Origin of the sequence: Gallicola sp. Sow4_E12 (assembly GCF_052116305.1) — a bacterium.
Classification (GTDB): domain Bacteria; phylum Bacillota; class Clostridia; order Tissierellales; family Peptoniphilaceae; genus JBQKLI01.
In genome coordinates, this window is the sequence record NZ_JBQKLI010000006.1 from 1 (window position 1) to 57,671 (window position 57,671).

The 57,671-nt window shown below is 37.7% G+C and carries 51 protein-coding genes, 1 tRNA gene, 1 pseudogene, 1 riboswitch and 1 other annotated feature (1 of these 55 running past the window's edge); of the genes and pseudogenes, 7 read left to right on the top strand and 46 right to left on the bottom strand.

Annotated features, from left to right (window positions below; translation table 11 throughout):
• Positions 1-143: 143 nt before the first annotated feature.
• The 33 genes from ACTQ46_RS04280 to fusA all read right to left on the bottom strand — a co-directional run bounded on the left by ACTQ46_RS04280 (position 144) and on the right by fusA (position 37,432).
• The gene (locus tag ACTQ46_RS04280) at positions 144-872 is read right to left on the bottom strand and encodes a hypothetical protein (RefSeq protein ID WP_441747688.1); all 729 of its coding nucleotides are present in this window, start codon (positions 870-872) and stop codon (positions 144-146) included.
• A gap of 474 nt (positions 873-1,346) precedes the next feature.
• Positions 1,347-2,744, bottom strand: a complete 1,398-nt coding sequence (gene lpdA, locus ACTQ46_RS04285; RefSeq protein ID WP_441747689.1) for a dihydrolipoyl dehydrogenase — start codon at positions 2,742-2,744, stop codon at positions 1,347-1,349.
• Between the two features lie 3 nt (positions 2,745-2,747).
• Positions 2,748-4,199 (bottom strand): aminomethyl-transferring glycine dehydrogenase subunit GcvPB, encoded by a 1,452-nt coding sequence (gene gcvPB, locus ACTQ46_RS04290; protein ID WP_441747690.1) that lies wholly within the window; start codon positions 4,197-4,199, stop codon positions 2,748-2,750.
• Positions 4,199-5,545 carry an aminomethyl-transferring glycine dehydrogenase subunit GcvPA gene (gene gcvPA / locus ACTQ46_RS04295; protein WP_441747691.1) on the bottom strand — a complete coding sequence of 449 codons (1,347 nt, stop codon included), beginning with the start codon at positions 5,543-5,545 and terminating at the stop codon, positions 4,199-4,201. Before gcvPA ends, gcvPB begins: the two co-directional genes overlap by 1 nt.
• A complete protein-coding gene (gcvH, locus tag ACTQ46_RS04300; protein WP_441747692.1) occupies positions 5,546-5,929 on the bottom strand; it encodes a glycine cleavage system protein GcvH in 384 nt (127 codons plus the stop codon).
• 39 nt (positions 5,930-5,968) lie between these two features.
• Positions 5,969-7,069: a glycine cleavage system aminomethyltransferase GcvT gene (gene gcvT, locus ACTQ46_RS04305; protein WP_441747693.1), complete on the bottom strand. Its 1,101-nt coding sequence runs from the start codon at positions 7,067-7,069 to the stop codon at positions 5,969-5,971.
• Between the two features lie 258 nt (positions 7,070-7,327).
• A complete protein-coding gene (locus ACTQ46_RS04310) occupies positions 7,328-7,759 on the bottom strand; it encodes a MarR family winged helix-turn-helix transcriptional regulator (RefSeq protein WP_441747694.1) in 432 nt (143 codons plus the stop codon).
• A 639-nt stretch (positions 7,760-8,398) separates the two neighbouring features.
• Positions 8,399-9,655: a sensor histidine kinase gene (locus tag ACTQ46_RS04315; protein ID WP_441747695.1), complete on the bottom strand. Its 1,257-nt coding sequence runs from the start codon at positions 9,653-9,655 to the stop codon at positions 8,399-8,401.
• 2 nt (positions 9,656-9,657) lie between these two features.
• A complete protein-coding gene (locus tag ACTQ46_RS04320; protein WP_441747696.1) occupies positions 9,658-10,344 on the bottom strand; it encodes a response regulator transcription factor in 687 nt (228 codons plus the stop codon).
• Between the two features lie 11 nt (positions 10,345-10,355).
• Positions 10,356-10,910 carry a DJ-1 family glyoxalase III gene (locus ACTQ46_RS04325; RefSeq protein ID WP_441747697.1) on the bottom strand — a complete coding sequence of 185 codons (555 nt, stop codon included), beginning with the start codon at positions 10,908-10,910 and terminating at the stop codon, positions 10,356-10,358.
• Between the two features lie 17 nt (positions 10,911-10,927).
• Positions 10,928-13,741 carry an excinuclease ABC subunit UvrA gene (uvrA, locus tag ACTQ46_RS04330; protein WP_441747698.1) on the bottom strand — a complete coding sequence of 938 codons (2,814 nt, stop codon included), beginning with the start codon at positions 13,739-13,741 and terminating at the stop codon, positions 10,928-10,930.
• An 11-nt stretch (positions 13,742-13,752) separates the two neighbouring features.
• A complete protein-coding gene (gene uvrB, locus ACTQ46_RS04335) occupies positions 13,753-15,729 on the bottom strand; it encodes an excinuclease ABC subunit UvrB (protein ID WP_441747699.1) in 1,977 nt (658 codons plus the stop codon).
• 513 nt (positions 15,730-16,242) lie between these two features.
• Positions 16,243-17,241, bottom strand: a complete 999-nt coding sequence (locus ACTQ46_RS04340) for a DUF1002 domain-containing protein (RefSeq protein ID WP_441747700.1) — start codon at positions 17,239-17,241, stop codon at positions 16,243-16,245.
• A 100-nt stretch (positions 17,242-17,341) separates the two neighbouring features.
• Positions 17,342-18,412, bottom strand: coding sequence for a rod shape-determining protein (locus ACTQ46_RS04345; protein ID WP_441747701.1), 1,071 nt, complete (start codon positions 18,410-18,412; stop codon positions 17,342-17,344).
• Between the two features lie 26 nt (positions 18,413-18,438).
• Positions 18,439-19,626, bottom strand: coding sequence for a methionine adenosyltransferase (gene metK / locus ACTQ46_RS04350; RefSeq protein ID WP_441747702.1), 1,188 nt, complete (start codon positions 19,624-19,626; stop codon positions 18,439-18,441).
• Positions 19,627-19,674: 48 nt separating this feature from the next.
• Positions 19,675-19,770, bottom strand: a riboswitch (SAM riboswitch).
• Between the two features lie 57 nt (positions 19,771-19,827).
• Positions 19,828-20,307, bottom strand: a complete 480-nt coding sequence (gene ispF, locus ACTQ46_RS04355; RefSeq protein WP_441747703.1) for a 2-C-methyl-D-erythritol 2,4-cyclodiphosphate synthase — start codon at positions 20,305-20,307, stop codon at positions 19,828-19,830.
• Positions 20,304-20,996 carry a 2-C-methyl-D-erythritol 4-phosphate cytidylyltransferase gene (gene ispD / locus ACTQ46_RS04360; RefSeq protein WP_441747704.1) on the bottom strand — a complete coding sequence of 231 codons (693 nt, stop codon included), beginning with the start codon at positions 20,994-20,996 and terminating at the stop codon, positions 20,304-20,306. Before ispD ends, ispF begins: the two co-directional genes overlap by 4 nt.
• A gap of 228 nt (positions 20,997-21,224) precedes the next feature.
• Entirely contained in the window at positions 21,225-22,322 is a 1,098-nt protein-coding gene (locus tag ACTQ46_RS04365) for a PIN/TRAM domain-containing protein (RefSeq protein ID WP_441747705.1), read from the bottom strand.
• Between the two features lie 76 nt (positions 22,323-22,398).
• Complete coding sequence (locus ACTQ46_RS04370) at positions 22,399-22,899, bottom strand: CarD family transcriptional regulator (RefSeq protein WP_441747706.1); 501 nt, start codon at positions 22,897-22,899, stop codon at positions 22,399-22,401.
• A gap of 653 nt (positions 22,900-23,552) precedes the next feature.
• Entirely contained in the window at positions 23,553-23,990 is a 438-nt protein-coding gene (locus ACTQ46_RS04375) for a cell wall-binding repeat-containing protein (protein ID WP_441747805.1), read from the bottom strand.
• Positions 23,991-23,999: 9 nt separating this feature from the next.
• Positions 24,000-25,352, bottom strand: a complete 1,353-nt coding sequence (gene radA / locus ACTQ46_RS04380) for a DNA repair protein RadA (RefSeq protein ID WP_441747707.1) — start codon at positions 25,350-25,352, stop codon at positions 24,000-24,002.
• Between the two features lie 117 nt (positions 25,353-25,469).
• Positions 25,470-26,243, bottom strand: a complete 774-nt coding sequence (locus ACTQ46_RS04385) for a hypothetical protein (RefSeq protein WP_441747708.1) — start codon at positions 26,241-26,243, stop codon at positions 25,470-25,472.
• A 4-nt stretch (positions 26,244-26,247) separates the two neighbouring features.
• The gene (locus ACTQ46_RS04390; protein ID WP_441747709.1) at positions 26,248-26,907 is read right to left on the bottom strand and encodes an ATP-binding cassette domain-containing protein; all 660 of its coding nucleotides are present in this window, start codon (positions 26,905-26,907) and stop codon (positions 26,248-26,250) included.
• Positions 26,908-26,919: 12 nt separating this feature from the next.
• Positions 26,920-27,693, bottom strand: a complete 774-nt coding sequence (locus ACTQ46_RS04395; protein WP_441747710.1) for a hypothetical protein — start codon at positions 27,691-27,693, stop codon at positions 26,920-26,922.
• A 22-nt stretch (positions 27,694-27,715) separates the two neighbouring features.
• Positions 27,716-28,345, bottom strand: coding sequence for a hypothetical protein (locus tag ACTQ46_RS04400; protein ID WP_441747711.1), 630 nt, complete (start codon positions 28,343-28,345; stop codon positions 27,716-27,718).
• Positions 28,346-28,366: 21 nt separating this feature from the next.
• Entirely contained in the window at positions 28,367-29,194 is an 828-nt protein-coding gene (locus ACTQ46_RS04405) for a hypothetical protein (protein WP_441747712.1), read from the bottom strand.
• A 59-nt stretch (positions 29,195-29,253) separates the two neighbouring features.
• Positions 29,254-29,811: a hypothetical protein gene (locus ACTQ46_RS04410; RefSeq protein ID WP_441747713.1), complete on the bottom strand. Its 558-nt coding sequence runs from the start codon at positions 29,809-29,811 to the stop codon at positions 29,254-29,256.
• 6 nt (positions 29,812-29,817) lie between these two features.
• On the bottom strand, positions 29,818-30,255 hold the full coding sequence (locus ACTQ46_RS04415; protein WP_441747714.1) for a hypothetical protein: 438 nt from the start codon (positions 30,253-30,255) through the stop codon (positions 29,818-29,820).
• A 262-nt stretch (positions 30,256-30,517) separates the two neighbouring features.
• Complete coding sequence (locus ACTQ46_RS04420; protein WP_441747806.1) at positions 30,518-32,923, bottom strand: ATP-dependent Clp protease ATP-binding subunit; 2,406 nt, start codon at positions 32,921-32,923, stop codon at positions 30,518-30,520.
• A gap of 31 nt (positions 32,924-32,954) precedes the next feature.
• Positions 32,955-33,983, bottom strand: a complete 1,029-nt coding sequence (locus ACTQ46_RS04425; RefSeq protein ID WP_441747715.1) for an ATP--guanido phosphotransferase — start codon at positions 33,981-33,983, stop codon at positions 32,955-32,957.
• The gene (locus ACTQ46_RS04430; protein ID WP_441747716.1) at positions 33,973-34,566 is read right to left on the bottom strand and encodes a hypothetical protein; all 594 of its coding nucleotides are present in this window, start codon (positions 34,564-34,566) and stop codon (positions 33,973-33,975) included. Before ACTQ46_RS04430 ends, ACTQ46_RS04425 begins: the two co-directional genes overlap by 11 nt.
• 10 nt (positions 34,567-34,576) lie before the next feature.
• Complete coding sequence (locus ACTQ46_RS04435) at positions 34,577-35,038, bottom strand: CtsR family transcriptional regulator (RefSeq protein ID WP_441747717.1); 462 nt, start codon at positions 35,036-35,038, stop codon at positions 34,577-34,579.
• A 336-nt stretch (positions 35,039-35,374) separates the two neighbouring features.
• Complete coding sequence (gene fusA / locus ACTQ46_RS04440; protein ID WP_441747718.1) at positions 35,375-37,432, bottom strand: elongation factor G; 2,058 nt, start codon at positions 37,430-37,432, stop codon at positions 35,375-35,377.
• 296 nt (positions 37,433-37,728) lie between these two features.
• Between fusA and ACTQ46_RS04445 the strand changes: the two genes are divergently transcribed.
• Positions 37,729-38,199: a hypothetical protein gene (locus ACTQ46_RS04445; RefSeq protein ID WP_441747719.1), complete on the top strand. Its 471-nt coding sequence runs from the start codon at positions 37,729-37,731 to the stop codon at positions 38,197-38,199.
• An 84-nt stretch (positions 38,200-38,283) separates the two neighbouring features.
• On the opposite strand, the gene ACTQ46_RS04450 is transcribed toward ACTQ46_RS04445, so the two are convergent.
• The 7 genes from ACTQ46_RS04450 to ACTQ46_RS04480 form a co-directional block, all read right to left on the bottom strand.
• Positions 38,284-38,682, bottom strand: a complete 399-nt coding sequence (locus ACTQ46_RS04450; protein WP_441747720.1) for a hypothetical protein — start codon at positions 38,680-38,682, stop codon at positions 38,284-38,286.
• The gene (locus ACTQ46_RS04455; protein WP_441747721.1) at positions 38,682-39,422 is read right to left on the bottom strand and encodes an NAD-dependent protein deacylase; all 741 of its coding nucleotides are present in this window, start codon (positions 39,420-39,422) and stop codon (positions 38,682-38,684) included. The genes ACTQ46_RS04450 and ACTQ46_RS04455 overlap by 1 nt, the downstream gene beginning before the upstream one ends.
• A 50-nt stretch (positions 39,423-39,472) precedes the next feature.
• The gene (locus ACTQ46_RS04460) at positions 39,473-39,937 is read right to left on the bottom strand and encodes an 8-oxo-dGTP diphosphatase (protein WP_441747722.1); all 465 of its coding nucleotides are present in this window, start codon (positions 39,935-39,937) and stop codon (positions 39,473-39,475) included.
• A 53-nt stretch (positions 39,938-39,990) separates the two neighbouring features.
• Positions 39,991-40,449, bottom strand: coding sequence for a hypothetical protein (locus ACTQ46_RS04465; RefSeq protein WP_441747723.1), 459 nt, complete (start codon positions 40,447-40,449; stop codon positions 39,991-39,993).
• On the bottom strand, positions 40,412-43,507 hold the full coding sequence (ileS, locus tag ACTQ46_RS04470; protein ID WP_441747724.1) for an isoleucine--tRNA ligase: 3,096 nt from the start codon (positions 43,505-43,507) through the stop codon (positions 40,412-40,414). The genes ACTQ46_RS04465 and ileS overlap by 38 nt, the downstream gene beginning before the upstream one ends.
• Positions 43,508-43,558: 51 nt before the next feature.
• Positions 43,559-43,763: a binding site (T-box leader), on the bottom strand.
• Between the two features lie 38 nt (positions 43,764-43,801).
• Positions 43,802-45,094 carry an NAD(P)H-dependent oxidoreductase gene (locus ACTQ46_RS04475; RefSeq protein WP_441747725.1) on the bottom strand — a complete coding sequence of 431 codons (1,293 nt, stop codon included), beginning with the start codon at positions 45,092-45,094 and terminating at the stop codon, positions 43,802-43,804.
• Between the two features lie 11 nt (positions 45,095-45,105).
• Entirely contained in the window at positions 45,106-46,329 is a 1,224-nt protein-coding gene (locus ACTQ46_RS04480; RefSeq protein ID WP_441747726.1) for an NAD(P)/FAD-dependent oxidoreductase, read from the bottom strand.
• A gap of 164 nt (positions 46,330-46,493) precedes the next feature.
• Here ACTQ46_RS04480 and ACTQ46_RS04485 point away from each other — a divergent pair, with 164 nt between their 5' ends.
• Both ACTQ46_RS04485 and ACTQ46_RS04490 read left to right on the top strand, forming a co-directional pair.
• Positions 46,494-47,942 carry a nicotinate phosphoribosyltransferase gene (locus ACTQ46_RS04485; RefSeq protein WP_441747727.1) on the top strand — a complete coding sequence of 483 codons (1,449 nt, stop codon included), beginning with the start codon at positions 46,494-46,496 and terminating at the stop codon, positions 47,940-47,942.
• Position 47,943: 1 nt separating this feature from the next.
• A complete protein-coding gene (locus tag ACTQ46_RS04490) occupies positions 47,944-48,816 on the top strand; it encodes a CPBP family intramembrane glutamic endopeptidase (protein ID WP_441747728.1) in 873 nt (290 codons plus the stop codon).
• Positions 48,817-48,865: 49 nt separating this feature from the next.
• Here ACTQ46_RS04490 and ACTQ46_RS04495 read toward each other — a convergent pair whose 3' ends face one another.
• Genes ACTQ46_RS04495 through ACTQ46_RS04505 form a run of 3 tightly spaced genes read right to left on the bottom strand, consistent with a single transcriptional unit; the run spans position 48,866 to position 51,440 of the window.
• The gene (locus ACTQ46_RS04495; protein WP_441747729.1) at positions 48,866-49,474 is read right to left on the bottom strand and encodes a ribonuclease H1 domain-containing protein; all 609 of its coding nucleotides are present in this window, start codon (positions 49,472-49,474) and stop codon (positions 48,866-48,868) included.
• Positions 49,475-49,476: 2 nt separating this feature from the next.
• Positions 49,477-49,989 carry a phosphatidylglycerophosphatase A family protein gene (locus ACTQ46_RS04500; RefSeq protein ID WP_441747730.1) on the bottom strand — a complete coding sequence of 171 codons (513 nt, stop codon included), beginning with the start codon at positions 49,987-49,989 and terminating at the stop codon, positions 49,477-49,479.
• Positions 49,989-51,440 carry an alpha-amylase gene (locus ACTQ46_RS04505; protein ID WP_441747731.1) on the bottom strand — a complete coding sequence of 484 codons (1,452 nt, stop codon included), beginning with the start codon at positions 51,438-51,440 and terminating at the stop codon, positions 49,989-49,991. The genes ACTQ46_RS04500 and ACTQ46_RS04505 overlap by 1 nt, the downstream gene beginning before the upstream one ends.
• 150 nt (positions 51,441-51,590) lie before the next feature.
• Between ACTQ46_RS04505 and ACTQ46_RS04510 the strand changes: the two genes are divergently transcribed.
• The 3 genes from ACTQ46_RS04510 to ACTQ46_RS04520 all read left to right on the top strand — a co-directional run bounded on the left by ACTQ46_RS04510 (position 51,591) and on the right by ACTQ46_RS04520 (position 53,688).
• On the top strand, positions 51,591-52,427 hold the full coding sequence (locus tag ACTQ46_RS04510; protein ID WP_441747732.1) for an aldo/keto reductase: 837 nt from the start codon (positions 51,591-51,593) through the stop codon (positions 52,425-52,427).
• 8 nt (positions 52,428-52,435) lie between these two features.
• Positions 52,436-53,170 (top strand): 23S rRNA (guanosine(2251)-2'-O)-methyltransferase RlmB, encoded by a 735-nt coding sequence (gene rlmB / locus ACTQ46_RS04515; RefSeq protein WP_441747733.1) that lies wholly within the window; start codon positions 52,436-52,438, stop codon positions 53,168-53,170.
• Between the two features lie 71 nt (positions 53,171-53,241).
• The gene (locus ACTQ46_RS04520) at positions 53,242-53,688 is read left to right on the top strand and encodes a PH domain-containing protein (protein WP_441747734.1); all 447 of its coding nucleotides are present in this window, start codon (positions 53,242-53,244) and stop codon (positions 53,686-53,688) included.
• 233 nt (positions 53,689-53,921) lie between these two features.
• Here ACTQ46_RS04520 and ACTQ46_RS04525 read toward each other — a convergent pair.
• The 3 genes and pseudogenes from ACTQ46_RS04525 to ACTQ46_RS04535 form a co-directional block, all read right to left on the bottom strand.
• Positions 53,922-53,997, bottom strand: a tRNA-Thr gene (locus ACTQ46_RS04525).
• A gap of 141 nt (positions 53,998-54,138) precedes the next feature.
• On the bottom strand, positions 54,139-54,678 hold the full coding sequence (rbr, locus tag ACTQ46_RS04530) for a rubrerythrin (RefSeq protein ID WP_441747735.1): 540 nt from the start codon (positions 54,676-54,678) through the stop codon (positions 54,139-54,141).
• A 102-nt stretch (positions 54,679-54,780) separates the two neighbouring features.
• A pseudogene (locus tag ACTQ46_RS04535) lies at positions 54,781-55,601 on the bottom strand (ADP-ribosylglycohydrolase family protein).
• A 199-nt stretch (positions 55,602-55,800) separates the two neighbouring features.
• Here ACTQ46_RS04535 and ACTQ46_RS04540 point away from each other — a divergent pair.
• Positions 55,801-57,671: the 5' portion of an aconitate hydratase gene (locus ACTQ46_RS04540; protein ID WP_441747736.1), read on the top strand. Its footprint extends 61 nt past the window's final position; only the first 1,871 of its 1,932 coding nucleotides appear in the window; it begins with the start codon at positions 55,801-55,803; its stop codon lies off the right edge, out of view.

A 57,671-nucleotide genomic window follows, 5' to 3' on the forward strand; every position in this document is an offset into this window, starting at 1 on the left:
TGTATTTCAAAGCTAAATCTTCAACACTGCTTTTGCCTTTCAGATATTCTTTTACTACGGTTCGTTTGAGTTCGTAACTATATTTTGCCATGAAAAACCGACCTCCTTTGGCTAGATTCTAGGTCCAACTTTTGGGGGTCGGTTTATTCTTCTATAGCTTTCTGTTCCAAGGCTTCTTGTTCTGCTATAGCCTTTGCCTCTTGAATCACCTTTTCGGAAGCTTGTTTTTCCCTAGCAATAATACTTTCTAATGACCGACCTTCTGTTAAAAGGGTTCCTTCAGCCTTGTCAGAAATTACAAAAGCACTGTCTGAATAAACAACTTCTGCTTTCACCCAATTTTCTTCTGAATCTTTTCCTAGAATAATAAAAGCAGAACCCTCTTTAATTGTCGATAGGTTAAAAGTAAAGGGAAATATAGATGCTTTTTTATTTGTATCTACAGCAATTTCATATTCTTTATAATTTTCTCTATCGCTGTACATATTATCTGTTTCGGATATCTTCAATCCTGAAGTCTCTGCCATCTGCATATCTATCTCTATTGTATTTTGCAGGATTAGCCGCTTCAGTTCTACTTCTGAAGAGTCTGCATATAGATCAGCTGCTGTATTGTTCAACACTTCTATGGGATTTCCCGTCTTTCCCTGATCAATCCACCCTAACTTACTAGGTTTACTTATTATATTTAATTCTTCTAAGTTGATCTCCAGAGGTTCACCAGTATTTTCTGTTTCTACAATCTTTTCTAAAACCGGCTGATCTTCTTTGGCAGAAGCAGCTGCTGCAGCAATCGGCTGAAGTATCATAAGTACAGCTAACAATAGAGCCGTGAATGTTCTGCTTATTGAATTTTTATTTGTCTTATTCATATCAAATCCCCTTTTTGAGAATATGTATATAATTATATTCTTATTTTGTATATTTAAATTACATTTTCTATTTTCTACTCTCATTTTAAGGCTTAATACTTTGTTTCTCAACTTTTTTCGGTATTATTAATAGTTTTTATTTTTGAATTATTATAGTTTGATTCACTATGATGTGTTTAAACCTTAAAATTCCAACCTTTGTAGAGGTATATTATTATATTTTCGATTATTTAGTATTCAACTTTTTTGAAATTCCTTTGTATCTCCTTTATTAAATAAAACTGTATCTATTTTAAGATAATCCTCTGATGTAGAATGAAACAATATTTTAAAACCTCATAGCGTAAGAATTTTACACGAAAAAAACATAGCAGAAATTTCATTTCTCCTATGGCAAGTTAAAGGGATATATTGATAGTTTCTTTTTCAAAGAACAAAAAAACGAGACCCTTACAGGTCTCGTTTGAATTTCTATTATCTAGCTTTTGGTGAATTGATGGAATGTCCTTCTAAAAGATGAACTGCTTCCATAAAGACTTCGCTTAGTGTTGGGTGAGCGTATATCATCTTAGAAGTATCTTCTACAGATAATTTATTCGCTATAGCCATAGCACCTAAGTGAATAGAATCATTTGCATGAGGTCCTAATATGTGTACACCTAGGATTTCTTTTAAATCTGGAGTAGCAAGGATTTTTACAAATCCGTCTGTTTCAGCTAATGAAACTGCTTTTCCGTTCCCAGTGAACATATATTTGCTCTTTACAAAGTCGATTCCTTCGTCTTTTAATTCTTGCTCTGTTTTACCTACTTGGGCACATTCAGGCAATGTAAATACTGCAGAAGGAAGTACATTCATTTCAGTAGTTGCTTCCGATCCCATGATTCTTTCTACGCAGTTTGTTCCTTGAGCTGTTGCCCAGTGAGCCAACTGTACGTTTCCATAAACACAGTCGCCTATAGCGTAAATGTTTTCAACATTTGTGCGTCCTTCATCATCTGCGATGATCGCTCCGCGTTCTGTCTCAACACCTACTGCTTCAAGATATAAAGCGTCAATATTTGCTTTTCTTCCCGTAGCGATTAGTACATACTCTCCGAATGCTTCAATCTTAGTATCTTTGCCTTTTTTACCGCCGGTAACTTTTAGGCCTTCATCTGTTTTTTCGATTTTTTCTGCTAAAACATTTAGTTGGAATTTAATTCCGTCGCCTGTTAAAACAGATTTTAATCTTTTAGAAACTTCTTTATCAGATGCTGGCAGCAAGTCGCCGCCGATGACAGTTACTTCTGAACCGAATTTTGCATAGATACTTGCAAATTCCATTCCGATTACTCCTGCGCCGATTACAACAAGTGATTTCGGTACAGTTTCTAATTCAAGAATCGTATCGCTTGTAAGAACATTGTCAAGATCTGTCCCTTCGAATGGAGGCATAGCTACTTTAGAGCCTGTTGCTATTAAAACTACATCTCCTGAAACTTCCTTTTCCCCTTCTTCCGTATCGATCAAAACAGTGTTTTTGTCTTTGAACTTAGCGGTTCCTTTAATTCTTTCGATATTAGGATAGGTTCCAAGCACGAAGTCTACACCGGATACTACTTTGTTTACAACAAAATCTTTTCTTTCACGAATTTTCACTCCATCCAGTCCAACATTATCAGCCAGGATACCAAATTCGTTTCTAATTTCTAGATCTTTATATACTTCCGCAATTTTCCATAATGTTTTTGTAGGGATACAGCCTCTGTTTAAGCATGTTCCACCAGCTGCATCTTTTTCAATCAACACTACTTCAGCATCTAACTGAGCAGCACGGATAGCAGCTTCATAGCCGCCAGGTCCTGCTCCGATAATTATAATTTTAGTCATCTTTTACTCCGATTGGTACGTAACAATTAAATCTTTTGCCGCTTTTACTTCGTCCGGTCTGCGAACTATTGTATTAAGAGGTGCAGATTTTAATGTTTCAGGTTCGCTGTTTGCTTCTTCATGAATTTCTTTTAATGCTTGGATGAATTCATCAAGTGTTTGTTTTGATTCTGTTTCTGTCGGCTCGATCATCATAGCCTCATGAACGATCAATGGGAAGTATACTGTAGGTGCATGGAAGCCTTTATCTAAAAGTCTCTTAGCTACGTCTAAAGTAGTAATTCCAGTGTCGTTTTTAACATTGTCAAATACAAACTCATGCATACAAATTCCGTCTATAGGAAGATTGTAGAACTCTTTTAAGCTGTCTTTAATATAGTTCGCATTTAAAACAGCATTTGTAGAAGCTTCTTTCAGTCCGTCTCCACCCATAGTTAAAAGATAAGCGTAAGTTCTTAATAATACATGAACGTGTCCGTAGAAATCTTTCATACGTCCTAGAGATTTTTCAACGTCATCTTTAATAAAGTATCCGTCTTCATTTTTCTCGATAACTGGAGCTGGAAGATATTTCTTCAGGAATTCTTTCACTCCAACCGGACCTGCACCAGGACCTCCGCCTCCGTGAGGAGTAGAGAATGTTTTATGAACATTAAAGTGAACTACGTCAAATCCCATGTCTCCAGGAGTGGATTGCGCTATGATAGCGTTCATATTCGCACCATCATAGTAGCAAAGTCCGCCGGCATCATGTACGATTCGAGTAATGTCCTCGATGTTTTTATCATAAATACCTAATGTATTAGGGTTTGTAAGCATAAGAGCTGCTGTATCGTCGCCGCAAGCTGCTTCTAATGCTTCTAAATCTACAGTACCATCTTCAGCTGATTTGATCTCAACGATTTTGTATCCTGCCATAGCTGCTGTTGCAGGGTTTGTACCGTGTGCAGAATCTGGTACGATGATTTTATTACGTTTTGTGTCCCCGTTGTCTTCATGGTATGCTTTAATGATTGCGATACCAGTGATCTCTCCGTGAGCACCTGCAGCAGGCTGTAAACTCATGTAATCCATACCTGCAACTTTTGATAATGCTTCTCCGCAATTGTAAAGCATATCAAGGGTACCTTGAACAGATTTTACATCTTGAAGAGGATGGACATTAGCAAATCCAGATAATTTAGCAACATCTTCATTGATTTTTGGATTGTATTTCATAGTACAAGATCCTAATGGATAGAATCCTGTATCTACACCGAAGTTCTTTTGAGAAAGATTAGTGTAGTGGCGGATTACGTCAACTTCACTTACTTCAGGAAAATCTAAATCATTGTCGTCTCTGAATTCATCTGGGATATAGTTTTCTAAACCTTTGTCTTCAACGTCTAAAGGAGGTAGATTATAGCCTTTTCTTCCAGGTCTTGACAATTCAAATATAACTTTATCGTAACTCATTAGAAGGCCTCCTTTACAACTTCAACAAATTTGTCAATTTCAGATTTCTTTCTCTTCTCTGTAACTGCAATGATCATTCCATGACCTAATTCATTGTTGAATTTTTCGATATTGATTCCACCCATGATTCCATTTTCGTACAATCTATCGTTGATTGTTTGAGCATCAACGCTTGTTTTGATTGTAAATTCGTCGAAGAATGGTCTGTCAGTGAATGCTTCTACTCCGTCTAATTTTAATAGTTCATCATACATATAATGAGCTTTTGCAGTAGATTGAAGGGCTACTTCTTTCATACCTTGTTTACCCATAGTTGCCATATATACAGCAGTAGCTAATGTATTAACTCCTTGGTTTGAACAGATATTTGAAGTCGCTTTGTCACGACGGATATGCTGCTCACGTGCAGATAATGTTAATACCCAGCTTCTTTTACCGTCTAGGTCTTCTGTTTGTCCAACAATTCTTCCCGGCATCTTACGTAAGAAGTCTTTTGTACATGCAAAGATTCCTAGGTATGGTCCGCCGAAAGCTAGAGGCAATCCTAAAGACTGTCCCTCTGCAACACAAACATCTACACCGTAATCTCCAGGCTTTTTAGAAATTGCTAGAGAGATTGGATCTGTAGCCATGATAGTATAGCATTTTTTGAAGCTGTGAGTTAATTCTACAACTTTTTCTACTTCTTCATAGTATCCGTAATAGTTTGGACTTTGAACAACTACAGAAGCTGTTTTGTCGTCAACTAATTCTTTTAAAGCATCAAAATCTGTTGCCATATCTTTCATAGGTGCTACAACAACTTCGATTCCTCTCATGTGTGCATAGGTATCTAATACTTCTCTGTACTGAGGATCCACAGATTCGGATACGATAACTTTTTTCTTTTTCGCCACATTAGAAGTCATAATAGATGCTTCCATCACTGCTGTACCGCAGTCATAAAGAGAAGCATTAGAAATTTCCATTCCTGTAAGTCTAGAAATCAATGATTGATATTCAAAAATATACTGAGTCGTTCCCTGGCTAACTTCAGGCTGGTATGGTGTGTAGGAAGTATAGAATTCTTGTCTGCCTAAGATATGTCCAATAATGCTTGGGATATATCTGTCATAAGCACCGCCGCCTATAAAGCATGGCATTTGATTAACGGTAACATTTTTATCAGCTAAGTTTTGAAGATGAGTCGCAACTTCAAGCTCAGACTTAGCGTCTGGCAAGTCAAGACCATCTCTTAATCTTAGATTTTCAGGAATAACATCAAAGAGCTGCTCTTGAGATTGTAAACCTACAACCTCAAGCATCTCCTTTTTGTCTTCCTCTGTATTTGGAATATATGGAAACATTTATGCTTCCTCAGCTAAGAATTCTTCGTAAGCTTTGTCATCCATTAATCCATCTAATTCTGCTTTGTCTTTAATAGAAACTTTAACGATCCAGTTTGCATAAGGATCTGCGTTTAATAAAGCTGGATCATCATCAAGATCTTCGTTTGCTTCTACTACTTCACCAGAGATAGGTGCGAAAATTTCAGCAGCAGCTTTTACAGATTCAACAGATGCTAATTCTTCTTCAGCTTCTACTTCGTCGCCTACATCTGGAAGCTCAACATATACGATATCTCCAAGATTGTGTTGTGCATAATCTGCTAATCCAATATATGCTTCTTCGCCTTCAACTTTAACCCACTCATGATCTTTAGTGTACAATAAACCTTTTTCTACTTTCATTAATAAAGCCTCCTAATTTTTATTTTAAATTTTAATTAATTACGAATTATTTTTGTCTAAATATTTACGGCTGATAACTGTTGCCTTGTTCGGCTTTTTGTGAACGATTACTTCTACTTCGTCCCCAAGTTTAACGGAATCAGCGTCTACTAATGCATTTGCAATAGATTTTCCAACAGTAGGCGGTCTGTAACCAGTTGTAACTTCACCGATTCTTTTACCGTCTTTTTGAACTTCGTATCCATGACGAGGAATTCTTTTTCCTTCTAATTCTAATCCCACGATTTTACGAGCTCTTCCTTCTTCATTGATTTTAGTAAGTGCCTCTTTTCCAATAAATTTCTCTTTATCGAATTTAACAGCGAATTTTAATCCTGCTTCTAGAGGGTTGATATCGTCTGCCATTTCGTTTCCGTATAAAGGCATACCTGCTTCAAAACGAAGTGTATCTCTACATCCAAGTCCTGTTGGCTTAATTCCTTGCTCTTTTCCAGCTTCTAGCAAATCATCCCAGATAGATACTATTGCTTCAGGTGTACCATAAATTTCAAATCCGTCTTCCCCTGTGTATCCTGTTCTTGAGATTAAAAGATCATATCCTTTGTATGCAATTTTATCAGCAAAGTGATAATAAGCGATATCGTCTAGATTATAATCTACTACTTTTGCTAAAACTTCTTGTGCTTTTGGTCCTTGAATTGCAATCTCTCCAACTTCTTCAGAGATATTTTTGAATTCAATATCAAAATCTTTAGCAACTTCTGCTAAATGTGCAAAGTCTTTATCAACGTTTGCAGCATTCGGTATAATAAGGAAGTGCTCATCGTTGTACTTGTAAATTAGCAAGTCATCAATAATGCCACCATCTTCATGACATAATAATGTATATTGAATTTGATAATCGTCTACATTTGTATAATCGTTTGTAAACGCGTAATTGATAAATGCTAATGCATCCTTTCCTTTTACATCAAATTCACCCATGTGAGAAACATCGAATAAACCTACATTGTTTCTTACTGTCTCATGTTCGTCAGTTAATCCAGTATATTCTACTGGTAAAAACCAACCAGAATAATCGACAACTTTTCCTCCGAGTTCGATATGTTTATCGTACAGAGGAGTCTTTTTAGCTCCCATAACTCATACCTCCTATGTGTTTTATTAGCCGGGAAAACGACCTTACAGTTATTATAAGACACAACGCCCTTTTTTGCAACAGCACAAGCCCTATTCCCTTGAGATCTTCAAACTTTCCCATCTATTTGATTCCTTGAATTATTTCAATTTCGATGGCTGAAAGCAGGCATTCATGTAAACGATATCTTTTTATATGTTTTAATTATAAATAAAAAATCTTTATCTATTATAGATAAATATTTTAGATTATTTTTTTTTTTACCATAATTTGTGTAATTCGCTGCTGATAAATTTTTTATTTTCTTCTTCGATCGGCTGAAAAGATTCCATTACCGCTTCCAGCTGTTCTGGAAATACGTTTTCAATTAATTTCCTGCCCTCTTCTGTAATGGAAATAATTCCTACCCGGCGGTCTTCTTCGCTGGTTTTTCTTGTCACTAAACCGTCTTTTTCCAAGTTTTTAATAACTACCGTTATATTTCCACTTGTTGTTAAGATACTTTTCACAATTTGGCCTACCGTTAGATCTCCTTTATGAAAAAGAATTTCAAGTACGGCAAACTGGGCAGAGGTTAATCCGTGCTTTGTGAATACTTGGCAGATATTTCTATGAACTGATAAATATGCCCGGCTCAGATTAATCATAAATTCTAAATCCGTATCTTCTTTTTTTCCATAACTTACTGACATCGCTGCCTCCGTTCTAATCTGAATTTATACTATTTGAGGATCCGTATCTCTTATGGATCCTCGTTTTATGGACAATAGATTTACTGTTATAGTGTGTGAAAGGTTTTAGCTTTCCATCCTAGGATTTAAGAAAAGAGCTGCGAATCAGAGAGTGAAAGAGTGGAGTTATAGAACCTTTCGGCACTGATCCTAAACTTTTATTAAATAGATGAAAATAAGCGTTCTTCTTATTTTTGTCCACAACTCCCCACTCCCCTCTTTCACACTTCACATTTTTCTTACTAAGAGTGTGCCGTCTAGAGTCTAGGTGCCGAAGGCATCCTTCCTGAGTTGCAAAGCTATCCCGCCTTTCTTTTTAACCTGCCTGTTACTCCAAGAAAATTTTTAGCTATTGGTTATGGTTTTTCGTTGCTTTTACGGGTTAGGAAAGTCTCAGTTTCCCAGCTCGGGGGAGGCGATTGGGAGTGGAGCGTCTATCGACGCCTTTTTCAAACGTAGAAAATAAGCGTACTTCTTATTTTCCACTACAACTCCCCTCTCCCCTCTTTCACATTTCACACTTTTTCTTTCAACCCTATAACCTTCTCCCTATCTTTTCCTATCTTGCCTGGATTGCGTCAGCAATCCCGCCTTCCTTTGCTACTCCCTGCCTTTTACTCTAAACTTCATTTGTATAATAAAATCCTGCTGATTGACTTCTACGGATAATTTTCCGCCCATCAGTTCTACTATATTTTTTGCTATATAGAGTCCCAGACCAGAACCTTCTATATGGCGGGATCTTTCTCCTTGAACAAACTGCTGAAGAAGCTCTTCGCCGCTCACCTCTATTAAATAAGAAGATGTATTGATAATCTGTATGGTAATCTCATTATCCCGTATATAGGTTTTTCCGTAAACCGGCGTGTTTTTCATTGAATATTTTACTACATTGCTAAAGAGGTTTTCAAAGACTCGGCTCAGCTGATCGCCATCGATGATAAAAAAGATATTTTCTCTTTCCGTTTCGTATTTAAAATCAAGGCCTTTTTCATTAAAATCCTCGTCAAATAAGCTGTAAACTTGAAGTATCAGCTCATTTAATTCGACTACAGCGTTATGAAACTCAATATTTCCTGTTCCTGTTTTTGAAGCATCAATCAAATCCAAAACCATCGACTTTAACCTTCTGGAATTATAATCCAGTATATTAATATACTTTTCCTTTTCCGTATCATTCTCTTCATTTTTCAAAAGATCTACATAGTTTATTATCGACGTTAAGGGCGTTTTTATATCATGGGAAATATTTGTTATAAGCTCTGTTTTAAGACGTTCGCTCTTTAGTTTTTCCTCCATAGATTCCTGCATAGAACCATATAAATGATCTAAAAGATACAGTGTTTCGCTGATGGTTTTTTCAAGAAAAATTTCTTCGCTGACCATACCGTCATAAAGCTTTTCAACTTTTTTATTGAGGACAATTTTTCCCATATTGCTCTTTATAACAGATATAGTTGCCCGATACATAATCGCTGCGATTAAAAGAAGCCCCACCGCATCGCTATTGGTCTGGCGGATAAAATCAAAGGCGACATACATAAAAACTATCACTAGAAAGGTCTCGATATATACGCCAGTGTATTTTACCGAAAAATTTCCTACCATTTCATAGGTTAAGAAACTATGTTTTCCATATTTCGAAATATCCTTAATTAATTTAATAAGAGTAAGCACAATTGCTGCTGCCATAAAGATCGTAAGCAGCAAATCATATATAAAGAACAACCCTATTATTTCAAGAAGTATAGAAAAGAACAGATATCCAAAACCAAAAAAAACAAATAATGTAAATATCTGTTCTTCAATATATCCGCCGATTTTATTCCAAAAAAGGTCTTTAAGCCGATTCCACATTATTATTCCTCTATCTTATAACCCATGCCGTATACTGATTTTAATAAATCTGGTTTTCTTGGATTAATCTCAATTTTATCTCGAAGTCTAGAAACGTGTACAGAAACAATCTTTTTAACATCATAAGGCGGACTGTCCCATACTTTTTCATAGATCTCGTCTGAAGAAAACACCTTTCCTTTATTTTGTATAAGGAGCCTGAGTATTCCATACTCGTAAGGAGTAAGCTTTATAGATTCTCCATCAATCTTTACATCCTTTTTGTCATCATCTAAATGGACTCTTCCCGCACGAAACACGCCAATATCATCGATATCATTCGTTAATTTCATTCTGCGCAGACAGGATTTTACCCTGGCCAAAAGTTCTACTGCATCGAAAGGTTTCGTAATATAATCGTCTGCTCCCACATTTAGACCATGGACTTTATCTGTAAGTTCGCCTTTTGCCGATAAGATGATAATGGGAATTCCGGAGAATTCCCTCACCTTTTGTGTTAACTCGATTCCATCCATAATCGGCATCATAATATCTGCTAATAGCAGATCGATATCTTTTTCTTTTTGAAGAATATCCAAGGCTTCTTTTCCGTTGTAAGCCTTTAGAACTTCATAATTATCCATTTTAAAATAAATTTCAATGGCTTTTACTATATCTTCCTCATCATCGCATACTAAAATTTTATTCATTGATTCCTCCATTAATAGCGATTGAATAATGTTTCTCTAATCAATGCATTCTTTGTTTTTTCGCCTTCCAGATATTCTGTTATAGCAAAAGCAAAATGCTGGGCAAAGGCCACTCCCATTGCAGTAATCACATTTTCATCGATTACGACGGGTACATCTTTATGGTTTTCTTCGTTTCCCGCTTCTTCTGAAAAACCGGGGAAGCAAGTGTATTTTTTGTGCTGAAGAAGTCCTGCTTTTCCAAGAACTACAGGACCTGCACAAATCGCAGCCACAAGTTTTCCTTTGCCATGGAATGCTTGAACTAAACTGATGACTTCTTTCGTAATTTTGAGGATCTCTACACCTTTTCCTCCAGGTATAATAATCCCGTCGTATTGATCTTCCAAGACCGCATTTAGATAACGGTCAGACTCTACTTTAATATCGTGAGCACCGGTAACCTCTTTTGTGCTGTGAACAGATATCATATCTACATGGATTCCCGCTCTTTTTAAATAATCTACTTGTGTTAAAGCCTCTACTTCTTCAAAACCGTTCGCTAATAACAAACATACCTTCTTCATAATCTGCCTCCTATAAATTATAATATCTTTTTCAAAAATTGTCCTGTATAAGATTTCTTTACTTCTGCTATCTCCTGAGGTGTACCGCAAGCGATAATCTCTCCGCCGCCGTGTCCCCCTTCCGGCCCTAGATCAATCACATAATCTGCCGTTTTTATCACATCCAGATTATGCTCGATAACAATGATTGTATTTCCTTGTTCTACCAGCTGGTTGAGGACTTCTATCAATTTTCGAATGTCTTCTGTGTGAAGTCCAGTTGTAGGCTCGTCTAAAATATATACGGTTTGGCCAGTAGCTCGTCGGCTGAGTTCTGTTGCTAGTTTTACCCTCTGAGCTTCCCCTCCGGATAATTCTGTAGAAGGCTGGCCGATCTTTACATAACCTAGGCCTACTTGAAGGAGTGTCTCCATCTTTCTTCGGATACTCGGCATATTTTCGAAGAAATGATATCCTTCTTCTATGGTCATGTCTAACACATCTGCTATAGATTTGTCTTTGTATTTTACTTGAAGAGTCTCTCTGTTATACCTTTTTCCATGGCAAACTTCGCAGGGAACATATACATCTGGAAGAAAGTGCATCTGCACTTTAATCGTACCATCGCCTTTGCAGGCTTCGCAGCGTCCGCCTTTTACATTGAAGCTGAATCGCCCTTTCGAATAGCCTCTCATTTTCGCTTCCGGTACCTGAGCATAGAGATCTCGAATAAGATCAAATACCTTTGTATAAGTGGCCGGATTTGAACGAGGGGATCGTCCTATAGGGGACTGATCGATTTGTACAACTTTATCCAGCTGTTCCAAACCTTCGATTGAATCATATTTACCCGCTTTTAAACGAGAACGATTTAATTTTCTGCTGAGAATTTTATAAAGAATTTCATTTACCAGACTGCTTTTCCCAGACCCGGAAACTCCTGTAACACAGGTAAATGTTCCTACTGGGAAGTCTACATCAATATTTTTCAGATTGTTTTCTCTGCAGCCTTTTAGCTTCAGCCATCCAGAGGGAGCTCTATGTTCTTTTGGAACAGGTATTTTCATTTTGCCGGAGAGATACTGTCCCGTAATAGACCTCTCGCTTTTGCAGATATCTTCCATCGTTCCCTGAGCTACAATTTCACCGCCGTGAACTCCTGCCCCAGGTCCGATATCTACAATATAATCCGCCTCTCTCATCGTGTCTTCATCATGTTCCACTACAATCAAAGTGTTTCCGATATCCGCTAAACCTCTTAAAGCATCCAAAAGCTTTTCATTATCCCTTTGATGAAGTCCGATACTCGGTTCGTCAAGAACATAGACTACACCGACCAACGCGGATCCTATTTGTGTAGCAAGACGGATACGCTGGGATTCTCCCCCGGATAAAGTAGCCGCCATTCTAGAAAGTGTCAGATAATCTAATCCAACATTAATCAAAAACTGCAGCCTTTCCTTTATTTCTTTTAATATTTCCTCGGCAATTTGTTTATTTTTATGATTTAATTCTAATTGTTCAAACCATTTTAAGCATTGATAGGTGGATAGTTCAGTCACTTCATAGATGTTTTTGTCTTTGATGCGAACTGCAAGATACTCTTGGCGAAGCCTTGCCCCATGGCAGAGAGGACACTCGATCTCAGCCATGTATTCTTCTATTCTATCGTGGGTTGCATCGGAACCTGTACGATATCTTCGTGTAAGATTTTCCACGATTCCTTCGAAAGTTCCCGTATAAGTTTTTCTTCCAGAATAATGGCTGTTGAATACGAATTTTAATTCTTCTTTTCCTGTTCCATACAGCAGCTCTTGAATAAATTCCGGTGGTGCTTCCGCTAAAGGTTTATCCATAGAGAAATGATGTTTCTCTCCTAATGCCCTTATGATTTCATAATAATAGGTACCTTCTTTAGCTGTAGAATAGGCATCTACTCCGCCTTGTTCTACGGAAAGATCATAGTTTGGAAGGACCCTTTCAGGATCAATTTCTTTATGAAATCCTAGACCGTTGCATTCTGGACACATACCAAAAGGATTATTAAAAGAGAAAGAACGGGGTTCGATCTCATCATAGGAAATGTGACCGTCTGGACAGGCCAGCTTTGTATTGAAGACGTCGATTTCGCCAGCTTCTTTCTGTATCTTTATCGTACCTTCGCTTAAATGGATCGCCATTTCCAAAGATCCAGTCAACCGGCTTTCAATGCCAGGCTTCACGATAAGTCTGTCAATTACGATATCAATATCGTGTTTTTTGTTTTTTTCAAGGTTGATCTCTTCTGTGATTTCCCTTTGTTCCCCGTCGACAATAATTCTCGTATAGCCCTCTTTTTTTATATTCTCTAAAAGCCTTTTATGCTCCCCTTTTTTTCCTTTTATAACGGGAGCAAGGAGAAGAATTTTCGTCCTTTCCGGATAAGCCATAATCCGGTCAACCATTTGGTCTACACTTTGGCTTTCTATTTTCTTGCCACAGACTGGGCAATAAGGCACACCCACCCGTGCATATAAAAGCCGGAAATAATCGTATATTTCTGTTACGGTTCCTACCGTGGATCGGGGATTTCGATTCGTCGTTTTCTGGTCTATAGAGATCGAAGGGGATAGTCCTTCGATATACTCTACATCCGGTTTATCCATCTGCCCTAAAAACTGTCTTGCATAGCTGGATAAGGATTCAATATAACGTCTTTGACCTTCTGCATAGATTGTGTCGAAAGCCAAGGATGATTTCCCCGAACCGCTCAGTCCAGTAAATACAATCATCTTGTCTCGAGGCAATACAAGGTCTATATCTTTTAGATTATTTGCTTTTGCTCCTTTTATAACTATTTTATCTAAACTCAAATTCTACCTCTCTACATTTTTCCGTTCTTCAGTTTTCTGATCTCATCTCTAAGATTTGCTGCCCTTTCAAACTCCAAAGCTTCAGCAGCTTTAATCATCTCTTCTTCCATTGTGATCAATAACTGTTCCAAATCTTCCTGGGTGATCTTTTCTTTTTCTATATAGTTGTCGAAAAACTCTGTGTCTTCTGCCACCTTTGTAATTTCGATAATATTATGAATCTTTTTGTGTATAGACTGAGGAGTTATATCGTGATCGATATTATACTGATTTTGTATCTCTCGGCGTCGATTTGTTTCTGTAATCGCCCGATCCATCGATCCTGTAATTCGATCAGCATACATGATGACCCGACCATCCACATTTCTTGCGGCACGGCCTACTGTTTGTATCAAAGAAGTTTCCGAGCGAAGGAACCCTTCTTTATCCGCATCCAGTATCGCAATCAAAGATACTTCCGGAAGGTCCAGACCTTCCCGCAGCAAGTTTATTCCTACCAGTACATCATATTTACCCAATCTTAGGTCGCGTATGATTTCTGTTCGTTCTATGGTATCTATATCTGAATGAAGATAGGTTACTTTAATATCCAATTCTTCAAAATATTTCGTTAAATCCTCTGCCATTTTCTTTGTCAGAGTTGTTACTAAAGTTCTTTCGCCTTTCTCCGTCGTCTTATGGATTTCTGTTATCAAATCATCGATCTGTCCTTTTGTTGGACGCACATCTATTACAGGATCTAGAAGACCTGTCGGACGTATGATTTGTTCAACGATTTCATCGCAATGTTCCTTCTCATAAGGTCCCGGTGTAGCTGAAACATAAATTGCTTGAGGGACTAATTTCTCAAACTCTTTAAACTTCAGTGGTCTGTTATCTAAAGCAGATGGTAGTCTAAAACCGAAATCTACAAGATTTTGCTTTCTTGAACGGTCGCCCTCGTACATCCCCCCTATCTGAGGAATACTTACATGGGACTCATCAACCATAAGAAGAAAATCATCTGGGAAATAATCGATTAGTGTATAAGGACGGCTGCCCGCTTTTCTTCCGGTTAGATGGCGGGAGTAGTTTTCGATCCCTGTGCAGAAACCTACCTCCTGAAGCATTTCGATGTCATATCTTGTACGCTGCTCGATTCTCTGAGCTTCTAAAAGCTTATTTTGGGACTCGAAAAATTTTATCTGTTCTTCCAGTTCTTCTTCTATTGTCACAACAGCACGCTTCACTTTATCTTCACTGGTAGCAAAGTGGGAAGCGGGAAAAACAGAGATATGTTCCCTTGTTCCATTGATCTCTCCTGTCAGAGGATCTACTTCAGTGATACGGTCTACTTCATCTCCGAAAAATTCTACGCGATAACTTTTTTCATTTTCTGCCGCTGGAAAAATATCGAGACTGTCTCCACGGACTCGGAATGTTCCTCTTGTAAAATTGATATCGTTACGGACATACTGAATATCCACAAGCTTTCGGATAACATCATCACGATCCCGAATCATCCCCGGTCTTAAAGAAAGGGATAAGTCGGAATAACTTTCTGGATCCCCTAACCCATATATGCAGGATACAGATGCGACAATGATAACATCTTTTCGTTCAAAAAGAGCCATCGTCGCAGAATGTCTTAGTTCATCAATATCATCGTTGATAGAACTGTCTTTTGCTATATAGGTATCCGTCTGAGCCACATAGGCTTCCGGCTGATAATAATCATAGTAGCTGACAAAAAATTCCACAGCATTCTCTGGAAAAAATTCTTTAAATTCAGCTGCCAGCTGATAAGCCAGTGTTTTATTGTGAGCCATAACTAATGTCGGTCTTTGAACTTCTTCTATAATATTGGCCATGGTAAATGTTTTACCAGAGCCTGTTACACCTTTAAGGACCTGATGACGTTCCCCGTTTCGAACGCCCTCTGCCAGTTTTTTTATAGCATCCGGCTGATCCCCTGTAGGTTTAAAATCAGAATGCAGTTTAAATTTCATATTAATGTCCTCTTTTCTGAACTTTTGTTCTATTATATCTTAATAAGGTATTAGGGTCAAAAACGTGAAATAAAGAGGGTAGGTAGAGAGAGGAAAGTGTGGCCGATCATTTCTAGCCAAGAACGGAAAATATCGTTCTTGGGAAATGAGTGGCATAAGACCTGCGACCAAATCAAAGTGCCTGATTTGGGCTAGGGCTTCAGAGAGTGAAAGAGTGAGAGAGCGGAGTTATGGATAAAAAACGAAAAGTTCATCCGTTTTTCGTTCATAGTATAAAGAACCTTTTTATACGAAGAAAATGCTCCGCATTTTCCACCACCCCTACTCCCTATTCTCTATAACCTACTCCCTTTCTTTTACTGTATTTTCTTATCCTTTCCTGGCCGCCGCAGGTGTGCCGCCTAGAGCCTAGGTCCCGTCAGGGATCCTGCCTGGGTTGCGCAGCAATCCCGCCTTCTTTCTTTAAACGCTCTTTTGGGATAAAAAAAGACAGGTATGATCCCTGCCTTATAATTATTGATTTGTATTGGTGTTTTCGCCGTTATTGTTTCCGCCGATTAAATTAACAAATCCATCGATTAGATCTCTGAAAAATCCTACGATCTGGTCAACTAAACCGCTTTGCTTTGCATTATCGTAAATTTCTGAAGCAGTTCCGACTAAATCTTTGCTAAGCTTGGACAATTCCTGTTTCACTTGTTCTGAATCAATAGCCCCTGTTTGAACATACTGCTGAAAATAGATTACAAGCTGATTGATCTGGTCGCCTGTAACAATATTTTGAAGATTATTGTTTTCAACGGCTTGATTGATTACTTGAGTTATTTCTTGTTTTGTGGGAATTTCTTTATTTTCCTGCTTTATTTCTGAAAGCTTGTTTTTTACTTCCACAATGGCATTATCAAGCTGAGGACTTGTATAATTGTCTTTTCCCTCATTTTTCTGATTGATTTCGTTTACAACTTCAAGTTCTTCTTGAGCCGCTTCCATTCTATCTTTATCCAGTTTCTCGCCATTGACTTCAAAAGCCTTATAGATACCTGTTAGCGCAGATTCTCCTGTTACTTTTCGAACAGCTCCTACGATAAGAGTAGCATCCTCTACCCCAGCTGTAATACTAGCGTTGCGGTATTGTTCTTTTGTCACTTCAGTGATATTTTCCGGTGTCTTTATTACAACATCTACACCTTTTCCTTTGTTTTCTTTCTGCACGATAACAGAAGAAATCATATTGCTGGATCCATTTGGATCTCCCCCGATATAATTTACTAGATCCTTATAGGTTACCGATGTAGAGTTTACATTCTCTGGATTTTCAATATCAAGAAGTCTTTGTGTTTCCTTTACTTCGCTTTCCGATAAACTTTCCCCATATACGAAAGTAGGCTGTCCCCATCTTTCGTTAACTACAGTTGTATCTATTTTGCCTTGAGCTGACGCAATTGTAGACACAGACGGCAGCAGCATAGCCGATAATAGAAAAGCTGCAATAATTTTTTTGATTTTGTTCATAACATCCTCCTTATTTTGAACTACTTTTATTATACCATAGTCCAAGGATTACTAATCCATAAGAAGATTGAGAAAATACTACAAAATTATTACATTCTATTTATATGCTTCTTCTAAGCCGTTCTCTTTCTTCCAGTTCTCTTCGTCTGCCGCCTTCTTCACCCATTTCTGAAGAATCTAATTTATCAATCCAGGATAATGCTTTTCCCGTTCCCCGGACTACGGCTGTCACTGGTCCTTCTGCGATATTGACCGGAATGCCGATCTTCGATTCAAGCTTTCGATCAAGTCCCGGCACTAGACATCCTCCACCAGTCATCACAGCACCTCGCTCATAAAGATCCGCTGCCAGCTCCGGCGGTGTTTTTTCAAGAACTTCTTGAACCGTTCTTATAATCTGATCCAAAGGATGGCGAATCGCTTCGGAAATATCCGTTGACGTAACAAACACATGCACAGGCAGTCCGTTGATAAGATTTCGTCCCTTTACTTCAAAAAGATTATCGTCTTCTCTCGGATAGGCGGAAGCGATATTGATCTTTATCTCTTCCGCTGTCCTTTCCCCTATAATCATATTGTACTTGCCTTTTATATATTCAGTAATAGCTGTATCGCATTCATCCCCGCCGATAGGAAGAGATTTATTAATAATAATCCCTCCTAAGGCAATCACCGCAACATCCGTCGTGCCGCCTCCGATATCGATAACGAGATTTCCTCCTGCATCGGTAATATCTACTCCAGCTCCGATTGCCGCTGCAAGAGGCTCTTCAATTAAATAGGTTTTATAGGCTCCGGCTAGCTTGCTTGCCTGCATAACAGCTCTTCTCTGTACCTGGGTGATTTCACTGGGTACACAAATTACTACATTTGGCCGTATCATTGTTTTTCCTATAGATTTATGGATAAAGTATTTCAACATTTTTTCTGTAGAGTTAAAATCCGCTATGACTCCATCTTTCATAGGTCTTGTAGCACGGATATTTCCGGGAGTTCTTCCAAGCATTTTTTTTGCTTCTTTGCCGACAGAAAGGATTTTACCGGTATAGCTGTCCATTGCTACTACGGATGGTTCATTTATTATGACGCCTTTGCCTCTTATATAGACAAGCACTGATGCTGTACCTAAATCGATAGCAATATTTTTTCTGAAATTGCTTATATTTGCCATCCTTCCATTCTCCTCCCTTTCACAATTTATATCTCTTCTGCTGCTTTTCTTAATTCCTCAACTTTAGAAAGTTTCTCCCAAGGCAGATCTATATCGTCTCTTCCAAAATGACCGTATGCTGCTGTTTGGCGATAAATCGGTCTTCTTAAATCCAGCTGATCGATGATTGCTGCAGGTCTTAAGTCAAAATGCTCTTCTATTATTTTCTCTAGTTTTTCATCTTCCATAATCCCTGTGTTTGAACTGTTTGCGTAGATAGATACAGGTTTCGCTACTCCGATAGCATAGGAAATGCCTACTTCGATTTTTTCGCAAAGTCCGGCGGCTACCATGTTTTTCGCAATAAAGCGTGCCATATAGGCTCCTGAACGGTCTACCTTTGTTGGATCTTTTCCTGAGAAAGCTCCTCCTCCATGATGTCCGAAACCGCCGTAAGTATCTACGATGATTTTTCTTCCAGTAAGACCCGCATCCCCCATAGGTCCGCCTACGATAAAGCGGCCTGTTGGATTGATATAGATTTTTGTGTTTTCATCGATCATAGATTCGTCAATCACTGTTTTTATTACATATTCCATTATATCTTTTCTCAACTCTTCTGTTGAGATTTGAGGATCATGCTGAGTAGAAAGGACAATAGCATCTATTCTTTGCGGTATCCCATCAATATATTCTACTGTGACCTGGCTTTTTCCGTCTGGTCGAAGATATTTTAAAGTGCTGTTTTTACGAACTTCAGCTAGTTTTCTAGTTAATTTATGGGACAGTATCAAAGGAAGGGGCATGTATTCCTTTGTTTCCTTGCAGCCAAAACCAAACACCATACCTTGATCTCCTGCACCGATTGCATTATATCTTTCTTCTTTTCCCTGCTTTTCTTCATAAGAGCTGTCTACTCCTAGGGCGATATCCGGAGACTGTCCATTAATAGAAGTGATCACTCCGCAGGTTTCTGCATCAAAACCGTATTTTCCTCTATCGTATCCAATTTCTTTTACTGTATTTCTAGCAATAGCAGAAATATCTACATAGGTAGATGTTGTAATTTCTCCCATAACCATAATTAAGCCGGTTGTTGTAGCTGTTTCGCAAGCTACACGAGCGGCAGGATCTTTTTCTAATATGGCATCCAAGATAGCATCTGAAATCTGATCGCAGATTTTATCCGGATGTCCTTCTGTTACTGATTCAGAAGTAAATAGTATTCTACTCATAATTCCCTCCAAAAAAATAACCCTGCCTGAATTAGCAAGGTTCTTCATTCCTTATTTTTCAGTATATTCTGCAGGATGTAGCACCTAACTGAATAGGTTGCCGGATTTCACAGGGCCTGTTCCCTCCATCACTCTTAATAAGATCTATTCATTTGTTATACAACATCTTTAATTTTATCATAATATGAAATGAATCGTCAATTATTCATCCCATTGTTTCAGAAGCACTGTAGCGTAAGCTGTTATTCCTTCTCCACGGCCTTCATAACCTAGTTTCTCTGTAGTTGTCGCCTTTATAGACACATTAATAACATTTGTTTTTAAGCATTTCGCCAAGGTCATCTTCATCTCTTCAATAAAGGGAGCAAGCTTTGGTTTTTGGCATGCTATAGTACAGTCGATATTCCCGATTCGATAACCATTGTCCATCATAAGCTGGGTTACTCTTTCTAAGAGCAGCTTTGAATCGATATCCTTATACTGCATATCCGTATCGGGAAAAATCTTTCCAATATCTCCAAGAGCAAGAGCTCCAAGCATTGCATCCATAATAGCATGGATACACACATCCGCATCAGAATGGCCTAATAAACCTTTTTCATAAGGGATCTCTACACCGCCGAGTATAAGTTTCCTTCCTTCTGCCAGCTGGTGAACATCTACGCCAAAACCTATTCTCATTTCTTCTCCTCCATATCAAGAATTTTTTCCCCTACAAACAAATCTTCCTTTGTAGTGATTTTAATATTCGTGTAATCCCCTAAAACAATCTTTACTTTCTTACCCAGTTTTTCCACTAAAGAAGAGTCATCCGTCACTTTAATATTTTCCTCTTTATTGATCTCATAGGCTTCCTTGATTATATTTTTCCGAAAAACCTGAGGCGTTTGTACTTGATAAAGAAATTCTCTGTTTGGCGTATAGTCTACCATACCATTATGATCCGAACACTTTATCGTATCTTTTACCGGTACTGCTACAATCACAGCTTCGTGTTTTTCGATTTCCTCTAAACATTTTTCAATAGTCTCTCTTCGAATGAATGGTCTTGCCCCGTCATGGCACACTACAATATCACAGTCCTCTTCCAAGACCTTCAGTCCATTATATGTAGACTCTTCCCTGCTGGAACCTCCGATAACTAATTTTACAGGCTTCTTCAAAGCTAGAGTTATTTCTTCCATCGCTTCCTTATCCTGTTCTCGAATAACAAGGAGTATATTTTGTATTTTTTCTATTTTATCAAAAACTTCTAAAGTTCTTTCAATCACTGTCTTACTGCCGATCTTGAGAAAAAGTTTTCCTTTTTCATGACCCATCCTGCTTCCCGATCCGGCGGCTGTGATTAATACAGTTGTATTGTTGCCCATATTATCACCTCTATCCTATTTTAACATAATCGTATCAAAATATCTTTGGGGAGGGAAAGAAAGGCGGGTTTGCTGATGCAGCCCAGGCAGGATCCCTGACGGGACCAAGGCTCTAGGCGGCACACCTGCGGTGACCAGGAAAAGATAGGAAAATACAGGAAAAGAAAGGGAGTAGGTTATAGGTAGTAGGGGTGGTAGAAAATATAAAAGCTTAAAAAAACAGCCTTCCTAATTTGGAAGACCGTCTTTCATTTTTACGAATATCATTTTACCGGCAGCTGTTTGAATGACAGAGGTTACTTCTGTACTTACCTGCTGTCCGATATATCTTTTTCCGCCTTCTACAACGATCATCGTACCGTCATCAAGATAACCCAGCCCCTGATTGGATTGATTTCCGTCTTTAATAATGCGTACACTCATTTCTTCGCCAGGAATAACCACTGGTTTTACTGCATTCGCCAATTCGTTTATGTTTAATACTTCTATATTTTGAACCGCCGCCACTTTGTTGAGATTATAATCATTTGTAACGACTTTTGCTCCAAGCTCTTTTGCCATCCGCAGGATTTTTGAATCTACTTCTTCAGTATCCGGATATCTTTCTGTGGTCACTTCTACACGGCTGCCATAGGTATCTTGGATTTGATTCAGTACATCTAATCCTCTGCGGCCCTTTTGTCTTCTTAGATTGTTCTCAGAATCTGCAATATGCTGAAGTTCTTCCAATACAAATATTGGAATCATAATATGGCCTTCCATAAATCCAGCATGGAAAATATCTATTATCCTGCCGTCTATAATAACGGATGTATCCAGTATTTTTAAACTCTGCTTCTCTTTTTTCTGATTCTTTTCTTTTGTGTTGATTTTTAATTTTGAAAATGCAGTAGACCATTCTTCTTTATCTCTTGTAGCAATCCTAAGCCCTAAATATCCCAACGCTAAATACATTACAATAGAAATCAGCGGAATTAAAAGATTTCCAATATATGGAATTGAAATACGGTACAAGGGCTGCGAGATCAAAAATGCTAATACAAAGCCTACAATTAAACCAACAGTTCCATGGATAATATCCATTAAGGCAAATTCCTGCAGGGCTTCAATCGCTTTTCCTGTTACAGCTTTTAAGAATTTAAATAATGGCTTAAATAATAAATAAAATATAATTGCAAATAATAAAACGCCTATCACGTAGACAATAATCTGTGTAACCATCGGTCTTTGAGTCAATTTAAAAACTTCACTCAAAGAATTAGCTACCACAAATCCGACAATGGCTCCTAAAAAAGACATAATAAAACGCGCAATTTTTTCTGACATTTTTACACCTCCTTACATAAGGATTTTACATAAAAAATATGTTTATATTGTGTTGCGAATATAAACATATTTTTTATTACTTTTCTTCTATTTTTAATTCTTCATCCAAAAGAGTCGTAATCTGCAATTCTATTTCCTTCGCTTCTCGATCTTCTACTAGAGCAAGTTCTGATATCAGCATTTTTTTCGCTGCATTTAAGATTTTCTTTTCCGCCATAGATAGACCCTTTACCGAATCCAAAAGATACAAACTGCGATAAACCTCTGTAATTTCTATAATATCGCCTGTACGAAGTTTTTCTAAATTATCTTTATATCTTTGATTCCAATTTTCATCTTCTTCTTCAACCGATTTTTCCAGAACCCTGTGAACTTCTTCTGCCTTTTCTTTGTCCATAACATTCCGAATTCCAAGATCTTTGATTTTATGGACAGGCACAGAAATTTTCATTTGGCCCATTGGCATCTTTAAAATATAATAATCACTTATATCGCCAAGAATTTCTTTTTGAGTTATCTCTACGATGACACCAGCGCCATGCATAGGATAGACAATTTTATCACCAATATTAAACAAATTTCTCACCCACCTCATAGATAATTATAAACTATATTTTAAAAATAGTAAAGTGAAAATATTTAATTATATCATAGTACATAGAGATGTCAATAGTAAAATACCAATTTTACATATTTTTTTATTTTGAATATCTCCCCTATAAAAAAGACCGAAACATCCGCCTTTAAAAAATTATATCTTCCCTCTCATTTTAAAACCACTTACCTATATTCTATATTTTAAATCACCTGCCCTTTATAGCCTGGCTGCTTTCAAAATTCATCATTGATAAATACCATACAGCAATATATAAAAAAGAATATAATCCCGCCTTAACGAGTATCTTGTTCTTGATTATTTTATTGTGTATTTATTCGCACCATCTATTCTGTAATTTTTATTTTCACATCTGCTAAAAAATTTTGAACCACGGAACTTATCGCATTGGTTTCTCCTCTTATAATCGTTTCTGTGGCTTCCAGACATTTTATTTTCTACAATACTCTTTCTAGAAGCTTATCTTTTACCCTTAATATGATAGGCGCTCCTTTTACACCCAAACAGTTAGGAGCAAGAGTGCATCTACCGTCACTTTTTTTCACAACAAAAACAGCTGCAGAGTTTTTCACTCCACAGCTGTCTTTGCTGTCTCAGCCCAATTGGTATCGGGTTTATTTGCCTGTTAGTTCTTTTACTACTGCGTCTGGGATTCTTCCTGTTCCGCCGACTACAGTAAGTTTTTCGAATTTAGCATTTTTGATATATTCTGCTACACTTGGACGGGCTTTCGTTGTTGGTGTAAGAAGAACAGGAGCATTATTTCTCGCTGCTGTAGGTCCTATCACTAAGGCATCGGCATAGACTTCGCCAGATGCGATATATCCAAGGCCGCTGTTCGCAAATTTTGTTTTTGCTATCGCTACAGATGTTTCATATCTTGTGGTTCCTTCGATTCGTTCAGAAACTTTCGGTAACTGTGTTTCAACGGCTTTTGCGATTGCATTTGTGCCGCCGACGATGATTGTATCGTTGATACCTAAGTTTGTAATCGCTTGTTTGTAGAAAAAATTTTCTTGTATTCTATTAGATATAAAAAGAGGTCCTTGCAGGCCTCTCTCTTAGAATACTTTTCCCATAACCTCTTTTAATGTTGCACATCGTATCACTTCAACATATTCCGTCTCTATTTCTTTGTCAAAGGGATAAGTGTATATTTTTTTATAACCTAAACGATCCAACTCTCGGATTCTCGATTCGATTTGAGGAACTTTTTTGAGTTCTCCTGTCAGTCCTACTTCAGAAACAAATACGGTATCGTTTGAAATGCCTTTATTATAGTAAGCAGAGACGATGCTCATTATAATCGCCAAGTTTACGGACTGCTCTGATAAACGAAGCCCCCCTGTGGTTTTAAGAATAACATTTTTGTCGTAAAGCTTAATTCCGCCCCGTTCTTCTAAGATCGAAATCAAAGTATTCAGCTGATCTTTTCTAAGACTATCTCCTATTCTTGTAGGATAAGGCATAAAAGAAGTTGAGATGAGGGACTCTACTTCTACTGCCATCATCCGGGAGCCTTCTTTAATCATGGCGAGGGCACTGCCGGGCACCGGCTCTTTTCGATCTGTCAAAAAGAATGCCGACGGGTCTTTTATTTCTTTTAACCCTTCCTCTATCATTTCAAAAAGCCCGATCTCGCCAGTTCTTCCGAAACGGTTTTTTGTAGAAAGAATGGTGCGCAGCGGATCGTCTGATTCCCCTTCTAAATATAGAACAGTATCCACTAAATGCTCCAAAGTTCGCAGTCCTGCCATTTCGTCCGCCTTTGTCATATGGCCGATCATCATCACAGCACGAGGCCGTCTGCTGTCTTTTGCGATTTCCACCATTTTGTTTGCACATTCGATAGTCTGAACAGGCGATCCAGGTCGTGAACTGTGTTCCTGAAGGGTGAAAGTCTGGATACTATCGAGCAAGATCAAGTCCGGATCGATCTCTTCTATATGAAGAAGGGCCTCGTCCATAGAAGTTGTAGATACGATCCAAATATTATCCGGGATATCTTTCATAATCCGTTTCGCTCTGGATTTAATTTGAGAACCGGATTCTTCCCCAGAAAGATAGAGGATTTTCAACCCTTTTTTTCCGAGCACATAAGAAAGTTCTAGAAACAAGGTCGATTTTCCAGCCCCTGGCCTTGCGGTAAGTATGGTTACAGAATCTCTGACAAGACCTCCGCCGAGTACTCGGTCCAGTTCGCTGATTCCTGTCTGTATGCGATGTTTGTCGTCTACTACGATTTCCTTTAAGGAAAAAGCCTGTGATTTCTTGCTTCTTTTTTGAGGACTTGTAGTTGTGTCAGCCGCCTCTTCTAAAGATCCCCAAGTGCCGCAGCTTGAACATTTCCCAGTCCAAGAAACTGTTTCGTATCCGCATTCGCTGCATTTATATAAAGTTTTTTTCTTAGCCATTTTAATCACCTCAAGGATCATTGTAGCACAATGACTTCTTTAACCTCATTTTTAATGAACACAAAAAAAGAAAGATCAGAATAAACTCTTTTCCATTTATTTTTGATCTCTCTAATTTTATTTAATAAAATTATATCTTTTTACTTTCTTTTTTACATAGAGTATAAATAGGACCATAATGGCGATCGCAATGACTGCATTCCTAAAATAAATCATTTTATTAGCCGGATAGAAATAGAAGAGATCCATTTTTTCATAGAATATTCCATTCATAATTTGAAAACTGTCTATAGTGTAAAGGATAAGGAATAGAATAAGAGGTGTAATATAGCCTTGAAAAAGAATACTAAGCCCCTTAAAAAAAACCAAACTTATTCCTATTGTGATAAACAGAAAAAGGATAAAAACAATAAAGTATTCTGTAAATGAAATCTCAGAGGTCAGTTTAAAAAAACTATAGTAAATACTCTCTTCCAAAAACCAATTTATTTTCTCCGAAAATAATATATTTCCAACAAAATACAATACCGCTGCAATTACTGCAGTTTGTCCTATAGAAAAAAGTAGTATTCTTAATAATTCTATTTTCCAATACTTTGTACGGCTTCCTATCTTAAGAACTCTAATTTCTCTCTCTTGGTACTTACTGATAAAAATATATTGTACAAAAAGAACCAGTATAATACCTGCACAAAAGTAAAAAGGCTGCATAAACTGAGCAAGAGCATCCGCTAGAGAAACTTCTGCATTAATGCCGGGATATGTGCTGGATGTTCTTAGGAGTGAATAAAAAACATAGAAAACAAGAAGAAATTCCAGCAGAATAACGGCCCTTTTTGTTTGTATAATGGATTCTTTTAATCCTGTTGCCGTTGGTTTCAAACATTTCATAGCTCTACTCGCTTTTAATCTTTATAGATTCTTTTTTCTGGACGATCTCCCCAGCTTTTATCTCTATAATTTCATCGGACAGATATTCTAATTCTTCTTTTTCATGAGAAGCTATAATAATAAGCTTTCCTTTTTCTTTCTCTTCCAAAAGCATCTCTATGACAATTTTCTCGCTTCTTTCATCTAAACCATTCAAGGGTTCGTCTAATAAGATAATTTCCGGATCCTCCATAAGCGCCATTGCAATACCAAGCTTTTGACGCATTCCCAAAGAATATTTTTTAACTTTCTTATTATCTTCCGGATCTAGCAAAAGATCATTCATTATTTTTTTACAATCTGCTTCATGGATAACATTTCTTATAGAAGCTATCATTTTTAAATTATCCAGCCCCGAAAACTCCCCTAGTAAACCTGGATTTTCTATTAAAACTCCAACACTCTCTGGAAAAGAAATATCTTTATGCAGTATTTTTTCATCTATCCTAACGGTTCCTTGTGTCGGTATTACAAGTCCAGCAAGGATTCGAAGAAGCATAGTTTTACCGCTTCCATTTTTACCCCTAAGAACATAAGTTTTTCCGCTAGTGAAACGGGCATTTATATCTGTTAAAATGCTTTTTTTATCTAATTCAAGATTTATATTTTCTAATAAAATCTCCATATTTTCTCCTTATCATAGTATATTTCGTTTTGTTATCTTTTTGTAGCCAAATAATATAAACAATATCCCCATAACGAGCAACATACTATAACGGGACCCTATTGTTAATAGCTCAGGGGAAGAAAATGCCCTTAAATACATCAGATTATTAACGATAAACAAGGGACTATTGATTAAAAGACCTAAAAAGGTATAACACAGCATAATCATATAAGAAAATGCTGTCGAAAAATACAATCCCATAAACTTCGCCATTAGTTGATAAATAGATAAAGAGACGGGCCCCATAAGTAAAGTAATAATTCCGGGAAAAGAATAAAGATAACGAATATCGATTCCTGTTATATCCATATGCAGATCTATCGTAACTTTATAACTCACAACACCAAAGAATATACTAAAAAATATAATAGTCGTCAGATGAATCAATAGTGCTCTAGCTGTCATTACAAAACTACTCTTCCATTCGACAGACCACCATCTTTTCCGAGATTGTAAACGAGTGAAAATCTGTTCTCCTCTTTTTTCTAAATGGTCCTGAACAACTTTAACAGATTGATAAGCGCAGTATAGCTGAAACACAAGCCAATAGATAGGTATCTCTCTGAAAAAAGAAGTGTATTGTCTCTCAAACTCTGGACACCCTCTCCAAAAATAAAGAAAATAGTCTATGGATGTCGGCTCGATTTTTGCATCTTGGCAGATCGCATAAAAAGGAATTAGACCTGCCACTGTGATTATACTAATAAGAACTATCTCTATATACGTCATGTGTTCTGATTTCATAAGCTGTTTCCTTTATCGCTAATTATTGGGTTTTATCCTCGATGGGTTTTAAATGAATCACTCTATTTATATTCATACTTTCAGTATTATCTGGAGAAAAGGAAACACTGGAAAATAAATCATTCTTGAACTTTTTAAAATCATCTCTTTGTATCAAATAAGCGATTTCCAGCGGTGCTTCTTCTTTTGCTGATAGATTGTTAATCAACATATTTGGATTTTGAAGTCCTCTGCCTTTTACAAACGTGTTTAATCCTATAAAATTCGGGTCTTTATTTTCTTTCATTGTATACAAATCCCCTAATGCTATCGTTCTAATAGAAGAGCTGTTGTTTACAAAAGAAAAATGCAGTATTAAAAAACCATATTTGTCTTTTAATACACCATCATCCTTTGCTATTACTTCATCCGTTAAATACTCGTTCAGTTCTTCTTTACTAATATCAAAACCATTTAATTCTCTTTCAAGTGTTACAGATTCCAATACCGCCTCAACGTCTTCGTTCTGAATTTTTTCACCTATTGTATATATCGTTGAATCCTCATTCTTAAGCTCCGGTTCTTTCTGATTTATCCCTCTTTGATTCATGATTATATAGATTGCTAATACAACAACTACACCTATTAATATATACCTATATTTATTTTTCATAAGCAAACCTCTCACTATCATTTATAAAGTACCTTTCCGAATCCACAACGGTATTGCCGATCCTGCAAACAAGAGAAAAAATATTCCAAGACTTATCCCTGGATGAAAATGCCCAAGAGGCGGCGAAAAATATTCTGAGGGCATAAGGGAATGAAACCCTGTCATTTGAAAAATCAAATCTGCTGCTTTCCATATAAAAAAAGGAAATAAAACAACAAAATATTTTTTCGGCATAATACTATACGATATCATTCCCATTACAGCTAAATATCCGCCTAAAATTCCCCATTGAAATGAATTAAAGATCAGAAACAGCAGCGGCCTTTCAAAGAACAATCTTTGACCGAAGAATACAAGGGGAAGCTGTACTTCAGTCATTGCCGATTCCGGTGTCGGGGTGATAAAAGATGTTACGGTTGACTGAAGTACAATATTAAGAAGTACTGGAACAAAAATTACTAGAAACGCTCCAAGAAAAGTGATGAAATACTTCCCTTTAATATAATCGCTTTTAGAAACTCTTGTACAAACAGCATTTTTAAATCCTGTTTCTTCGTCTTCCAACAAACTCGCGGAATGAGGTAGACTCGCTAGGATCGGAAGCAGAAGCAGGAACAAATAACGTGTTTTTGAATTAAGTTCCCCGCCTATCCAGCCTAGATAAATGGAAAGGGGCGACTCCATAACGATCGCTTCTCCTCTTTCCAACACTTCAGGATAACCATCGTCAATAAAAAGCCCATAATCCACAAACTGTGCTATGCAAATAATCAGTGATATCCCAAAAGCAATCCAGAACCCTTTTCCACGAACCATCCTATTCCATTCTAATTTAATAATTTTTTTCATACACAACTCCTCACTCATTAGAAGAAAAGACCCTAACAAGATAAGCTAGGATCTCTTTTTTATGGAAAATATCGAATTCTAGAATATGTGGGATAGTAAGATACTGTCAAATAATGGGGTCCTTTTTCAAATTCTTCCTTAAGAGAATCTGGAATATAATGATCCCAGTACTCCCCAGCAACATACAAATCTTTCTTTTCACCCGGCTGAATAATTCGAGAAGATAATAGTTCAAGATCCTTTTGATCAGGTTTCTTTTCAAAAACCATTCCCCGGATAATAGAGTTTATGCTGCCTTTCCATGATACTCGAAAATAATAGAGATCAGGACTTTCAGAAGTTCTCCCTCGATTCTCCACCTCAAAATTCATCATGATACCACGATATTTATGACCACTTTTCCCATCGTCTCCAGAAATCGCCAAAACTTCTTCATTCGACAATAAAGTCATCTCTTTTCCCTTAATCCAAATATTTTTCGTATTATCTAAGTGAAACCACTCGCCGCTATCAAAAACTGCTTCCTTCGCTGGAGGAACTTCTATCTGTCTTTTTACCCCTAGGCTGATTAGAATAACAAAAGACAACAAGGCTATTCCAACTATTATCTTTTTCATTATTCGTTAAATCCCAGGAATTCTATCGTAATTATCTGGGCTAAAATAACCCCATACTTTCCATCTTACTCCGCCAGGACCTTTTTCTAAACGAGGTAATGCTCTCGTGCCTAATTCAACATAATTTGAAAATATATTCGCTTGCCCTTCATTCAACCGATAATGATGCCTTTTACTTTTCATTATCCCATCCCTTGTTCCATTATCTTGACGTATATCCACTAAGTAAAAACGATTTCCAGAGTTCTTAACATAACACCCTGAACGATCTCTCTTCGTCAAAGCCCAAGTAGAGGGGAATTTCACTGTCCTCTGCGCCTCATCGGAGTTAAATGTGAATTCAAAATACCGATCTGTATGATTGTTTGCAAGGGATACTTGATTCCATTGAGTAATTAAACCCATAGCGATAACTATTACAATAACTTTCAAAATCTTTTTCATTCCTAGGCTCCTTTCTATACGATTTTACTTTTGGTTACTCTAATCCTTTTTTGACTCTATTCTCGTATTATTATACTACCAAAAAAAAAAAAGATAAACTTTCTTTTCGCTCTCGCTCTTTTATATTGAAACATTTTAGATAGTATTATTTAAGTTTTTATTTTCATAATCATTTAATTTCCTATGTATATTCTTTTTATTATTTAAAAAAAGAGCTGTCTTGATCTAAGTTCAAGACAGCTCTTTTTATATTTAATTATTTTTATTCTTCAGAAGCTTCCTTTTCCTCAGCAACTTCTTCTACCGTAGTCTTTTTAAACTTCACTTTGTCTCTTGAAACAGATATTGCAATACTGTCTTCCTTCGAAATATCTCCGCTTAGAATCGCTTCTGCCATTGCGTTTTCGATAGATGTACGGATCACTCTTTCTAAAGGTCTTGCGCCATACTCTTTGCTGAATCCTGTCTTAGAAATGAAATTCAACAACTTGTTGTCGTATTCTGCTGTGATATCTACCTTTTCAAGTCTTTCGATCATTTCATCCAATAATAAAGCTGCAATTTTCTTCACATCTTTTTCGTTTAAGTTTTGGAAGATAATGATATCGTCGACTCTGTTTAAGAATTCAGGACGGAAGGTGTTTTTCAGTTCATCCAAGATGATTTCTTTATTTCTTTCATATTCTTCCTTTTCCACATCTTTGCTGGTATTAAATCCTAAGGATTTTGTTTTTTCTAAAGAGGTAGCTCCCACATTCGATGTCATGATAACTACTGTATTTTTAAAATCTACAGTTTTCCCTTGAGAGTCGGTAAGTCTTCCGTCATCGAGGATTTGAAGCATCATATTAAACACATCGGGATGGGCTTTTTCGATCTCATCGAACAGCACTACAGAGTAGGGTTTTCTTCGAACCGCTTCTGTCAGCTGTCCGCCTTCGTCATATCCTACATATCCTGGAGGTGATCCGATCAATTTAGACACAGAATGTTTTTCCATATATTCACTCATGTCAATTCGGATCATACTCTCCTCATCTCCGAAAAGCTCTTCTGCCAAGGATTTCGCAAGATATGTTTTACCTACTCCAGTCGGTCCGACGAAGATAAAGGATCCGATAGGCTTTCCTTCTTCTTTTAAGCCGACACGGGCTCTTTGAATCGCATGGGTAATTTCTTCTACTGCCGGATCTTGTCCGATGACTTTTTCTTTCAGATGTTCTCCAAGGTGAAGATACTTTTCGCTTTCTTCTTCTGTAAGTTTTGTCACAGGAACATTCGACCAGTCGGATACGATTTCTGCGATTTCTTCTTCTCCAACAATCATATTTTTCGTCTTTTTCTCTTTATCCCATTCTTCTTGAATGCCGGATAATTCGTCTTTTATCTTCTTGATTTCATCACGAATGACTGCTGCTTTTTCGAAATCCTGAGTCGCTACTGCCTGCTCTTTTTCCTCTACCTTTTTCTCAAGTGCGTCTTCCAGTTCTTTAATGTTTGGTGGTGAAATATAGAACTTCATTCTAACTCTTGAAGCTGCTTCATCGATCAAGTCGATCGCTTTGTCTGGAAGAAAACGGTCTGGAAGGTAGCGGTGGGAAAGTTCTGCTGCAGCTGTTATCGCTTCGTCCATAATCATTACTTTGTGATGGACTTCATATTTGTCCCGAATCCCTTTTATGATTTTAATGGTATCTTCTACTGTAGGTTCTTCCACCATAATCGGCTGAAGGCGTCGTTCCATAGCTGCATCTTTTTCGATATTCTTACGGTATTCATCAATAGTAGTAGCACCGATCATTTGAATTTCGCCTTTCGCAAGAACCGGCTTTAAAATATTCGATGCATCCATCGCCCCTTCTGCTCCGCCGGCACCTACTATAGTGTGGAATTCATCGATAAATAGAACAACATTTTCTTGTTCGATCAGTTCTGTAATTGTATTTTTTAATCTTTCTTCGAAATCTCCTCTGTACTTTGTCCCAGCGAGCATTCCGGCAAGGTCTAAACTTACAAGTTCTTTATCCGCTATAATTTCCGGAACTTCCCCTTCTACAATTCTTTGGGCAAGTCCTTCTGCAATTGCTGTCTTTCCAACACCCGGTTCTCCGATAAGAACAGGGTTGTTCTTTCTTCTTCGTAGAAGGACTTGAATAATTCTTTCGATCTCGTCGTTTCTTCCGATAACAGGATCGATTTTTCCTTCTCTTGCAAGATCATTTAAATTTCTTGAATATTTTTCTATAGTAGAATCTTCTTGTTTCATAGCACCCTTCTTATTTCCTTTATTTGTTGGCGAGGACAGCTGGTCTGCAATTTTCTTTTTATTGACCCCTGTCGTTTTCAGCATATAGGCAGAGAAAGATTCGTCATCCCGAAGCAAAGCTAACAATACATGGACACTTCCCACATACTGATCTCCTCTTTTCGCCGCTTCCTCCCGGCTGATTTCTAAAAGCCTTTTTACTCTAGGAGTAAAACCTGTGGGAGGTGTTTCGCTTTTTCCATAGCCGATACTGCTGATAATAATGGCCTTAAGATTTTCATAATCCGCCCCTGCATTTAAAAGAGCCTGTGTTTCTGCATTATTCATTTTGAAAAAGGCAAGGAGAATATGCTCCGTTCCGATATAATCATGTTTCATCTTTAAACTTTCTCTAGCAGCCATTTTCAATAAATTATCTATAGTTCCGCTGTTATTATTCAAAAATTTCCTCCTTCTTGATAAAATCGCGGATCCAATCCGCTCTTATCACGTCTTCTTCTTTATAGCTTTTTAAATCGTATTTATAGTTGAGTACAGTATATTTCTGCACTTTTTTCATCATTTCATTCATCTGTTTAAAGCCAAGACCTTGGTACAGCCCTAAGTCTATTCCCATTCTTAAGTTGGATAGACATTCGAAAGCTTCCTCTTCCCCGATTTGTCTTGCATATTTTAAAACACCAAGGGAACGAAAGACTTTGTCTTTTATTTTTACTGGATGTTTTTCTAAAGTTCTCGCACGCACATTTCTTTCGTTCATTACGATTCGATGGGCAATATTTTCTATTTTTTCTACCAGCATCTGTTCGCTGATTCCCAAGGTCTGCTGGTTTGAGATTTGGTAGAGGTCTCCGGAAGCCTTGCTTCCTTCTCCGTAGAATCCTCTTACAGTAATACCCAATTTGTTTAAAGAATCCTGCAGTCCTTCCATATAATCAGCTTCCCTTAAAGCGGGAAGATGCACCATAATGGAAGCCCTCAAGCCTGTCCCTGCATTTGTCGGACAGGTTGTAAGGTATCCGTATTTATCATCGAAAGCAAAGTTGATCTTCTTCTCCAGCTGTTCTTCGATTTCCCTAGCCCGATTCAGATTTTCTCTTAAGGTAAAATCGTCGTTTAGTACCTGCAGGCGAAGATGATCTTCTTCGTTGATCAGAAGATTTACTTTCCGGTCTTTATGAAGAAAGTAAGCGGAGATCTCCTTGTTTTTATTGAGTTCTGGGCTAACAAGATGGTCTTCCATAAGCATCCGTCTTCCGACACTGTTAACTTCGCTCATGCGCTGAAAATCAAACTCCTTATCCGGATCTACCGACTCCATAGCATTTTGAAAAATTTCTATAATTTCCTTGGACTCTTCATCTTGAAGGAGATGGGGAAATCGGTGGTCTTTTATATTTCTCGCAAGTCGCACCCTTGTACTAATCACGATATCTTCGTAGTCTTTTATATCATCTTTCATCGATCTGATCACTCGCCTTAATTAATTCACTTTTTAGATCTTTCAACTCGTCTCTTAAAGAGGCAGCTTCTTCGTATTTCTCTTCGTAAACCATTTCTCTTAACTGATCCTCTTTGTCTCGAATTTCTTTTCGGATCGTACGAAGCCCTTCATATATTTCCGGCACCTTGCCTTTGTGTTCGTTCGTTCCCTGGGTCTGAAGGAGTATCTGATCGATAGAATTTCTAAATTCCTCATAGCAGTGATCGCAGCCGAACTTTCCGTTTTGCAAAATCCAGCTGAAGCTTGTGCCGCAATGGCTGCAGTTTTTCGAAGTTTTGTTCTCTTCAAGATCTTCCGAATGCATTTCTAAAACTGCTTTCTCCGTTTCTTCCGGTACAAGCATAGAACTGACTAATTCCGACAATATCTGCTGAAAAAATTTGTATTCTTCATCCCCTGAACTATTTTCTATCATCGGCTGATCAAATTCTTCTATATAATTTTGATAACAAGATTCGCATAGGGCGATTTTGGCGGAGCCTTCATCGCTTAAAACGTTAATTTCTATTACGGCATCTTGATCGCATTTGTCACATTTCATGGATTTCCTCCTATCTAAGCAGCACCAATAAAATACTGCGTAAAATATCAGCACGAACTTCGTTTCTTTTACTATTGTCTACATTGGTAAGGGCAGTATCCTCTAATCCATGCATAATCAGCTGTCCTTCTCTTTGTGTTAAAACATCTTCTTCCACTAAGGTGTTGATCAGATGATAGCATTTGTTTTTTGTAATCGTTGGTCCTACTGCCTCATTGATAAGCTCTCTGATATTCGGCTGCTCTTTAAAAGAAAGCTTCATTATTCTAATATACCCACTTCCGCCTCTTCTACTTTCTATATGATATCCTTCATAGGGAGTAAAACGGGTCGTCAATACATAATTTATTTGGGAAGGAGCACAATTAAAATGATTTGCCAAGTCATTTCTTCCAATTTCAAGCACTCCGTCTTCTGTTTCCAATAGAAGTTTCTTTAAAAACTCCTCTATACTATTTGTCAATCCTGCCATTTCCACACCTCTAACTTTGACTATCTTTGACTATACATTTCGTAAAAATGTCTCTATCTAGAGACATTTTTATTATACCATTATTGTAGGTATTATACAATATTTAATTGAGATTTAGAAAAGAGTGGAGAGTCGGAAGCAGGGGAACGTCTAACGACGCCTTTTATACGTAGAAAATGCTCCGCATTTTCCTCCATCCCTATTACCTATTCCCTATAACCTATTTCCTCTCTTTTCCTCTCTTTTCCTCTCTCTTCCCTAGCCACCAAAGGTGTGCTGCCTAGTGCCTAGGTGCCAAAGGCATCCTGCCTGGGTTGCGAAGCAATCCCGCCTTTATTAATCTTCTTTACTCGCTTCGATAATCTTTTCAGCAACATTATGAGGGGCTTCTTCATAGCGTTCGAATTCCATAAAGAAATTTCCTCTTGCTTGAGTCATAGAACGAAGATCGATAGAATATTCAAACAGTTCTGCATGAGGAGCTTCTGCCACAATAGTCTGTGAACCGTCTTCTTGAGGTTCCATTCCTAAGATACGTCCCCGTCTCTTATTCATATCCCCCATTACATCTCCCATATATTCTTCCGGAACATTGATTTCAACTTTCATAATCGGTTCAAGAAGGATAGGCTGAGCTTCTTCGATTCCTTTTCTAAAGGCAAGCTGAGCCGCTAGTTTAAAGGCCATCTCGTTAGAGTCTACTGCATGGTAGGATCCGTCATAAAGTGTAGCTTTTACTCCTACTACAGGATAGCCTGCCAATGGTCCTTTCTGCATAGATTCCTGAAGTCCTTTTTCAACAGCAGGGAAATAGTTCTTTGGAACAGATCCGCCGAATACTTCTTCGTCAAATACAAAGTCTTCCTCTGTAGGCTCAAAACGAATGTGAACATCTCCATACTGTCCTGCACCGCCGGATTGTTTCTTATGTTTTCCTTGTACATCTGATTTTCCGCGAATTGTCTCCCTATAAGCGATCTTGAAAGGAACAACCTTCGTTTCAACGCCATAAGAATCCAACAGTTTGTTTCGAATAATATGAAGCTGTACATTTCCTTGTCCGCCGATAACCAGCTGTTTTGTTTCCGGGTCTCTTTTAGAAACGAAAGAAGGATCTTCTTCTTGAAGTTTTGCAAGAGCTGAAGATATTTTGTCTTCATCGCCTTTCGATACAGGTTCTACCGCTATAAAAAGATTTGGTCTTGGATACTTCAGTTTTTTAAATAGTGTAGGATCGTTTTTCGTAGCTAATGTATCTCCCGTTGCTGTGGTAGAGAATTTCGAAATCGCTCCGATATCTCCTGCAACAATTTCAGAAGCTTCAATCTGCTCGTTTCCTCTTAAAAAGAACAAACCGCCGATTTTTTCAGTTTTATCTTGAGTTACATTGTAAATATCAGCATCCCTCGTAATTTTTCCTGAGATAACTTTAAAGACCGATATTTTCCCTACAAATGGATCTATTATTGTTTTAAATACAACTGCAGCCATAGGTGCATCTACGTTGACTTCTCTCATTTTATCGTCTTCATGACGGAAACCGTAACGAGCTCTGTCGTCGTCTGGAGTCGGCATATATTTTGTTATAATATCCAGTAGAAGATCTACTCCAACACCTGAATCCGCTGAACCTGCTAATAGAGGTACTACTGCTCCTTCTATAAGAGCTGTAACGATACCTACCATCAATTCTTCATGGGTAAAAGTTTCTCCGGAGAAGTATTTATCCATCAGTTCTTCTCCAGCTTCAGCTACCACTTCTGCGATATCGTTATAAGCAGCATCGACTTCGTCTAATTGATCTTCTGGAATTTCGATTTCTGTACGAACCATATTCTCGTAAGTATATGCTTTTTTATTTAAAACATCGATGATACCTTTAAATTCTTCTCCCTCAAATATAGGAAGGGTAAAAGGTACTAAACGATTTGAGAATTTATTTTTTAAATCATGAACAATTTTTTCGTAATCCGCATTTTCTTTATCGATTTTGTTTACGAAGATAATTCGTGGAAGCTGGATTTTGTCTGTATATTTTAGGACTTTTTCCGTTCCTACTTCGACTCCGTTTACACCGTCTACTACGATAAGTGCAGCCTCTGCAGCTCTAAGAGCGGCGAAAACTTCTCCTTGAAAATCAAAATATCCAGGAGTATCGATAAAGTTGATCTTTGTATCTTCCCATTCTATCGGAATAATTGTTGTTCCGATGGAAGATTTTCTTTTCTTTTCCTCTGCTTGAAAATCCGATACTGTGTTGCCTTCTTCTGTTCTTCCAATTCTGTTCGTTACACCAGTTTTATAAAGAATAGCTTCTGTTAAGTCTGTTTTACCGCTTCCGCTATGTCCAACTAGTGCAATGTTTCTTATCCTGTCTGTAGGATACGCCTTCATAAATATACCTCCTATGGATTCGCCGATGAAAACATTTGCCTTTGCGAAATATCTCCAGCTGCAAATCTAGCTTTATTTTGATAGTTTAAATTATATCATCAAACTTCACTATTCTCAATCCGATGGTAATGTGAAACTACCTGTTTTAAATTTATACCCTTTTCCCTTCATTCTATTAAACTTTGTTGTATTTTAATTAGTATAGTTAAAATAAATTTTGTTCTATATTGACTTTGGAACAATCAAGAGTATACAATAAACATAAATACTATAAACAAATCATGAAGGAGATTTCCATGAAAAAATTAACTTGCTTACTTGCATTATTATTGATCTTCACAGCTGCAGCTTGCGGTAAACCGGCCGATAAAGATAGGGTTTCTGAGAATAAGGTTTCCACAGAATTCGCTTCTACAGATAAAAATAAAGTTCTCTATGACAAAGACGATATTAAAGTTACATTCCTAGAAATGGCGGAAGATGAGTACAGCTATACTGTTAAGCTTTCTTATGATAATAAGACAGATAAAAAATACGATATACAAACAAGAAATGTAAAAATAAACGGAAAAGATACAAACAGTATTGGCTTTTCCGACGAAATCGCTCCTAGTACTGTTACAGAGGGAGACGGTATCGGCATCTATAAAGCCGAACTGCAAAAAGAAACTATAGAAAAACCAGAAAGCTTAAAGGGAGATTTTGTAGTAATCTACAACAACACAGAAGAAGCCCGTAAATTTCCTTTTACAATCAATTTTAAATAGACCTCCGAAAAGAATTAACGATCCTTTCTTTTCTAACCATACAAAGACCTAAAAACATCGCCTTATTTTTAAAAGGCGATGTTTTTAGGTCTTCTTAATAAAATTATGTTTGCAATAAGGACAGGTGATTTTAATTTTTCCTTTTCCTTTTGGCACTTTCAATTCTTTTCTGCAGCTGGGACAGTGAAAATATTTATAATGCTGCATTCCTTGAGCACGTATCTTCGACTTTTGAAAAAATTCTCTAAGAGGTTTTGTAATATCCCTGTATTTTCTTCTTTCGATAATCCGCTGAGTTTTATTCTTTGAAAGGGGACGATAAAACCCGAAATAAAAGAATATTAAAATCAGCACAAAATTTACATAAGGATTTTTAAAATAAATATTAGCTATCGAAATAAGGACGCCTATAATAATCATCGTCCTTGATAATTCATCGAATCCATAACGGTCTTTCATAAATTGATAAATCCTTTGGTTCATTATTGCTCCTTTCCTTCTGCAATACTCTCAAGCACTTCCCCTATATCCCCGTAAAATACATAGTCGGCGATTGCATCCTTTGCAGTGGGTTCTTTATTGATAAGAATCATTTTGTTCCCATTATAATAGTCTAGAAATCCTGCAGCAGGATAAACTACAAGGGAAGTCCCTCCTACAATCAGCACATCAGCCTCTTGAATTAATTCTATGGATTTTTCGATCACGTCCTGCTTTAGACCCTCTCCGTATAGTACAATATCTGCTCGAATAATGCTTTCACATTTATCACAGAGAGGCGGATTTTCTTTCTTTAAAAAATCTTCTAAAGTATATTTCTTCCCGCAGGATACGCAATAATATTCTCTCAAATTTCCATGGAGTTCAAAGACCTTCCTAGACCCTGCGAGCTGATGAAGGCTGTCGATATTTTGTGTAATAATACCTTTTAATCTGCCTTCCTTTTCCCATGATGCTAGAATTTTATGGGCTTTGTTTGGACTGATATCTTCATAGATCAGATTCTTCTTAATATATTCAGCAAATTCCTTCGGCTTTTCCTCAAAAAATTCATGGCTTAGCATATACTCTGGGGAATAATCGCTATCGTGCTTTTGATTATAAAGGCCTGCTGCTGACCTGAAGTCGGGAATCCCAGAGGCTGTTGATACCCCCGCGCCACCGAAAAAGACGATATTATCTGATTCTTTTATCATTTTCTTGACTTGATCATATAATTCCATTTTTATCTCCTTCTTCTAAGTATAAGATAAGATTATATAGAAAATGTGAATTAATAGAAAGAATTTTTATACTGATATTCTCCCTCTTTAAAGTACAAAAGAACTTCTTTCATTTTTCCATCGTAAATATCAATACACAGATCCATAGATTTCGATAGATTATCCGCTTTTATAAACTCCTCCCGCTTCATCCAGTAAAGCTTCCCTTCTCGATTCTCTTCCTCCAGCACACCGCTGTACTTATTGGTATAATAGAGAATTCCTACGCTTCTCCGTTTTTGATTTCCTTCTTCTATCCACTGGATGACACCTTTAATAAAAGGATTTTCAATATTCAAATTCGTCTCTTCTTTAATCTCCCGAATCACAGAATCAAAAAAACTTTCTCCTTCTTCCACATGCCCTCCTGGAAATGTCAGCCCTTCCCAACCTTCTTTGGCAATTTTATCTAGTACTACCACTTCATCCGTCTTCGTATTATGAATCATACACATATTCATTAATTCTATTTCCATAGTCTCTCCTTAAATACAAGAAAAGACAAGAGCCTGCACTCCTGTCCTTTTCATTATTTTCTATTTTTCTTTCTTTTTCGTTTTTTTAGTATTTTGTTATACTCATCCACGTGCATATATACCGTTAAGGTATCCTCAATATAGAAATAAGAAGCCGCTAAAAGTCCTGCAGCAATTCCGTTGATCCCGTTTGTTTTCGGCAATAAAAGATAGGCCGCCAACGCTGCAAAAGGAATCACACGAATCAGTATGGTCAGGTTTCTTGTCCTCCCCATTTTTTCAACTACATAATATTTCTTATGCAGAAAGATTCTTAGATAGGCGACGATTACAAAAGCACCTATCAAAAGCCAAGGTGTAAACGAGGGAATTACACTTGTATTCGAATAATGGAGAGAAAAGAATATTAAAAACACCGTGAGACATTCAAGTCCCAACAATACTTTCCTTTGCTGTTCTACTTTTTCAATGGTATTATTCTTTTTCAATTTCAATCTTTGTACTTTCTCCATTTAATTCTATAAAATCTCCAGGGAGATCCTCTGCTTCTTCTACAGATACTGCAAGAACTTCCTCTTTTATCTTATCCATATAAAGATCGACTCCGCTCTTTAATGCTTCTGTCGGAATATACTTCACGCGGATATGATCTAATACTTCGAAGTCTTTTGTTTTTCTCATCTGCTGAACTTTAGAAATAAACTCTCTTGCAAATCCTTCTTTTAGAAGATCCTCGTTTAGCGTAGTGTCTAAAATAACAAAGACGCCGTTTTCATTTTCCACATCGAACCCTTCTTTTGCAGAAACACGGATTTCAACATAGTTCTCTTCAATCTTTGTTTCTTCCCCTTCTAGTTCGATCGTAAGCCCTTCTTTAATTTTCTCGATAAACTCTTTTTCAGACACAGAACCAAGATAGTTTTGGAATGCTTTGATTTTTTTACCTAGAATACGTCCTGCTTCTTTGAAATTCGGCTTTAATTCATAATCCATATACTCTGATAAATCTTTTCCAAACTCGACATTTTTAACATTAAGTTCTTCTTGGATTAATGAAACAGAACCTTCGATTTTGTCTTTGTATTTGTCATCGACAATGATATTTTGAAGAGGCTGACGGACTTTGATATTTGCCTTTTCCCGAGATGCTCTTCCTAAGGTTACTAAGGTTCTCACAAGTTCCATCTGCTCTTCCAAATCTTCGTTGATTAAAGACAGGTCAGCTTCCGGAATAAAATCTAAGTGAACAGACTTTTTATCTGTAAGATTTTTATAGATTTCCTCTGCTATAAATGGAGTAAATGGTGCGATTAATTTAGATATTCCCAGAAGAATTTCATAGGTTGTATTGTATACCGACTGTTTATCTTCATCCACATTCTTTTTCCAGAAACGTCTTCTGTTTCGACGGATATACCAGTTTGAAAGATCTTCTACAACAAAATCGGAAATCTCTCGAACAACTTTTGTCACTTCAAAAATTTCCATGTTTTCAGCATAAGATTTTAACAAGCTGTTGTATTTCGAAAGGATCCAGCGGTCAATTTCCGGTCTCTTGTCATACTCCACGAAAAATTCTCTTGGATCGATATTATCCGTTTCGCTATACATCTGGAAGAAGTTGTAAGTGTTTCTAAAGGAACGGAAGAATTTGCTTTGTACTTCCTGAAGTCCATCCACGTCAAACTTTGTAGGAATCCATGGAGGAGATACCATTAAAGAATAGAATCTTACAACATCGGCTCCATACTCGTCGAATAATTGAATCGGATCGAGAGTATTTCCTCTTGATTTACTCATTTTCTTTCCGTTTTTATCTAAGATCAGATCGTTGACCAATACATTTTTATAAGGCGCTTTGCCTGTAATCATCGTAGAGATCGCAAGAAGCGAATAGAACCAGCCTCTTGTCTGGTCGATTCCTTCGTTGATAAAGTCTGCAGGGAAGACTTTGTCGAAATCCTCTTTATGATCAAATGGATAGTGGTACTGAGCAAAAGGCATTGCCCCGGAGTCAAACCATACGTCGATTACATCCGGTTCTCTTGTCATACGTCCGCCGCAGTCGGGACAAGTTAAATGAACGTCATCTACATAAGGGCGGTGTAATTCTATATCCTCTGATATTTCTTCTATGGCTCTTTCTTTTAATTCTTGTCTTGAACCTACAGATGTCAAATGATTGCAGTCTTCGCATTTCCAAACATTCAAAGGTGTTCCCCAATATCTGGATCTTGAGATCGCCCAGTCTTTCAAATTTTCTAGCCAGTTTCCGAATCGTCCTTCTCCTATATGCTCTGGATACCAGTTTACTCCCTTGTTGTTTTCGATAAGCTGGTCTTTCACCTTCGTTACTTCGATATACCAAGAAGGTTTAGAATAATAGATCAGCGGTGTATGGCATCTCCAGCAGTGAGGATAATTATGCTCTACTTTTTGTTTCGTAAATAAAAGATCGTTGGCTTTAAGATATTTTATAATATCCAAATCCGCATCCATAACAAACATTCCCTTCCATGGAGTGTCTGTAAATTTACCTTCTTCGTCTACAGGATTAATCAACGGAAGATCATATCTTCTTCCTGTCTGATAATCGTCTTCCCCAAAGGCTGGAGCTGTGTGGACAATCCCTGTACCATCCTCTGTTGTGACATAATCTGCACAGGTTATAAAGAAAGCTTTTTTATCTGGAGTAATTCCCGGAATCAGCTGATCGTACTCCATATACTCCATATCTTTTCCCTTAAGCTCTTTTAAAATTGTATACTCTTCTCCGAAAAGCTTTGGTGCAAGATTTTTTGCAGCATAGAATTTATTGCCTTTAGCTTCTACTAAAACATAATCCACATCAGGATGTACTGTTAAAGCAACGTTTGAAGGCAATGTCCATGGTGTTGTAGTCCATGCTAGGAAATGCTCGTCTGTTCCGGTTCTATGGAAGGCAACAGTAGCCGTATCTGTTTTAATCATTTCATAGCCTTGTGCTACTTCATGAGATGCAAGACCTGTTCCGCATCGAGGACAATAAGGGAGAATTTTTGCTCCTTCGTAGATCAAACCTTTCTTGAAAAGCTGATCCATAATCCACCATACAGATTCGATATAATTATTATCAAGGGTAATATACGGATGATCCATGTCAATATTGTAAGCCATGCGCTCTGACATTTCTCTCCATAGCTTCTCATAGCTGAATACAGACTCTTTACATTTTTGGTTGAATTTTTCTACGCCGTAATCTTCGATTTCTTTTTTACTCTCAAGACCCAGTTCTTTTTCCACGCCAATTTCTACTGGCAGCCCATGTGTATCCCATCCGGCTTTTTTCTGAACTCGATAGCCCTGCATCGTTTTATAACGGCACTGCATATCTTTTAATGTTCTAGAAATTACATGATGGATACCCGGTTTTCCGTTCGCAGTGGGAGGACCATCGTAAAACACATAGTTTTTATCTTCCGGTCTTTGATTTAGAGTTTCTTTTAATAGATCTATTTCTTCCCAATATTTCGATATTTCCTGTTCCCGATTCTTAACGGGTTCTTTGGATAGTTCTTTAAATGACGCCATATAATTATCTTCTCCTTCTCTTTATAAAGCAAAAAAAGTCCCTAGACATAGTCTAGGGACGAAAATTCCGCGGTACCACCCTGGTTGTGAATTGCTCACCACTTAAACTGTATAACGGCACAGGTCCGAAAAACCTTACTTCTTTTCAGGTTTTTAACTCCAAGATGATGTTCTGCCAAGTTCTCCTTAATCCTTTTCAGCTGCCGGATCTCTCTTTAAAGCTTCCCTTAACAAAAGTTCTTTTCCTCGTTTATCTACAGGTAATAGTATCCTTTTTGAGATTTTTTGTCAAGATTATAATCCCAAGAGATCCTGTTCTTTTCTCAATTGAATAATAAGATTATCTTCTTCAAGTTCTACCATATCCAATGTGATGAACGTATCTTTTTTAATATCGCAGTTTATCTTTGTATTTTTTGTAATCAAACCTACCGGCAGAAGATTTCTCTTCTTTTGGTCTCTGTGGCTTGTAATCTGTCCGAAGACGTCTTTTCCGCCGATTCCTTCCAACGTTTGGTCTTTTTTAAGATCTCTTTTCGCAACAGTGACTGTATCGGATACTTGTCCTTGAAGAGGAGCGATGGTCGCATCATTTTCCACAATGGCATTATAGATTGTCATCGGCGTCTCAAGACTTGTTAAATGATAGGGTCTGTATAAAAGATAGTTCGGTCCTTCCCCCATAGAAAGATACTTCATAAGATCTTTCACTTCTCCTGACTCATGGGTCACTACGGCAAAAACTCCCGGAGCGATTCCGAAGGCAAAATCTACTGTCCCATAATTATTTAAAATGCCCCCTTGTTCTTTTAAAGACATTTGTTTCGGAAGTCTTTTCACATCCGTTTCAAAACCGTGACATCCCACTACATCCGGCGTAAACCCGAGGGCATTGGCAACAGAAGTCAGCTCGATCATTGTATTTGTTCCGTCTACAAAGGCAGTAAGCATTTTAGGATAGAGACCTTTCGACAAAGCTTCCTCTCTCAAGTCTTCTTCTGTCACATAATGGTTTAAAGGATTATTTTTTCCTTTTCCCACTGCTAATAACTTGAAACCCACACCTTCTGCAAAATCAGCGAGTTCCATAATCGCTCCCGGCTCATCTCCAGCCGTTCCCGTATATATAACGCCTTTTTTGTTTGCCCGGTCTAAAAGAATCGGTCCGACTACTGCATCGCACTCCACATTCAGCATAATAATATGTTTGTAATGGTCTATAGATTCTTTCGCAAGCTTTGCTCCAAAGGGAGGATTTCCTGTTGCATCTACAACTCCTTGAATGGCATTGAGCTTGTAGGCTAATGTGTAATCGTCAGATATTACAAAGTCGTCTTTTTTCAAGGCAAGTTCCGCTTCTTTTACAGAAGTAGTACGAATAATATTTTCTTCTTTTACCCCCGCCGCTATTAAAGAAGCTTTTGCTTTCTCTACTTCTTCATCAACAACAACGGAAGGACGCATACCTTGGATTCTTGACATTTGATTGATTAAACCATTTCCCATTTTTCCCGCTCCAACCAGACTGATGCGGATTTTTCTCCCGCTTTGATCTAACTGCTGAAGTTTTCTTTTCATCTTTAACATAAATGTCTCCTTTAATATAAGTCCATATTCATTGCGCAAACATAAGCCGAAGACCATGCCCATTGCAGATTATAACCGCCGCAATCTCCATCGATATCGATGATTTCGCCAATACAATACAGACCTTCCCTTTTCTTTAATTCCATCGTTTTAGGGCTGATTTCCTTCGTAGATACACCGCCGCAGGTTATCTGTCCGTCTTTATCCGACTTTTCTCCTAATACTTTAAAACTATAATTTTTTAATTTTTCCTTTATTCTGTGAATATCTCCATTGCTTAATTCGGCAGCTTTCTTGTCTTTGTCAAGATTAAGATCGCGAAGTATCGGTATTATCAAGTTCTTATGTATCAACCCGACCAACGCCTTTTCCAATGAAGCAAATGAATTATTTTCAAAATTTGTTTTCAAAAAATAATACAATATATTTTCTTCCATAGCCGGTAAAATGTCAATAGATAGACGTACATCTTTGCCTTTTTTTAAACTTCGTATAGCCTCTGAAGATATCTGAAGAACTGCCGGTCCAGAAATACCGTATCGGGTAAATAAAATATCCGAATATTCTTTGCGGATACTTTTGCCATCTACTACTAAGGTGCAGGACCCGGGCACTTTCGTACCATCCATTCTTTTTAGATAAGGATAGTCCAGTTTCAGCTGCACAATCCCCGGATGAGTGTCTATAATATCGATACCGAATTTTTTCACAAGCTTATAGCCGTTGCCGTCGGAACCGGAATTTTCCATGGCCCTTCCTCCCGCTGCTATAACAACTTCATCAGCATAATATTTTTTGCCTTTCTCGTCAGCGATTATATACTGGCTTTTTTTTGCAATGTCTTTTACATAGGTGTTTAAAAGAATCTTAACCCCTATATTTTTAGCATACTCTTCCACTCGAAGAGGAATAGAAGAAGCTTGGAGGCTCATAGGAAATATTTTTCCTTCTTCTAATTCGATTTCAGGAATTCCAAGTTTGTGAAAATACTCGATAGCTTCTTGATTTGAGAACTGATGAATTGCCGTCATGGCAAACTTCGGATTCACACCGTGATAATTTTTTATATTTATATTTCGATTTGTAAAGTTGCAGCGGCCATTTCCAGTAGCGTAGATTTTTTTCATAATCTTATCGTTTCTTTCCAACACCGTCACTTCAAATCCTCTTTCTCTCAATAATAAAGCACAAAACATGCCGGAAGCTCCTGCCCCAACCACAATAATATTTTTCATCTCTTCCTCCTAATAGTTCTATTATACAATAACAAAGCTTTTGTTGTGAAAGAGCCTTTCAAAAGCGAAACACATTGTTGTTTTATAGGAAATCCTTTTTTTATTTTTAGCCTTAGACTATAATGTAAAGTAGTACTTAATGAATAATCTTAAAGGAGACTATTATGTTTGACTGGACTGAAAATAGAAATCTGACACTTTTGGCTGATTTTTACGAATTTACAATGGCCAACGGTTATCTGGAAGAAGGGCTTGAGGATCGCATCACTTATTTCGATCTTTATTTCAGAAAAATCCCGGACAATGGCGGTTATGTAATTGTAGCCGGTTTGCAGCAGCTGGTAGAATATCTGAAAAACCTTCACTTCACAAAAGACGACATCGAATATTTTAGAAATAAAAATATATTTTCCGACCGCTTTTTAGTGTACCTGGCGGACTTTAAATTCGAATGCGATGTATGGGCGATGCCTGAAGGGAGTGTAGCTTTTCCAAACGAACCTTTAGTAATCGTAAGAGGACCGGCTGTGCAAGCGCAGCTTATTGAAACTATGGCTCTTTTAACCATCAACCATCAGTCTCTTATCGCTACAAAATCCAGCCGTATTGTAAGAGCGGCTAAGGGACGGGCTGTAATGGAATTCGGAGCAAGAAGAGCTCAAGGAGCCGATGCAGCTACATTAGGAGCAAGGGCCGCTTTTATCGGAGGCGTTGTAGGCACATCAAATACCCTTACCGATAAACAGTATAACGTTCCTGCCTTAGGTACCATGGCTCACTCTTGGGTTATGATGTTTGACAGCGAACTTGATGCCTTTAAAGCTTATGCAAGGGCATATCCTGACGACTGCACCCTGCTTATAGATACGTATGACACTTTAAAAGAAGGGATCCCAAACGCCATTAAAACCTTTGACGAAGTACTGAAACCTCTAGGCAAACGACCTAAGGGCGTTCGTATCGACAGCGGTGATATCGCCTATCTTTCTAAAGAGTCCCGCAAGATGCTCGATGATGCCGGCTATGAAGACTGCGGAATCGTTGCTTCTAATTCTCTAGATGAATATACGATCACTGATTTATTCGATCAAGGAGCAAAGCTCACATCTTTCGGTGTAGGAGAACGTCTTATTACCGCGAAATCGAACCCTGTCTTCGGCGGTGTTTATAAGCTCGTTGCTATCGAAAAAGAAGGTAAGATCGAAGCAAAAATTAAAATCAGCGAAAATGTTGAAAAAATCACCACTCCCGGTTTTAAACAAGTTTACCGAATTTATGACCGAAACTCCCATAAAGCGAATGCGGACTTGATCTGTATGCATTCTGAAGAGATCGACACAAACGAACCTTTAGAAATCTTCCATCCCGTTTATACATGGAAGCGAAAGACGTTTACAAACTTTTATGTAAAAGAGCTGCTTGTTCCCATTTTCGAAAAAGGGCAATGTGTTTATAACCTTCCTTCTCTAGATCAAATAAAAGAATACTGTGTAAAAGAAGTAGAAACATTATGGGAAGAAGTGAAGCGTTTTGAATTCCCCCATATTTATATTGTCGATCTATCTCAAAAATTATGGGATCAAAAAGATAAGCTGCTTCATAACAGAGATTAAAATGAAAAGATCTATGAAAGACTTTTTGAAAAAGGATTTAGCTTTTATACTAGTCTATTTAGGAGCGAGAGCTGCACAATTATCCATTTATCAATCCGGCATCCGCTCCTTTAATATGACCTTAGATGATATGAATAGGATCGATAATGACGGGTTTGTATTTGTTTACCTTTTTTTGAACCTGCTTCCTCTTGCCGTTATCCTTCTTTTCAATCGTCTTCATTGGAAAGATTCTCATGCATTAGGACTCACAAAAAAATACTGGGGCCGTAATCTGATATCCGGGTTTCTGATGGGGCTGATTGTAGTCTTTTTATATAACGGTATTACACTGGGACTTCGGGCAAATATCCTGATGGGCGTGTCCAACACTTTCTATCCCCCTTATATTCTTGTCTATCTGATCGGGTTTTTAATACAGGTATTCCATGGAGAACTTCTCATGCGGGGATTTGTCTTCCACAGGCTCCAAGAGTGGATAAAACACACTTATGCGTTAGCACTTTCCGTTGGACTCGCAGCACTTTTTTCTGTACTGGTTCATATTACAACCTATCCTTTTTCTCTATTAACCATCGTAAACACGTTTTTATGGGGACTCTTCCTTTGCCTTCTAGTATTGGATTCTAAAGATATCTGGCTGGCAGCAGGATTTCATTTTGGATGGAATTACATACAATCCGTATTTTTTAGCCATATTATCAATGGAATCCATACAAACACCACCTTTTTACATATCGCTGTAAATAAAGACTACCCCCTTTTAACAGGAGGAGCTTACGGACCTCTGGCTTCTTTAATCACAACGTTAATCCTTCTGCTTCTAACAACACTTTATATTTTCAAAATTGATCGGACAAAAAAACAATCTTAGAATACCGTTTCTTTATGATTTCTCAACATAGCCGGTACTCTAAGATTGTTTATTTTATTCCTACAGATTTTTTTGCCAGCTGGTCGGCCATTTCATTGTAATGGTCACCGGAATGGGCTTTAACTTTAACAAAATAGACTTCTAAATTTTCCTTGTATTTATCATAAATTTCTTTATAGCTTTTAGTAAGGAGGGTGTTTCTTTTCCATTCTCCTTTTGCCCAGTATTCGATCCCGGCATAATCATAGTGAAGAAACAACACATTTTTCTTTTTTTGAATTGCCATTTCCATAGCTCTAATAGCCCCTAAAACTTCTCCGGCAACATTGCGGTGGGTACTGTATTCTGCTATGTCTCCTTTTCCAAACCCCGTTTCTTCCCCTTGGTCTGTTAAAAGTACAATGCCATAACCATATTCTTTTGTCTTTGTATTATAACTCCCATCGACATAAGCCGCTGCTTCTGTACTTTTGATATCCGCTAAAGAAAAATCTTTCGCCTCTTCCAAATTCCCGGAGATAAAAAGTTCCGCTTCTTTTAAAGTCGTAAACTTTTTATACTCCGCTCCTTTAAATCCTGCCACTTGGGCTTTACATTCATCCCAAGTGGCGTAGATTCCATTTTTCCTTCCTTTTCGAACTGCATAAAATTTGCTCATTTCTACTCCACATACGAATGCGCGATACGGCTTGATGCCGCCGCTGCCAGTGCCGCTACTATATCATCCAAGAAGGTGTTTACAGAATCGTCTTTCGCTTCATCTAATTCTTTGATAATACCGTATTTCTTTTTATCTAAATAACCATAATTTGTAAGACCGATACTGCCGTAAATATTCACGATAGATAAAGGAATGATTTCATCAATTCCGAACAGACCCTCATCAGATTTCACGATAGACAACAAAGGTTCTTTTAACAGATTCTGCTCCGCCAGTTCGTCTAAAGCAATTCCTGTTAGAATCGCATGAACGACCTCCCGTTTCCGCATAACACTCCTTATACTTTCCCGACATGTTTCAAGGTCTAAATCAGGATGATAATCAACCTGCAGAGAATGAACAATCTTAGCCAGATCATCTAGCCCGATATTTCTTCTTTTTAACGCCTCTATGGCAAACTTTGTCAGTTCCTCCATGGTATAGCGGTATTGCCGTTTTTGATTGTCTCCCATTATTTCTCTCCCCAAGCTGCTAGTGTTCCAGGTCCGACTTCAAAATTACCATATCCTTCTTCATCGATTACAATTTTATTCGTATTCCCATTGGTAAGATCGCTGTACTCTTTCCCTGCTTGGTCCTCTCCTACAAACATTCTTAAAGTTTTGCTGTCACCTGTAGAAATAACAACAGCTAATTTTCCCGGATGATCTTCCGAACCGTGTCTCACCCATCCGATAAGCTCTGGATCTTCCATATAGTCATCCTGCTCGCCATAAGCGTAGCTTTTACGGACCCAGATTAAATTGTCGATTACTTCTTTTTGTCCGTCAATCGGATTGTCGCCTTGGATTCCGTAGTAATCACCGTAAAAGATGCATGGATAGCCGTCTCTTCTTAAAAGAGTGATCCCGTATGCAATTTTTTTAAACCAAGGCTGTACAAAAGACTCTAAAGATTGTCCCGGCTGGCTATCGTGATTATCCACAAAAGTCACTGCTAAATGAGAATGCTCCTGAACAACAGAACCGTCAAATATCTTTCTCATATCAAAATTGTCATCCTGAGAAGCTGCTTCTAAATTATAATGAAGGCCTGTATCAAATAAATCTGTATGATAGCTTGTTTCATAAAGATAATGATTCGACTTGTCCGGATCCGGAACCCAGTATTCTCCAAAATAATAAAAATCATCCGGCACTTTTCCTTTTAAGTTATCGATAAAGTCATTAATAAAATCATAGCTGATATGTTTTAGCGCATCAAAACGAAAACCATCGATATCTAGTTTTTCCACAAACCATTCGCTCCATTTAAAAAGCTCTTGGCGCACATCTTCATTTTCATGATCAATATCCGAGAACATTAAATAATCAAAATTCCCTTTCTCTCCCGCTACTTCATCGCTCCAGTCCTTGTCTCCGTCGACAGAAACGATTTTAAATATTCCGCTGGTGCCGGATAATGTATCGTAGTCTACTCCGCTGAAATGCTGGAAATTCCATTTGAAGTTTGAGTACTTATCTCCTCTTCCCGGAAAGTTGAATCCTGTCCAAGCTCTAATATCATGGGCTTCAGAAATCTCTTTGTTTCGATCATTTTCATCTACTTGAACTGCCATAAAGGTTTCTTCAAAATCGCCGTTTGCTTTATGATTTAAAACAACATCTGCATATACTTTTATATCATTATCATGAAGAGCTTTGATTGCTTCTTGAAGCTCTTCTAATGTTCCATATTTCGTTCGAACAGTACCGTGCTGGTCAAACTCCCCTAAATCATACAAGTCGTAAACACCATAGCCAACATCGTTTGTACCTGTTCCTTTAAACACAGGAGGTATCCATATACCATCTATCCCTGCTTCCTTCAATTCTTTCGCTCTTTCTTTTAATCGAACAAAGTATTTCCCGTCATCAGGAAGATACCATTCAAACCCCTGCATCATTACAGAATTTGTATCCATATACTATTACCTCCAGATCCTTTTTTTTGTATCACTTTTTTATTATACCCCATTTTACTTATTCGCCCCTTTCGTCTTTTCTATACGCCCGCCTTGAAATCCGTTATAATGATTCTAGTTGATAATAGAAAATAGAACAAAGGAGGATTTATGAATAAGATTAAATTAAACAACGGTCTATCTCTACCCCAGCTTGGATTTGGAACTTATAAAATCACGGATGAAGAGATCTTAGACAAGCTGCTTCCAAAAGCTGTCGACCTTGGTTATGAACTTTTAGATACGGCTTCCTATTACAATAACGAACGAGCCATCGGCGATTGTATCTGCCGCCATACATTATTTGGTAAACTAAAAGTCTGCACGAAAATCTGGCCAAAAGATTATGGAAGAGATCAGACTCTTTATTCTATCGAAAAATCCATGAAGAATCTTAGGCTGGATAAGCTGGAGGGATTGTTTCTACACTGGCCTTCTGAAGACTTCGAAGAAAGCTGGAAAGCTTTGGAAGAAGTATACGAAGAGGGTTTATGCAATTTTATCGCTGTTTCCAATTTTCACAAACAGCATTTAGAAAAGCTGTTTGTTCACGCCAATATTAAACCTGCTATCGACCAGCTGGAGACTCACCCCCTTTTACAGCAGAAAGATATGAAAGAATATCTTTCCCAGCATAATATCCAGCTGGAAGCATGGTCGCCTCTAGCGAGAAGCGTAGAGAGGCTTACAGATACTGCTGTTATTGAAGAGATCGCCTCCAAATATCATAAGTCCCCGCAGCGGATTGTAATCCGCTGGCATATCGAGGAAGGAAACATCCTGATTCCAAAAACTTCGAAACTGGAACGTTTAGAAGAAAACAAAGAAGTGTTTGATTTTTCCTTAAGCCGGGAAGATCACAATAAAATCGCCAAACTCGACAGCGGAATTCGAGTATCTCAAGATCCTGAAGACGAGAACTGGTTAAAAGAAATTAGAGAAAAATAGGAGAAAAAATGTCAGAATATATTATAGGAAGAAACGCCTGTTTAGAATTATTAAACAGCGACCGGACAGTCGATAAAATCTATATCCAAAAAGGTGAACAAAAAGGTTCTATCCTGAAAATTATCGGAAAAGCAAAATCTATGGGTATCCATGTTCAAGAAATCGACCGAAGAAAATTAGAAGAAATTACAAATGCAACGAACCACCAGGGAATCTGCGCCCTTGTATCGGATTTTAAATATTCCAGTATCCAAGAGATTTTAAGCTTTAGCAGAGAAAAAGGAGAAACTCCTTTTTTAGTGTTTTTAGACGGTATCGAAGATCCCCATAATCTAGGGGCAATTATTCGAACTGCAGAAGTCGCTGGCGTACATGGAATTATCATCCCAAGCAGAAGATCCGCAAGTATCAATGCCACCGTTGAAAAAACGTCAGCCGGTGCTACAAGCTATATGAAAGTTGCTCAAGTAACAAATCTATCCAGGGCCATTGAAGAAGTAAAGAAGGAAAACATCTTTGTTTACGGTGCAGACGGCGAGGCAAAAAGCCTTCATACTAAAACGAATCTTACAGGGCCTATCGCTTTGGTCATCGGAAATGAAGGCAAAGGCATCTCTCAGAATATAAAAAAACACTGCGACGAACTGATTAAAATCCCGATGTTTGGAAACGTAGGTTCCTTAAACGCTTCCAATGCAGCAGCCATTTTAATCTACGAAATTCTTCGACAAAGAGGAGAATAAGATAACCGAAGAGCATTCCTTTAAGGATTTTAAACATACTGATGATGAAAACTATTATAGGAGAAATATAAATGGCAATAAAATTCGGTAAAAATATAGCCCAAGGGCTTTTAGGCAACTTTTCAGAATATGACTTAAAAAAAGCAACAGAAGAATATGGAAAATTCCTAATGGAGGATGAAATCATCGAGAAAGCTTTTAAACTTCTTCGAGATGCTCTAGTCATAACCTCAAAGAGATTGCTCTTTAGCGATCGACAGGGACTAAGCGGAGAAAAGCAACGAATTATATCTATCAACCTGCATTCCATTTACAATGTAACAGTGGAAACAGCAGGTTCAGCTCTAGATGATAGCGAAATAACTATAAACTATATTAAAACTCCAATATTAAATGCTCGTACATTGGAATACGATAGCCATACATTCGAATTCCCCAAAAATTTTGACGTTGCAGAACTCTATAGATATTTTATGACATTAGCTTATAATAATGTCCAAACGATGAATAAACTATAAATCCAATAACTTCCTTTCGGAAAAAGGAATTCAAATGTTGAGTATATAGAAAAGCTGTGAATAGTTGCAGCATAATCATTAAACATTTCTTCTAAGAATGGCAAAGAATAATTAAAAACTGTTTGCCCATCAATCTCCTGTCTTGCGGATATCAATAAATACGTATATATTTCATAATATTAAAACAACAAAAAGGAAACCTTGAAATATTTCAAGGTTTCCTTTGCTTTTTATGGAGCTCACTGCCGGAATCGAACCGGCGACCTCTTCCTTACCATGGAAGCGCTCTACCGACTGAGCTAAGAGAGCATAGAATATATTAAAGTATACAATGGAGTTCGATGCTTGTCAATTCTATTAACCCTAAAATCTCCATTATTTTGTGAAACAGTATTTCCTTTTAAACTTTCCAAAAAAAGAAGCCCGCTATAGAGCAGGCTTCTATAAGTATTAATAATTTTCTGCACGAACTTCAAAGAAGCTTTGCGGATGAGCACATACTGGGCATACTTTTGGAGGGTTTTTTCCAATTACAATATGTCCGCACTCTAAACATTTCCAGATTGTATCTCCATCTCTTGAGAACACTAATCCGCCTTCTATGTTTTCTAACAATTTTTTATAACGTTCTTCATGCTCTTTTTCGATAGCAGCTACCATTTCAAATTTTTTAGCGATTTCGATAAAACCTTCTTCACGAGCTTCTTCTGCCATACGAGCATACATATCTGTCCACTCGAAATGTTCTCCTGCAGCAGCATCTACTAAATTTGCTTCCGTCTTAGGGATTTCACCGCCCATTAGATATTTAAACCAGATTTTAGCATGCATCCTTTCATTTCCAGCAGTTTCTTCAAAAAGATTTGCAATTTGCTGATAACCGTCTTTACGAGCTTGTCCCGCATAATAATCGTATTTATTGCGTGCTTGACTCTCCCCTGCAAATGCTTCCATTAAATTCTTTTCTGTTTTTGAACCTTTTAAATCCATAATTTCCCCCTTTAAACTTTTGTTATCTGTTACATTTATATTATATACCATTTCCCCCGCTAATACAATAGCAATTATAATAAATACTTTTTTAGAATGAATCTAACACCCGATATACTCTGCTATCCTTTCTCTTCCCTGAAGTTTTTCAAGCCAATCCTTTGGAATACTATGATATCCGTATACTATAGCCGCAAGTCCGCCAGCGACAGCCGCTGTTGTGTCTGTATCTTGCCCTACTTCTATGGCCTTCACGATACAGTCTCTATAATTTCCGGTTTTTAAAATACACCATATCGCAGCTTCCAATGTATCTACCACAAAACCAGTTGAACGGATTTCATCTTCCGAGAGTTTCTCCAAAAAGGGAATTCTCTTATATATTTCAGAAACATTTATTTTAGATAATATCGATCTTAGATCTTGACCATGAAGAAGCCTTTTTCCGATTTCCACATATATTCTGCACCCTTCTTTTGATATCGCATGGTTATGGGTAAGACCTGAGACCCCATCTATTTCTTCTGCTGTACATTTTACAAAAAGAAGAGGAAGGATTCTCATAAGGGCTCCATTTCCATTATCTCTTATAGTCCTTTGTCCGCAGTTTTCTATGTCTTTATGCAGATGATAGGATTCGATCGCTTTTGCGTCGTTCTTCCCACTCCGAAGGTAATTCCATTGGGAGTATATTTTCCTTTAAAATACCATTTTTCAAAGGACTTCATCATATCCTCCAGATCGATTCCTTCATTTCTGCGAATAGAATCCCAGGCTGCCAGAGTCATCGCCGTATCATCAGACCAGATAAGGGGACTATTATCCTCTAAAAATTCAAATCCTCTTTCTTTAAATTCATAGGGAACTCCTAAGCTGTCTCCGACAGCAAATCCGTATACTGCTGCTTTCAACTCTTTTTCCATATTTATACACCTTCTTTCTTTTTCAAGATTAACCTATAAATCTTATTTTGCATTACATTTAGAAATATTTCAATTTAAAAGTGAAAGAATCTTCTTAAAAAGGGATTATCAAGCCCTTTTACTTCTATTTCATTGTCAACGCATAAAAAATCGAATATAATAATATAGATACAGTCTATTAATAACAAGGGGGACATAAATGAAAGGTACTGTTTTTTATAAAATATTAAGAGACCATTTAATCGACGGAGAACTTGAAGTCGGCAAGGAAATTGCAATTCGTTTGAATCAAACACTGACTCAAGACTCAACAGGAACAATGGTTTATCTTCAACTAGAAGCGATGGGAGTAGATTCCATTAAAACAGATTTATCTGTAGCTTATATCGACCACAACATGCTTCAATCCGGTTTTGAAAACGCGGACGATCACGAATTTATTCGTACAGCAGCTAGAAAATACGGACTTGTCTTCTCAAAACCAGGCGGAGGAATCTGCCACCAAGTTCATCTAGAGCGATTTGCAAAACCAGGTATTACAATGATCGGATCCGATTCCCATACACCGACTGCAGGGGGCTTAGGAGCTATAGCTATCGGAGCAGGCGGACTTGACGTAGCTGTCGGTATGGCAAACGGCTACTATTATTTAACTGTTCCCAAAGCCCATAAAGTGGAACTAACCGGAAAACTTAGTCCTTCTGTGAATGCAAAAGATGTTATTTTAACAGTGCTTCAAAAATTATCTGTTAAAGGCGGCGTAGGCTATATTATGGAATACGCAGGCGAAGGAGTAAAATCTCTTTCTGTAACAGACAGAGCGACTATTTGTAATATGGGTGCAGAACTTGGCGCTACCACTTCTATTTTCCCAAGCGATGAAAATACAAGAGAGTTCTTAAAACGCCAAGGCCGCGAAGAAGATTATACCGAAATTAAAGCAGACGATGATGCCGAATACGAAGAAGTTTTACAAATCGACTTATCGGAAATCGTTCCTTTAACAGCTCAGCCTCACAGCCCAGATGCTGTCGAAGAAGTAGGAAATTTAAAAACCAAAGTGGATCAGGTCGCTGTGGGATCTTGTACAAACTCTTCTTATCAAGACATGATGAAAGTTGCGAAATTCTTAGAAGGAAGACGCGTTCATCCTGATGTAAGTTTAGTTATCTCGCCAGGTTCCAGCAATATTATCCGCCTTCTTTCAGAAAACGGTGCACTGGCTACATTTATTCAAGCAGGAGCAAGAATTCTAGAATCAGGCTGCGGTCCTTGTATCGGTATGGGACAAGCGCCAAAATCTGCCGGTGTAAGTCTTAGAACCTTCAACAGAAACTTCAAAGGGCGTTCAGGAACGATGGATGCACAAGTTTACCTAGTAAGCCCGGAAACTGCTGCGATTTCAGCTGTAAAAGGATATTTAACCGACCCCAGTACAGAAGATATCGACTTGAATATTCCGGAGCCGGAAAGCTACGGACAAAGCGACAACTATTTTATCTATCCTTCAGAGGAAGGTCTAGGAAAAGATGTTGTTATGGGTCCGAATATTAAACCTTTCCCTATCGCCGTTCCTTTAACAGAAACTATCGATAAAAAAGTAATCTTGAAAACAGGAGACAATATCACAACGGACGATATTTGTCCATCGAATGCGAAACTTCTTCCATTCCGTTCAAATATTCCTTATCTTTCTCAGTTCTCTTTTAAAACAATTGTGGATGATTTCTACGATAGAGCAAAAGAAAATAATGGCGGAATCATAATCGGAGGAGACAACTACGGCCAAGGTTCTTCTAGAGAGCATGCTGCGTTAATTCCGCTTTATTTAGGGGTAAAAGCAGTTATCGCCAAGACTTTTGCTAGAATTCACCGTTCTAACTTAATCAACAGCGGTATTCTTCCTCTTACCTTTGTAAATAAAGAAGATTACGACAAAATCGAAGAATACGATGAAATAGTTTTATCCGATCTTATCGAATCTATCAACAACGACAAGCCGATTAAAGCTTCTATTAAAGGAAAAGATATTGAATTCCTAGTAGAGTTTAGCGGATCAGATAGAGAGAA

Bases quoted from the DNA above. Each gene is read 5' to 3' on its own strand.
- ACTQ46_RS04455 (WP_441747721.1), bottom strand. From the start codon at position 39,422: ATGGAATTATATGATCAAGTCAAGAAAATGATAAAAGAATCAGATAAT.
- ACTQ46_RS04490 (WP_441747728.1), top strand. From the start codon at position 47,944: ATGAAAAGATCTATGAAAGACTTTTTGAAAAAGGATTTAGCTTTTATA.
- gcvH (WP_441747692.1), bottom strand. From the start codon at position 5,929: ATGAAAGTAGAAAAAGGTTTATTGTACACTAAAGATCATGAGTGGGTT.
- ACTQ46_RS04480 (WP_441747726.1), bottom strand. From the start codon at position 46,329: ATGAAAAATATTATTGTGGTTGGGGCAGGAGCTTCCGGCATGTTTTGT.
- ACTQ46_RS04400 (WP_441747711.1), bottom strand. From the start codon at position 28,345: ATGAAAAATAAATATAGGTATATATTAATAGGTGTAGTTGTTGTATTA.
- metK (WP_441747702.1), bottom strand. From the start codon at position 19,626: ATGAGTAGAATACTATTTACTTCTGAATCAGTAACAGAAGGACATCCG.
- rlmB (WP_441747733.1), top strand. From the start codon at position 52,436: ATGTCAGAATATATTATAGGAAGAAACGCCTGTTTAGAATTATTAAAC.
- gcvT (WP_441747693.1), bottom strand. From the start codon at position 7,069: ATGGGAGCTAAAAAGACTCCTCTGTACGATAAACATATCGAACTCGGA.
- rbr (WP_441747735.1), bottom strand. From the start codon at position 54,678: ATGGATTTAAAAGGTTCAAAAACAGAAAAGAATTTAATGGAAGCATTT.
- ACTQ46_RS04495 (WP_441747729.1), bottom strand. From the start codon at position 49,474: ATGAGCAAATTTTATGCAGTTCGAAAAGGAAGGAAAAATGGAATCTAC.
- ACTQ46_RS04315 (WP_441747695.1), bottom strand. From the start codon at position 9,655: ATGTGGAATCGGCTTAAAGACCTTTTTTGGAATAAAATCGGCGGATAT.
- ACTQ46_RS04460 (WP_441747722.1), bottom strand. From the start codon at position 39,937: ATGGAAATAGAATTAATGAATATGTGTATGATTCATAATACGAAGACG.
- ACTQ46_RS04325 (WP_441747697.1), bottom strand. From the start codon at position 10,910: ATGAAGAAGGTATGTTTGTTATTAGCGAACGGTTTTGAAGAAGTAGAG.
- ACTQ46_RS04485 (WP_441747727.1), top strand. From the start codon at position 46,494: ATGTTTGACTGGACTGAAAATAGAAATCTGACACTTTTGGCTGATTTT.
- ACTQ46_RS04310 (WP_441747694.1), bottom strand. From the start codon at position 7,759: ATGTCAGTAAGTTATGGAAAAAAAGAAGATACGGATTTAGAATTTATG.
- uvrB (WP_441747699.1), bottom strand. From the start codon at position 15,729: ATGAAATTTAAACTGCATTCTGATTTTAAACCTACAGGGGATCAGCCG.
- ispF (WP_441747703.1), bottom strand. From the start codon at position 20,307: ATGAGAATAGGTTTTGGCGTAGATGTTCACCAGCTGGCAGAAGGAAGG.
- ACTQ46_RS04465 (WP_441747723.1), bottom strand. From the start codon at position 40,449: ATGGAGAAAGTACAAAGATTGAAATTGAAAAAGAATAATACCATTGAA.
- ACTQ46_RS04520 (WP_441747734.1), top strand. From the start codon at position 53,242: ATGGCAATAAAATTCGGTAAAAATATAGCCCAAGGGCTTTTAGGCAAC.
- ispD (WP_441747704.1), bottom strand. From the start codon at position 20,996: ATGGGCAACAATACAACTGTATTAATCACAGCCGCCGGATCGGGAAGC.
- ACTQ46_RS04420 (WP_441747806.1), bottom strand. From the start codon at position 32,923: ATGGCTGCTAGAGAAAGTTTAAAGATGAAACATGATTATATCGGAACG.
- ACTQ46_RS04450 (WP_441747720.1), bottom strand. From the start codon at position 38,682: ATGAACCAAAGGATTTATCAATTTATGAAAGACCGTTATGGATTCGAT.
- ACTQ46_RS04430 (WP_441747716.1), bottom strand. From the start codon at position 34,566: ATGAAATGTGACAAATGCGATCAAGATGCCGTAATAGAAATTAACGTT.
- ACTQ46_RS04390 (WP_441747709.1), bottom strand. From the start codon at position 26,907: ATGGAGATTTTATTAGAAAATATAAATCTTGAATTAGATAAAAAAAGC.
- ileS (WP_441747724.1), bottom strand. From the start codon at position 43,507: ATGGCGTCATTTAAAGAACTATCCAAAGAACCCGTTAAGAATCGGGAA.
- ACTQ46_RS04425 (WP_441747715.1), bottom strand. From the start codon at position 33,983: ATGAAAGATGATATAAAAGACTACGAAGATATCGTGATTAGTACAAGG.
- ACTQ46_RS04345 (WP_441747701.1), bottom strand. From the start codon at position 18,412: ATGGCAAATATAAGCAATTTCAGAAAAAATATTGCTATCGATTTAGGT.
- lpdA (WP_441747689.1), bottom strand. From the start codon at position 2,744: ATGACTAAAATTATAATTATCGGAGCAGGACCTGGCGGCTATGAAGCT.
- ACTQ46_RS04340 (WP_441747700.1), bottom strand. From the start codon at position 17,241: ATGAACAAAATCAAAAAAATTATTGCAGCTTTTCTATTATCGGCTATG.
- ACTQ46_RS04405 (WP_441747712.1), bottom strand. From the start codon at position 29,194: ATGAAAAAAATTATTAAATTAGAATGGAATAGGATGGTTCGTGGAAAA.
- radA (WP_441747707.1), bottom strand. From the start codon at position 25,352: ATGGCTAAGAAAAAAACTTTATATAAATGCAGCGAATGCGGATACGAA.
- ACTQ46_RS04280 (WP_441747688.1), bottom strand. From the start codon at position 872: ATGAATAAGACAAATAAAAATTCAATAAGCAGAACATTCACGGCTCTA.
- gcvPA (WP_441747691.1), bottom strand. From the start codon at position 5,545: ATGTTTCCATATATTCCAAATACAGAGGAAGACAAAAAGGAGATGCTT.
- gcvPB (WP_441747690.1), bottom strand. From the start codon at position 4,199: ATGAGTTACGATAAAGTTATATTTGAATTGTCAAGACCTGGAAGAAAA.
- ACTQ46_RS04435 (WP_441747717.1), bottom strand. From the start codon at position 35,038: ATGGCAGGATTGACAAATAGTATAGAGGAGTTTTTAAAGAAACTTCTA.
- ACTQ46_RS04415 (WP_441747714.1), bottom strand. From the start codon at position 30,255: ATGAAAAAGATTTTGAAAGTTATTGTAATAGTTATCGCTATGGGTTTA.
- ACTQ46_RS04385 (WP_441747708.1), bottom strand. From the start codon at position 26,243: ATGAAATGTTTGAAACCAACGGCAACAGGATTAAAAGAATCCATTATA.
- ACTQ46_RS04410 (WP_441747713.1), bottom strand. From the start codon at position 29,811: ATGAAAAAGATAATAGTTGGAATAGCCTTGTTGTCTTTTGTTATTCTA.
- ACTQ46_RS04395 (WP_441747710.1), bottom strand. From the start codon at position 27,693: ATGAAATCAGAACACATGACGTATATAGAGATAGTTCTTATTAGTATA.
- ACTQ46_RS04365 (WP_441747705.1), bottom strand. From the start codon at position 22,322: ATGTCAGAAAAAATTGCGCGTTTTATTATGTCTTTTTTAGGAGCCATT.
- ACTQ46_RS04505 (WP_441747731.1), bottom strand. From the start codon at position 51,440: ATGGATACAAATTCTGTAATGATGCAGGGGTTTGAATGGTATCTTCCT.
- fusA (WP_441747718.1), bottom strand. From the start codon at position 37,432: ATGAAGGCGTATCCTACAGACAGGATAAGAAACATTGCACTAGTTGGA.
- ACTQ46_RS04510 (WP_441747732.1), top strand. From the start codon at position 51,591: ATGAATAAGATTAAATTAAACAACGGTCTATCTCTACCCCAGCTTGGA.
- ACTQ46_RS04500 (WP_441747730.1), bottom strand. From the start codon at position 49,989: ATGGGAGACAATCAAAAACGGCAATACCGCTATACCATGGAGGAACTG.
- ACTQ46_RS04445 (WP_441747719.1), top strand. From the start codon at position 37,729: ATGAAAAAATTAACTTGCTTACTTGCATTATTATTGATCTTCACAGCT.
- ACTQ46_RS04475 (WP_441747725.1), bottom strand. From the start codon at position 45,094: ATGTTAAAGATGAAAAGAAAACTTCAGCAGTTAGATCAAAGCGGGAGA.
- ACTQ46_RS04320 (WP_441747696.1), bottom strand. From the start codon at position 10,344: ATGAATAAAATTTTAGTATGCGATGATGAGGAAGATATAGTAAAAGCC.